This window comes from Pseudomonas sp. SWRI92 (genome assembly GCF_014268685.1).
GTDB classification, from domain to species: Bacteria; Pseudomonadota; Gammaproteobacteria; order Pseudomonadales; family Pseudomonadaceae; genus Aquipseudomonas; species Aquipseudomonas marvdashtae.
The window spans coordinates 1-56,048 of sequence record NZ_JABWQY010000020.1; the positions used below are offsets into that span (position 1 = coordinate 1).

A 56,048-nucleotide genomic window follows, 5' to 3' on the forward strand; every position below is an offset into this window, starting at 1 on the left:
GAAACGATGCATCGCCGATGGTAGTGTGGGGTTTCCCCATGTGAGAGTAGGTCATCGTCAAGATTAAATTCCGAAACCCCTATCTGCTGACGCAGGTAGGGGTTTTGTTTTGCCTGTAGAAAAGCAAGTTTGGTGTTTCTATGCAACTGCCTTGTGCATGGCTATCATGCGGGCCTCCTTATCAGGCGCAGTTCGTATGCTTACGTTGCTAAAACTTCTGAAGGACGGCCGCTTCCATTCAGGTCAGGCGCTGGGTGCGGGGTTGGGCATCAGCCGTAGCGCGGTGTGGAAGCAATTACAGCATCTGGAGGCGGAGCTAGGATTATCTGTCCATAAGGTCCGAGGCAGGGGGTATCAGTTGGCAAGACCGCTGTTGCTTTTGGATGCGGCCGAAATTGTCTCGAAAGAAGGGTTCGAGTGGCCTGTCCAAATACATGATTCCATCGACTCCACCAATGCCGAAGCTTTGCGCGCTATAGAGCGTGGTATGGCGGCGCCCTTCTTGGTCTTGGCCGAACGCCAGATAGCGGGTCGTGGTCGTCGAGGCCGTAAGTGGGTCAGTCCATTCGCTGACAACCTCTACTATAGCTTGGTGTTGCGCATCGAAGGCGGCATGCGGCAGATCGAAGGCCTGAGTCTCGTTGTCGGACTCGCCGTCATGCAGACATTGTGCGACCTGGGCGGCATGAATGCAGGGCTCAAATGGCCCAACGATGTCCTGGTTGGTGAGAAAAAAATCGCAGGTATTCTGCTTGAATTGGTGGGAGACCCGGCCGATGTTTGTCATGTTGTCCTGGGCGTAGGAATCAATGTGAATATGCGGTCGACTGATGAGGTTGATCAGCAATGGACGTCCATGAGTTTGGAAGCAGGTCGGGATTTTGATCGAAACGAGCTGGTGGCGCGCTTGAGCGCGAAGCTCCAGCACTATCTGACACTGCACCAGGTATCTGGGTTTGCAGCGATTCAGCAAGAGTGGGAGCACTTCCACTTGTGGCAGGGAAAGGCCGTTTCGTTGATTGCAGGTGCCAATCAAATTGACGGGGTGGTGATGGGTATCGACCGTCAGGGTGCGCTGCGCTTGAAGGTGGATGGTGTGGAGAAAATTTTTAGCGGCGGTGAGCTCAGTTTGAGGTTGCGTGATGATTCTTGAGCTCGATTGCGGCAATAGCTTTATCAAGTGGCGCGTCCTTCGCTCCGATGGCGTGACGCCTGTCGAAGGGGGCGTAGTCAGTTCTGACGATGACCTGCTGGCAAGCCTGAGTGATGCTGAGAAATTTCAGCTGGAAAAGTGCCGCCTTGTAAGTGTCAGAACCCCTGACGAAACTGATTCCCTGGTTGCCTCTCTCGTGGGTGCGTTTGGGGTGTCGGTGGCTCGTGCTGTGCCCGCTCGGGACATGGCGGGTGTGAAGAACGGTTACGAGGAATATGAGCGATTAGGTCTCGATCGATGGCTAGCCTTGCTTGGCGGCTTCCATCTCGCATCCGGGGCGTGCCTTGTACTTGATTTTGGCACGGCTGTTACGGCGGACTTCGTGGCGGCGGACGGTGAGCATCTGGGCGGATTTATTTGTCCTGGTATGCCTTTGATGCGTAATCAATTGCGTACCCATACGCGGCGAATTCGGTATGACGATACTGCTGCCGAGCGAGCTCACGAGAGTCTCGCGCCGGGTAGGGCGACGGTGGAGGCGGTTGAGCGTGGCTGTATGCTGATGCTCAGGGGATTTGTCCTGACGCAACTTGAATTGGCAAAGCAATATTGGGGAAAGGATTTCGAGGTGTTTTTAACGGGAGGGGACGCCGGGCTGGTTTCCGGGGTTGTTCCTGATGCCAAGGTCGCGCCTGACCTGGTCTTTGTTGGTTTGGCGATGGCCTGTCCTTTGTCTTGAGGTTTCTATGCGGTGGCTGTTTCTTTTGTTGCTGGTTTTGAATGGCTTCTACTACATCTGGCATCAGCAAGAGGCCCCGCTTCGTGCCAAGGACGTTACTCCGCTGAGTTTGTATCGCGGTTCGCAGCAGGATATTCATCTCTTGAGCGAGACGGCAGATTCGCTTGTCCGGCGAGACACAGGCAAAACGGGTGAAGCGCGCAAGACTTGTAGTTATCTGGGCGGTTCTTTGCGCCCGGAATCAGCCAGGCTACTGGAGCAGCGGTTGGCTTCGTTGGGGGTTGCAGCGCGTCCCGTCACGTTGGCCTCCCCAGACTCGCCGGAAAGTGGGGCATTCTGGCTTCAGATTCCCTCGGAAAGCGCGGGAAAATTGAGTGACACGACGATCCAAAACCTTTCCAAAGAATTCAATGAGTTAAAACATAAAATAATGCCCTGTGAAGGGGTTGCACCTGCTGGGTAGTTTGCATAGAATGGCGCCCGCTTCGCAGCGAAGACCCTTAAGGGGTAGCGATACGAAGCGTGGTCAACGCAGCTAACCTCAGGTTTTTAATGAGAAAATGCTTGACAGAAGGCTGGCATGATATAGAATGCCGGCTCGCTTAGGAGGGGTTCCCGAGCGGCCAAAGGGATCAGACTGTAAATCTGACGTCTACGACTTCGAAGGTTCGAATCCTTCCCCCTCCACCATTTTTAGCGTGAGCTGCAAGCTCCGCGGGTATAGTTTAGTGGTAGAACCTCAGCCTTCCAAGCTGATGATGCGGGTTCGATTCCCGCTACCCGCTCCAAGTTTGCAGGTTGTGCAAAGCGTTTTGCTCTTGTAGCTCAGTTGGTAGAGCACACCCTTGGTAAGGGTGAGGTCAGCGGTTCAAATCCGCTCAAGAGCTCCATATTACAAGGCAGATATGAAAATATCTGCCTTTGTTTTAATGGCTTGTTTGACTTGCTAAATTCTTCTCCTAGGGGTGATTTCGATGGCTAAGGAAAAGTTCGAACGTAATAAGCCGCACGTCAACGTTGGTACCATTGGTCACGTCGATCACGGTAAAACCACTCTGACTGCCGCTCTGACCCGTGTCTGTTCCGAAGTATTCGGTTCGGCGAAGGTTGACTTCGACAAGATCGACAGCGCCCCGGAAGAAAAAGCTCGCGGTATCACCATCAACACCGCTCACGTTGAATACGATTCGGCCGTGCGTCACTACGCACACGTTGACTGCCCAGGTCACGCCGACTACGTAAAAAACATGATCACCGGTGCTGCCCAGATGGACGGCGCGATCCTGGTTTGCTCGGCCGCTGATGGTCCGATGCCACAAACTCGTGAGCACATCCTGCTGTCCCGTCAGGTAGGCGTTCCGTACATCGTTGTCTTCCTGAACAAGGCTGACATGGTTGACGATGCCGAGCTGCTGGAGCTGGTTGAGATGGAAGTGCGCGATCTGCTGAGCACTTACGACTTCCCAGGTGATGACACTCCAATCATCATTGGTTCGGCTCTGATGGCTCTGAACGGCCAAGATGACAACGAAATGGGTACCACTGCGGTCAAGAAGCTAGTTGAGACTCTGGATAGCTACATCCCAGAGCCTGAGCGTGCTATCGACAAGCCGTTCCTGATGCCAATCGAAGACGTATTCTCGATCTCCGGTCGCGGCACTGTTGTGACTGGTCGTGTTGAGCGTGGCATCGTCCGTATCCAGGAAGAAGTTGAGATCGTTGGTTTGCGCGATACTCAGAAAACTACCTGCACTGGCGTTGAAATGTTCCGCAAGCTGCTCGATGAAGGTCGTGCAGGCGAGAACTGCGGCGTACTGCTGCGCGGCACCAAGCGTGACGACGTTGAGCGTGGCCAGGTTCTGGTCAAGCCAGGCACCGTCAAGCCGCACACCAAGTTCACCGCAGAAGTTTACGTTCTGAGCAAGGAAGAAGGCGGTCGTCATACACCGTTCTTCAAGGGCTACCGTCCACAGTTCTACTTCCGTACAACTGACGTGACTGGTAACTGCGAGCTGCCAGAAGGTGTTGAAATGGTAATGCCAGGTGACAACATCCAGATGACTGTCACTCTGATCAAGACCATCGCGATGGAAGACGGTCTGCGTTTCGCTATCCGTGAAGGCGGTCGTACCGTCGGCGCCGGCGTCGTAGCCAAAGTCATCGAGTAAACAGTTGTAATGTCTTTTTCGGGCCGGCATAATGGTCGGCCTGATTTTGTTTTAGGTCAGTAGCTCAATTGGCAGAGCGACGGTCTCCAAAACCGTAGGTTGGGGGTTCGATTCCCTCCTGACCTGCCAGATTCACTTGGTGTGTCTGGCTTTCTTTTCACAGGATCTTCATAGATGACTCCTAAAGCTGAAGCTCAAGGCTCTCGCTTCGATCTGCTCAAGTGGCTAGTAGTAGTCGCTTTGGTGGTTGTTGGCGTTGTTGGCAATCAGTATTTTTCTGCTTCGCCGATCCTGTACCGTGTACTTGCATTGCTTGCTATTGCTGCTGTTGCTGCCTTTGTAGGGTTGCAGACGGCCAAGGGTAAGTCGTTCTTTGTACTCGCTAAGGAAGCTCGCACCGAGATCCGTAAAGTCGTATGGCCGACTCGCCAAGAAACCACGCAGACCACGTTGATCGTTGTGGCTGTTGTTCTGGTAATGGCGTTGCTGTTGTGGGGGCTTGATTCCCTGCTCGGCTGGCTTGTTTCCTTGATTGTTGGCTAAGGGTGTCCCGTGGCTAAGCGTTGGTACGTTGTGCATGCTTACTCGGGTTACGAGAAGCATGTTATGCGCTCGTTGGTCGAGCGCGTAAAGCTGGCTGGCATGGAAGATGGCTTTGGCGAAATTCTGGTCCCCACTGAAGAAGTGGTTGAGATGCGTAATGGCCAGAAGCGCAAAAGTGAACGCAAGTTCTTTCCGGGCTACGTGCTGGTACAGATGGACATGAACGAAGGGACTTGGCACTTGGTCAAGGATACCCCTCGGGTGATGGGCTTCATTGGCGGTACCGCCGACAAGCCTGCGCCGATCACAGATAAAGAAGCAGAAGCGATTCTGCGTCGTGTCGCTGATGGTAGCGATAAGCCGAAGCCGAAAACACTGTTTGAGCCGGGTGAAGTTGTGCGCGTCACCGACGGTCCATTCGCTGATTTCAATGGCACGGTTGAAGAGGTTAACTACGAAAAGAGCCGGATCCAAGTGGCAGTGCTCATTTTCGGTCGCTCTACTCCGGTAGAGCTAGAGTTCAGCCAGGTCGAAAAGGTCTGATTGAACAGGCATCCCAACCCCGCAGCCCTAGGCTGTGGGGTTTTGTCGTCACTGGGATAAACGCGCAAGCAACCGGGGAGCCTTTCGAGGCGTTAGAACCCGTAATTGGAGTGCCTCATGGCCAAGAAGATTACCGCTTACATCAAGCTGCAAGTGAAGGCCGCTCAGGCTAACCCAAGCCCACCTGTTGGTCCTGCGCTGGGTCAGCACGGCGTGAACATCATGGAATTCTGCAAGGCTTTCAACGCCCGTACCCAGGGTCTTGAGCCAGGTCTGCCGACTCCAGTGATCATCACTGTCTACAGCGACCGTAGCTTCACTTTCGAAACAAAAAGCACCCCTGCTTCGGTTCTGCTGAAGAAGGCTGCAGGTTTGACCAGCGGTTCCGCTCGTCCAAACACCGTTAAGGTTGGCACCGTTACCCGTGCTCAGCTGGAAGAGATCGCGAAGACCAAAAACGCGGATCTGACTGCAGCTGATATGGATGCAGCCGTGCGTACTATCGCCGGTTCTGCTCGTAGCATGGGCCTTAACGTGGAGGGTGTGTAATGGCTAAGCTGACCAAGCGTCAAAAGGCTATCGCCGGCAAAATCGAAGCAGGCAAGGCCTACAACTTTGTAGACGCCGCCGCTCTGCTGGCCGAGCTGTCGACTGTCAAGTTCAGCGAGTCTTTCGACGTTGCTGTGAACCTGGGTGTTGACCCACGTAAATCCGACCAGGTCGTTCGTAGCGCTACCGTGCTGCCACACGGCACTGGCAAGACCGTACGTGTTGCCGTGTTCACCCAGGGCCCAGCAGCTGAAGCTGCTCTGGCTGCTGGTGCTGACCGTGTTGGCATGGACGATCTGGCTGCTGAAATGAAAGGCGGCGACCTGAACTACGACGTAGTGATCGCATCCCCGGATGCCATGCGCGTTGTAGGTCAGTTGGGTCAGATCCTCGGTCCACGTGGTCTGATGCCTAACCCTAAAGTCGGCACCGTAACGCCAGACGTAGCCACCGCGGTTAAAAACGCCAAGGCTGGTCAGGTTCGTTATCGCACCGACAAGAACGGCATTATCCACACTTCCGTTGGCAAGATCGGCTTTGACGCCGTCAAGCTGAAGGAAAACGTTGAAGCCCTGATCGCTGATCTGAAGCGTATCAAGCCAGCTTCTTCGAAAGGTATCTACGTCAAGCGCGTTACCCTGAGCACCACTATGGGCCCAGGTCTGGTTATCGATCAGAGCTCGCTCGACGCGTAAGACTCAGGTTGGCGCAAGCGATTGCGCCAATTGAAAAATTGGGGTCCCTGCCTGGCGGGGGCTGTCCAAGACCGTAGGCGACGCAAGTCTTAAACCACAAGCCTACGCAGATGGTGCTCCCGGTTCCTTACCGAATCAGACACCAAAACGACATTCGGTTTCGACCGAATGAAACGGTAACAAGCAGGAGTTAAACCCGTGGCAATTAATCTCGAAGACAAGAAGGCCATCGTCGCTGAAGTCAACGAGGCTGCCAAAGTCGCTCTGTCCGCTGTCGTGGCTGATGCCCGTGGCGTAACAGTAGGCGCAATGACCGGACTCCGTAAAGAGGCCCGTGAAGCTGGTGTTTATGTACGTGTCGTACGTAACACCTTGCTCAAGCGCGCTGTTGCTGACACTGAATACAGTGTTCTCAACGACGTGTTCACCGGCCCGACCCTGATCGCGTTCTCCAAGGATCATCCAGGCGCTGCTGCCCGTTTGTTCAAGGAGTTCGCCAAGGGTCAGGATAAGTTCGAGATCAAGGCAGCTGCGTTCGAGGGCAAGTTCCTCGCAGCTAATCAGATCGATGTACTGGCAACACTGCCGACCCGCGACGAAGCCATTTCGCAGCTGATGAGCGTGATTCAAGGCGCTACCAGCAAGCTGGCTCGTACTCTGGCTGCAGTTCGCGAGCAAAAAGAAGCTGCCGCAGCCTAAGGCTGAGCACTTTCTCTCGCGCTTTTTTGTTTATTTCGATGGCCGCGTAGGCCGTCCCCCAATTCAGGAAATACAGTAATGTCTATCTCCCAAGACGATATCCTCAACGCCGTAGCTGAAATGTCGGTTCTGCAGGTTGTTGAGCTGATCAAAGCTTTCGAAGAAAAATTCGGCGTTTCCGCTGCCGCTGCTTCCGCTGGTCCAGCTGCTGCTGCCGCCGTTGTTGAAGAGCAAACCGAATTCAACGTCATGCTGACCGAAGCTGGCGAGAAGAAAGTAAACGTGATCAAGGCTGTACGTGAACTGACCGGTCTGGGCCTGAAAGAAGCCAAGGCTGTAGTTGACGGCGCGCCTGGCGTGGTACTGGAAGCTGTTTCGAAAGACGCAGCTGACAAAGCCAAAGCCACTCTGGAAGAAGCGGGCGCTAAAGTCGAGCTGAAGTAAGCATCGACTTTGCGTCTCCAGCCCGAGCGTTAAGCGACAGGCTGATGGCTGGTGGCTCTTGCCACCGGCCTTTTTCCGTTATTGGCAGCCGACTGGGTCGGTGCTGATCGCGAGCTGTAACCACCCGATGTGGTGGCGCAAACCATGGGGTTTGCACGATTTTCTGGCTGCTCCCGTCGGGAGGGGCCAAACAAGCAGGTGACCAAGCTGGGGAACGCTGATGGCTTACTCATATACTGAGAAAAAACGTATCCGCAAGGACTTTAGCAAGTTGCCGGACGTCATGGATGTGCCGTACCTCCTGGCCATCCAGCTGGATTCGTATCGTGAATTCTTGCAAGCGGGAGCGACTAAAGATCAGTTCCGCGACGTGGGCCTGCATGCGGCCTTCAAATCCGTTTTCCCGATCATCAGCTACTCCGGCAATGCTGCGCTGGAGTACGTCGGTTATCGCCTGGGCGAACCGGCATTTGATGTCAAAGAATGCGTATTGCGCGGTGTTACTTACGCCGTACCTTTGCGGGTAAAAGTGCGCCTGATCATTTTCGACAAAGAATCGTCGAACAAAGCGATCAAGGACATCAAAGAGCAAGAAGTCTACATGGGTGAAATCCCCCTGATGACTGAGAACGGTACCTTCGTAATCAACGGTACCGAGCGTGTAATCGTTTCCCAGCTGCACCGTTCTCCGGGCGTGTTCTTCGACCATGACCGTGGCAAGACGCACAGCTCCGGCAAACTGCTTTACTCCGCGCGCATCATTCCTTACCGCGGTTCGTGGCTGGACTTCGAGTTCGACCCGAAAGACTGCGTATTCGTGCGTATCGACCGTCGTCGCAAGCTGCCTGCATCGGTACTGCTGCGCGCGCTCGGCTATACCACCGAAGAAGTGCTGGACGCGTTCTACACCACCAACGTCTTCCATGTGCAAGGTGAAAACCTCAGCCTGGAACTGGTGCCTCAGCGCCTGCGCGGTGAAATCGCGGTCCTCGATATCCTCGATGACAAAGGCAAGGTTATTGTCGAGCAGGGTCGTCGAATCACCGCTCGCCACATCAACCAGCTGGAAAAAGCCGGGATCAAAGAGCTGCAGGTGCCTCTGGACTACGTCCTGGGTCGCACCACCGCCAAGGTCATCGTGCATCCAGCCACCGGCGAAATCCTGGCAGAGTGCAACACCGAGCTGAACACTGAGATCCTGGCAAAAATCGCCAAGGCCCAGGTCGTTCGCATCGAAACTCTCTACACCAACGATATCGACTGTGGCCCGTTCATCTCCGACACGCTGAAGATCGACTCCACCGGCAACCAGTTGGAAGCCCTGGTCGAAATCTATCGCATGATGCGTCCTGGCGAGCCGCCAACCAAGGACGCAGCCGAGACCCTGTTCAACAACCTGTTCTTCAGCCCTGAGCGCTATGACCTGTCTGCGGTCGGCCGGATGAAGTTCAACCGTCGTATCGGTCGTACAGAAATCGAAGGTTCGGGCGTACTGAACAAGGACGATATCGTTGCGGTATTGAAGACTCTCGTCGACATCCGTAACGGCAAAGGCATCGTCGATGACATCGACCACCTGGGTAACCGTCGTGTTCGCTGCGTAGGCGAGATGGCCGAGAACCAGTTCCGTGTTGGCCTGGTGCGTGTTGAGCGCGCGGTCAAGGAACGTCTGTCGATGGCTGAAAGCGAAGGCCTGATGCCGCAAGACCTGATCAACGCCAAGCCAGTGGCTGCGGCTGTGAAAGAGTTCTTCGGTTCGAGCCAGCTGTCCCAGTTCATGGACCAGAACAACCCGCTGTCCGAGATCACCCACAAGCGTCGTGTCTCCGCACTCGGCCCGGGCGGTCTGACCCGTGAGCGCGCAGGCTTTGAAGTTCGTGACGTACACCCGACTCACTACGGTCGTGTGTGCCCGATTGAAACGCCGGAAGGTCCGAACATCGGTCTGATCAACTCCCTGGCGGCCTACGCGCGCACCAACCAGTACGGCTTCCTCGAAAGCCCGTATCGCGTGGTGAAAGACGCTCTGGTCACCGACGAGATCGTCTTCCTGTCCGCCATCGAAGAAGCTGATCACGTGATCGCTCAGGCTTCGGCCACGATGAACGATAAGAAAATGCTGATCGACGAGCTGGTAGCTGTTCGTCACTTGAACGAGTTCACCGTCAAGGCGCCGGAAGACGTCACCTTGATGGACGTATCGCCGAAGCAGGTAGTTTCGGTTGCAGCGTCGCTGATCCCGTTCCTCGAGCACGACGACGCCAACCGTGCGTTGATGGGTTCGAACATGCAGCGTCAGGCTGTGCCTACCCTGCGTGCCGACAAGCCGCTGGTCGGTACCGGCATGGAGCGTAACGTTGCCCGTGACTCCGGCGTTTGCGTTGTGGCGCGTCGTGGTGGTGTGATCGATTCCGTCGACGCCAGCCGTATCGTGGTTCGTGTTGCTGATGACGAAGTAGAAACTGGCGAAGCCGGTGTCGACATCTACAACCTGACCAAGTACACCCGCTCCAACCAGAACACTTGCATCAACCAACGTCCGCTGGTGCGTAAAGGTGATCGGGTTCAGCGTAGCGACATCATGGCTGACGGCCCGTCCACCGACATGGGTGAGCTGGCGTTGGGTCAGAACATGCGCATCGCGTTCATGGCCTGGAACGGTTACAACTTTGAAGACTCCATCTGCCTGTCGGAACGAGTTGTTCAAGAAGACCGCTTTACCACGATCCACATTCAGGAACTGACCTGTGTGGCCCGTGACACCAAGCTTGGCCCAGAAGAAATCACTGCAGACATCCCGAACGTGGGTGAAGCTGCACTGAACAAACTGGACGAAGCCGGTATCGTTTATGTAGGTGCCGAAGTAGGCGCAGGCGACATCCTGGTGGGCAAGGTCACTCCGAAAGGCGAGACCCAGCTGACGCCGGAAGAAAAACTGCTGCGTGCCATCTTCGGTGAAAAAGCCAGCGACGTTAAAGACACCTCCCTGCGTGTGCCGACTGGCACCAAGGGTACCGTCATCGACGTACAGGTCTTCACTCGCGACGGTGTTGAGCGTGATGCTCGTGCACTGTCCATCGAGAAGACTCAGCTCGACGAGATCCGCAAGGACCTGAACGAAGAGTTCCGTATTGTCGAAGGCGCAACTTTCGAACGTCTGCGCTCCGCACTGGTTGGCCACAAAGCCGAAGGCGGCGCAGGCCTGAAGAAAGGTCAGGAAATCACCGACGAAGTTCTCGACGGTCTTGAGCATGGCCAGTGGTTCAAACTGCGCATGGCTGAAGATGCTCTGAACGAGCAGCTCGAGAAGGCCCAGGCCTACATCGTTGATCGCCGCCGTCTGCTGGACGACAAATTCGAAGACAAGAAGCGCAAACTGCAGCAGGGCGATGACCTGGCTCCAGGCGTGCTGAAAATCGTCAAGGTTTACCTGGCAATCCGTCGCCGCATCCAGCCGGGCGACAAGATGGCCGGCCGTCACGGTAACAAGGGTGTGGTCTCCGTGATCATGCCGGTTGAAGACATGCCGCACGATGCCAATGGCACCCCGGTCGACGTGGTCCTCAACCCGTTGGGCGTACCTTCGCGTATGAACGTTGGTCAGATTCTCGAAACTCACCTGGGCCTCGCGGCCAAAGGTCTGGGCGAGAAGATCAACCGGATGATCGAAGAGCAGCGCAAGGTCGCTGATCTGCGTAAGTTCCTGCACGAGATCTACAACGAGATCGGCGGGCGCAACGAAGAACTGGACACTTTCTCCGACCAGGAAATCCTGGATCTGGCGAAGAACCTGCGCGGCGGCGTTCCAATGGCTACTCCGGTGTTCGACGGTGCCAAGGAAAGCGAAATCAAGGCCATGCTGAAACTGGCAGACCTGCCAGAAAGCGGCCAGATGCAGCTGTTCGATGGCCGTACCGGCAACAAATTCGAACGCCCGGTCACCGTTGGCTACATGTACATGCTGAAGCTGAACCACTTGGTAGACGACAAGATGCACGCTCGTTCTACCGGTTCTTACAGCCTGGTTACCCAGCAGCCGCTGGGTGGTAAGGCGCAGTTCGGTGGTCAGCGTTTCGGGGAGATGGAGGTCTGGGCACTGGAAGCGTACGGTGCTGCATACACTCTGCAAGAAATGCTCACAGTGAAGTCGGACGATGTGAACGGCCGGACCAAGATGTACAAAAACATCGTGGACGGCGATCACCGTATGGAGCCGGGCATGCCCGAGTCTTTCAACGTGTTGATCAAGGAAATTCGTTCCCTCGGCATCGATATCGATCTGGAAACCGAATAACACGTGACGCGAATCGAGAGCGGGGCTGTTTTGCCCGCTCTCTGCTCCGCCAGGAGGAAAGGCCTTGAAAGACCTACTGAATTTGCTGAAAAACCAGGGTCAAGTCGAAGAGTTCGACGCCATCCGTATCGGATTGGCCTCGCCTGAGATGATCCGTTCGTGGTCGTTCGGTGAAGTTAAAAAGCCGGAAACCATCAACTACCGTACGTTCAAACCTGAGCGTGACGGCCTGTTCTGCGCCAAGATCTTTGGCCCGGTAAAGGATTACGAGTGCCTGTGCGGTAAGTACAAGCGCTTGAAGCATCGTGGTGTGATCTGCGAGAAGTGCGGCGTTGAAGTCGCGCTGGCAAAAGTTCGTCGTGAGCGCATGGCCCACATCGAACTGGCTTCGCCGGTTGCCCACATCTGGTTCTTGAAATCGCTGCCGTCCCGTATCGGCCTGCTGATGGACATGACCCTGCGTGATATCGAACGCGTTCTCTACTTCGAGAGCTACGTCGTTATCGATCCAGGCATGACCACCCTTGAAAAGGGTCAGTTGCTCAACGACGAGCAGTACTTCGAAGCGCTGGAAGAATTCGGTGACGATTTCGACGCCCGCATGGGTGCCGAAGCTGTCCGCGAACTGCTGCACGCTATCGACCTTGAGCACGAGATTGGCCGTCTGCGCGAAGAAATTCCGCAAACCAACTCCGAAACCAAGATCAAGAAGCTGTCCAAGCGTCTGAAGTTGATGGAAGCCTTCCAGGGCTCCGGCAACCTGCCAGAGTGGATGGTGCTGACCGTTCTGCCGGTTCTGCCGCCAGACCTGCGTCCACTGGTCCCGCTCGATGGCGGTCGCTTCGCAACTTCCGACCTCAACGATCTGTATCGTCGAGTGATCAACCGTAACAACCGCTTGAAGCGCCTGCTCGATCTGTCCGCTCCGGACATCATCGTGCGCAACGAAAAGCGTATGTTGCAAGAAGCTGTGGATGCACTGCTGGACAACGGTCGTCGTGGCCGCGCTATCACTGGTTCCAACAAGCGTCCTCTGAAATCCCTGGCTGACATGATCAAGGGTAAGCAAGGTCGTTTCCGTCAGAACTTGCTCGGTAAGCGTGTTGACTACTCCGGTCGTTCGGTAATTACCGTAGGCCCGACCCTGCGTCTGCACCAGTGCGGTCTGCCTAAGAAAATGGCTCTGGAACTGTTCAAGCCGTTCATTTTCGGCAAGCTGGAAATGCGTGGTCTCGCGACCACCATCAAAGCCGCCAAGAAAATGGTCGAGCGCGAGCTGCCAGAGGTCTGGGACGTTCTTGCCGAAGTGATTCGCGAACACCCAGTGTTGCTCAACCGTGCACCGACCCTTCACCGTCTGGGTATCCAGGCGTTTGAACCGGTACTGATCGAAGGCAAGGCTATCCAGCTGCACCCGCTGGTCTGTGCTGCGTACAACGCCGACTTCGACGGCGACCAAATGGCCGTGCACGTGCCGCTGACGCTGGAAGCCCAGTTGGAAGCGCGCGCGTTGATGATGTCGACCAACAACATCCTGTCGCCAGCGAACGGTGAGCCGATCATCGTTCCGTCCCAGGACGTTGTATTGGGTCTGTACTACATGACTCGTGAAGCCATCAACGCCAAGGGCGAAGGTCGCGTGTTCGCGGATCTGCAGGAAGTTGACCGTGTGTTCCGTGCCGGCGAAGCCGCACTGCATGCCAAGGTCAAGGTGCGGATCAACGAAACCGTAAACGACCGTGATGGAGGCAGCGTCAAGAACACTCGTATCGTCGACACCACCGTCGGCCGTGCGCTGTTGTTCCAGGTTGTCCCACCTGGCCTGTCGTTCGACGTCGTCAACCTGCCGATGAAGAAAAAAGCGATCTCCAAGCTGATCAACCAGTGCTACCGCGTGGTTGGTTTGAAAGAGACCGTGATCTTCGCTGACCAGTTGATGTATACCGGTTTCGCTTATTCGACCATCTCCGGCGTTTCCATCGGCGTTAACGACTTCGTTATCCCGGATGAAAAAGCCCGCATCATCGGTGCTGCCACCGAAGAAGTGAAAGAGATCGAGAGCCAGTACGCGTCCGGCCTGGTAACCCAGGGTGAGAAGTACAACAAGGTGATCGACCTCTGGTCCAAGGCGAACGACGAAGTGTCCAAGGCGATGATGGCCAACCTCTCGAAAGAGAAAGTCATCGACCGCCACGGTAACGAAGTCGATCAGGAATCCTTCAACTCGATGTACATGATGGCCGACTCGGGCGCACGGGGTTCTGCAGCGCAGATCCGTCAGCTCGCCGGTATGCGTGGCCTGATGGCCAAGCCGGACGGCTCCATCATCGAGACCCCGATTACCGCGAACTTCCGTGAAGGTTTGAGCGTACTTCAGTACTTCATCTCTACTCACGGTGCTCGTAAGGGTCTTGCGGATACCGCGTTGAAAACGGCGAACTCCGGTTACCTGACTCGTCGTCTGGTAGACGTTGCCCAGGATCTGGTCGTGACCGAGATCGACTGCGGCACCGAACATGGCCTGGTAATGACTCCGCACATCGAAGGCGGTGACGTTGTAGAGCCGTTGGGTGAGCGCGTATTGGGTCGTGTCATCGCCCGTGACGTATTCAAGCCGGGTACCGAGGACGTCATCGTTCCTGCCGGCACCCTGGTTGACGAGAAGTGGGTCGAATTCATCGAGCTCAACAGCATCGACGAAGTGATCGTGCGTTCGCCGATCAGCTGCGAAACCCGCTACGGTATTTGCGCCAAGTGCTACGGTCGCGACCTGGCTCGTGGTCACCAGGTGAACATCGGTGAAGCGGTCGGCGTTATCGCTGCCCAGTCCATCGGTGAGCCGGGTACCCAGCTGACCATGCGTACGTTCCACATCGGTGGTGCGGCAAGCCGGACCTCCGCGGCCGACAGTGTCCAGGTGAAGAATGGCGGTACCGTTCGCCTGCATAACCTGAAGCACGTTGAGCGCGTGGACGGTCACCTGGTGGCTGTGTCCCGTTCTGGTGAGCTGGCGATTGCCGACGACTTCGGTCGTGAGCGCGAGCGCTACAAGCTGCCGTACGGTGCTGTGATTTCGGTGAAGGAAGGTGACAAGGTCGACGCTGGCGCCATCGTGGCCAAGTGGGACCCGCACACCCACCCAATCGTTACCGAAATGAAAGGTACCGTGACCTACGTGGGCATGGAAGAAGGCATCACGATCAAGCGTCAGACTGACGAATTGACCGGTATGACCAACATTGAAGTACTCGACGCTAAAGATCGTCCAGCTGCCGGCAAGGACATCCGTCCTGCTGTGAAGATGGTCGACGACAACGGCAAGGATCTGTTGCTGCCAGGCACTGACGTAATCGCTCAGTACTTCCTGCCAGCCAACGCCTTGGTCGGTGTTGCGGACGGTGCGCGGATCGCGATCGGTGATGTTATCGCTCGTATCCCGCAAGAAACTTCGAAGACCCGCGACATCACCGGTGGTCTGCCGCGTGTTGCCGACTTGTTCGAAGCCCGTCGTCCGAAAGAAGCCTCGATTCTGGCTGAAGTCAGCGGCACCATCGCGTTCGGTAAAGAGACCAAGGGCAAGCGCCGCCTGGTCATCACCCCGAACGACGGTAGCGATCCGTACGAAGAGCTGATTCCGAAGTGGCGTCACCTGAACGTCTTCGAAGGCGAACAGGTCAACCGCGGCGAAGTTATCTCCGACGGCCCTAGCGATCCACACGACATCCTGCGTCTGCTGGGTGTGAGTGCGCTGGCCAAGTACATCGTGAACGAGATCCAGGACGTTTACCGTCTGCAAGGCGTGAAGATCAACGACAAGCACATCGAGACCATCCTGCGTCAGATGCTGCGTAAGGTCGAGATCGCTGAATCCGGCGACTCGAGTTTCATCAAGGGCGACCAGATGGAGCTGACTCACGTACTGGTGGAAAACGAGCGCCTGGGTGCGGACGACAAATTCGTGTCCAAGTTCACTCGCGTGCTGCTGGGTATCACCAAGGCGTCGTTGTCCACCGAATCGTTCATCTCGGCGGCTTCCTTCCAGGAAACCACCCGCGTACTGACCGAAGCGGCGGTAACCGGCAAGCGCGATTACCTGCGCGGCCTGAAAGAAAACGTGGTCGTGGGTCGTCTGATCCCGGCCGGTACCGGTTTGGCCTATCACAGCGAACGCAAGCGTCGCCGTGAAGCAGACAAGCCGTTGCGCGTAAGCGCCAGTGAAGTGGAAGCTGCACTGACCGAAGCACTGAACTCGAGCGGTAACTGAGTTCTGCGCTAATTGAGAGCCTGGCCCTGGTCATTCCGTTCGGCGGATCGAGACAAGTTGTCGAGATCCGGCGGGCGAGGAGGTCGGGGCCTTGCCTTGACTGGAGACAAGATCCTCTTTAGACTCTTGATCCCCTAAATTTGGCGGGAATTCGTTCCTGCCATTTTGCTTTTCTTGTAAGACAATAGCGTCGCAAGACAACAGTGGAGCTAGTAGATGGCAACTATCAACCAGCTGGTACGTCAGCCGCGTAAGCGTATCGTCGAGAAATCCGACGTGCCTGCGCTGCAGAACTGCCCGCAACGTCGTGGCGTATGCACCCGTGTGTATACCACCACGCCGAAAAAACCTAACTCGGCACTGCGTAAAGTATGCCGTGTGCGCCTGACCAACGGTTTCGAGGTTTCCTCGTACATCGGCGGTGAAGGCCACAACCTGCAAGAGCACAGCGTCGTACTGATCCGTGGCGGCCGTGTAAAAGACTTGCCAGGTGTTCGTTACCACACCGTTCGCGGTTCTTTGGATACCTCCGGCGTCAAAGGTCGTAACCAGGGTCGTTCGAAGTACGGTACCAAGAAGCCTAAGTAGTAGTGGCTTTTTGTAAAACTGATTTTCTATTTTTTTGAGTCGATAAGAGTAAGGTCGGAGGCGTCCCGCAAGGGCACCGATTCCGAGCGAACCTGAAGACCGCTTGAGGGCTTATCATGCCAAGACGTCGCGTAGCAGCCAAACGTGAGATTCTGGACGATCCGAAATACGGAAGCCAGATTCTCGCCAAGTTCATGAACCACGTAATGGAAAGCGGCAAGAAAGCCGTTGCCGAGCGTATCGTTTATGGCGCACTGGACAAAGTTAAGGAACGCAAGAACAGCGATCCCCTGGAAATCTTCGAGAAAGCTCTCGACGCCATCGCTCCGCTGGTCGAAGTGAAGTCGCGCCGTGTAGGCGGTGCTACTTACCAGGTTCCGGTCGAAGTTCGTCCGTCCCGTCGTAACGCCCTGGCAATGCGCTGGCTGGTAGACTTCGCCCGCAAGCGCGGCGAGAAGTCCATGGCCCTGCGTTTGGCTGGTGAACTGTTGGACGCTGCTGAAGGTAAAGGTGCTGCAGTTAAGAAGCGTGAAGACGTGCACCGTATGGCTGAAGCCAACAAGGCTTTCTCGCACTACCGCTTCTAATTTTAGCGTCACTCAATTTGCGAGGGCTTTATGGCTCGTACTACACCGATTAACCGCTACCGTAACATCGGTATCGTTGCTCACGTGGATGCTGGTAAAACCACCACCACCGAGCGCGTCCTTTTTTACACCGGCAAAAGTCACAAGATGGGCGAGGTGCATGATGGCGCCGCGACCACCGACTGGATGGTGCAGGAGCAGGAGCGTGGTATTACCATCACTTCTGCTGCTATTACCGCTTTCTGGAAGGGTTCCGAGAAGCAGTACAAGGACGAGCACCGCTTCAACGTCATCGATACCCCGGGCCACGTAGACTTCACCATTGAAGTAGAACGTTCCCTACGCGTACTCGACGGCGCTGTGGTTGTTTTCTGCGGCACCTCGGGTGTTGAGCCTCAGTCGGAAACCGTATGGCGTCAAGCCAACAAATACGGTGTTCCGCGTCTTGTTTATGTAAACAAGATGGACCGTGCAGGCGCCAACTTCCTGCGCGTGATCGCTCAGATCAAGCAGCGTCTGGGTCACACTCCGGTGCCGATCCAGCTGGCTATCGGTTCCGAAGACAACTTCCAGGGTCAGATCGATCTGATCAACATGCAAGCTGTCTACTGGAACGATTCCGACAAGGGCATGGTTCCTGTTCGCAAGGACATTCCTGCCGAGTTGCTGGAAGAAGCCGAGAAGTGGCGTGGCAACATGGTTGAGGCTGCGGCCGAAGCCAACGAAGAGCTGATGAACAAGTACCTCGAGGGTGAAGAACTCACCAACGAGGAAATCAAGGCCGCTCTGCGTCAGCGTACTATCGCTGGTGAAATCGTCCTGGCTGTTTGCGGTTCTTCCTTCAAGAACAAGGGTGTTCCCCTGGTTCTCGACGCCGTTATCGACTTCCTGCCTGCGCCGACCGACATTCCTGCCATCAAGGGTACTGACCCGGATGACGAGACTATCGAGTTGGAGCGTCATGCGGACGACAGCGAGCCGTTCTCGGCTCTGGCGTTCAAGATCGCTACCGACCCATTCGTGGGTACCTTGACCTTTGTCCGGGTTTACTCGGGTGTGTTGAACTCCGGCGACGGCGTGATCAACTCTGTAAAAGGCAAGAAAGAGCGCGTAGGCCGTATGGTGCAGATGCACGCAAACGCCCGCGAAGAGATCAAGGAAGTGCGCGCTGGCGACATCGCGGCCTTGATCGGCATGAAGGACGTCACCACGGGTGAAACTTTGTGCAATGGCGACAAGCCAATCATCCTGGTTCGCATGGACTTCCCGGAGCCGGTTATTTCGGTTGCCGTTGAGCCTAAGACCAAGGACGACCAGGAAAAAATGGGTATCGCTCTGGGCAAACTTGCTCAGGAAGACCCGTCTTTCCGCGTCAAGACTGATGAAGAGACTGGTCAAACGATCATCTCTGGCATGGGCGAGTTGCACCTGGACATCCTGGTTGACCGGATGCGCCGTGAGTTCAACGTCGAAGCCAACATCGGTAAGCCTCAGGTTTCCTATCGTGAGCGCATCACGAAGAACTGTGAAATCGAAGGCAAGTTCGTTCGCCAATCCGGCGGTCGTGGCCAGTTCGGTCACTGCTGGATCCGTTTTGCACCGGCTGACGAAGGTCAGGAAGGTCTGCAATTCGTGAACGAAGTCGTAGGTGGTGTGGTTCCTAAGGAATACATCCCGGCGATCCAGAAGGGTATCGAAGAGCAGATGAAGAACGGCGTTGTTGCCGGCTATCCGCTGATCGGCCTGAAGGCAACCGTGTTCGATGGTTCTTACCACGACGTCGACTCCAACGAGATGGCGTTCAAGGTGGCTGCTTCCATGGCGACCAAGCAACTGGCCCAGAAGGGCGGTGGTGAGTTGCTTGAGCCGATCATGGCGGTAGAAGTCGTTACGCCTGAAGACTACATGGGTGATGTCATGGGCGACCTTAACCGTCGTCGTGGCATGATTCTGGGTATGGAAGATACGGTTTCCGGCAAAGTGATTCGTGCCGAGGTTCCGTTGGGTGAAATGTTCGGTTACGCAACCGACGTTCGTTCCATGTCTCAGGGTCGCGCAAGCTACTCTATGGAATTCAAAAAATACAATACAGCTCCGTCGCATATCGTCGAAACTGTTACCAAAAAACAAGGCTGATTCAGTCCTTTAGGCAAGGAGTTAATTGTCGTGGCTAAAGAAAAATTTGATCGTTCCCTACCGCACGTCAACGTTGGCACCATTGGTCACGTTGACCACGGTAAAACCACTCTGACTGCTGCTCTGACTCGCGTCTGCTCCGAAGTTTTCGGTTCGGCCGTTGTTGCTTTCGACAAAATCGACAGCGCTCCGGAAGAGAAGGCTCGTGGTATCACCATCAACACCGCGCACGTTGAGTACAACTCTTCGATTCGTCACTACGCTCACGTTGACTGCCCAGGTCACGCTGACTATGTGAAGAACATGATCACCGGTGCTGCCCAGATGGACGGCGCGATCCTGGTTTGCTCGGCCGCTGATGGTCCGATGCCACAAACCCGTGAGCACATCCTGCTGTCCCGTCAGGTAGGCGTTCCGTACATCGTTGTCTTCCTGAACAAGGCTGACATGGTTGACGACGCTGAGCTGCTGGAACTGGTTGAGATGGAAGTGCGCGATCTGCTGAGCACTTACGACTTCCCAGGTGATGACACTCCAATCATCATCGGTTCGGCTCTGATGGCTCTGAACGGCCAAGACGACAACGAAATGGGTACCACCGCTGTCAAGCGCCTGGTAGAAACTCTGGACAGCTACATCCCAGAACCAGTTCGTGTGATCGACAAGCCGTTCCTGATGCCAATCGAAGACGTATTCTCGATCTCCGGTCGCGGTACTGTTGTGACTGGCCGTATCGAGCGCGGTATCGTCAAGGTTCAGGATCCACTGGAAATCGTTGGTCTGCGTGACACCACCGTCACCACCTGCACCGGTGTTGAAATGTTCCGCAAGCTGCTCGACGAAGGTCGTGCTGGCGAGAACTGCGGCGTTCTGCTGCGTGGTACCAAGCGTGACGACGTTGAGCGTGGCCAGGTTCTGGTTAAGCCAGGTTCGGTCAAGCCGCACACCAAGTTCGAAGCTGAAGTGTACGTTCTGAGCAAAGAAGAAGGCGGTCGTCACACTCCGTTCTTCAAAGGCTACCGTCCACAGTTCTACTTCCGGACCACTGACGTGACCGGTAACTGCGAACTGCCGGAAGGCGTTGAAATGGTAATGCCAGGCGACAACATCAAAATGGTTGTCACCCTGATCAAGACCATCGCAATGGAAGACGGTCTGCGTTTCGCTATCCGTGAAGGCGGTCGTACCGTCGGCGCTGGCGTCGTAGCCAAAATCATCGAGTAAGCTCTTTTTGAGTTCGCTCTGATGGATTGAAAGAGCCCCCGCCCAGCGGGGGCTTTTTTATTGGGTTGACACCTATCGGGGGCGTCTATAGAATTGCGCCTCCTTTTAACGGGCGTATTGCGCCCGGTGGGAATAGCAGCCGGAGTCTGAAATCCAATGCAAAATCAGCAAATCCGTATCAGGTTGAAGGCTTTCGACCATCGCCTGATCGACCAATCCACCCAGGAAATCGTGGAAACCGCGAAACGTACTGGTGCTCAAGTGCGTGGTCCAATTCCACTGCCTACCCGTAAAGAGCGGTTCACCGTTCTGGTCTCCCCGCACGTCAACAAAGACGCGCGTGACCAGTACGAGATCCGTACTCATAAGCGCGTTCTGGACATCGTCCAGCCAACGGATAAAACCGTTGATGCTCTTATGAAGCTCGATCTTGCGGCCGGTGTGGAAGTGCAGATCAGCCTCGGCTAAGACTCGGTCTTAGTCGTGTAACGCTCTGAAATGGGCGGCCATAGCGGGTGAAAGCCCCGTACACTCATGAGGTTTACAACATGACTATTGGTGTAGTCGGTCGTAAATGCGGTATGACCCGTATTTTCACCGAAGAAGGTGTCTCCATTCCGGTCACGGTCATTGAGATCGAGCCGAATCGCGTCACCCAGTTCAAAACTGAAGAGACCGATGGCTATCGTGCAGTGCAAGTCACTGTCGGCGAGCGTCGCGCTTCGCGTGTTACAGCTGCTCAAGCTGGCCACTTCGCCAAGGCGAACGTTGCCGCTGGTCGTACCGTAATGGAATTCCGCCTTGAAGAAGGCGAGTACCAGGCCGGCGATCTGATCAACGCTGAAATCTTCGCCGCTGGCCAACTGGTTGATGTAACCGGTCAGTCCAAGGGTAAAGGCTTCCAGGGTACGATCAAGCGTTGGAACTTCCGCGGGCAAGATAATACCCACGGTAACTCCGTGTCCCACCGCGTTCCAGGCTCTATCGGCCAGTGCCAGACTCCTGGTCGTGTATTCAAGGGCAAAAAAATGTCCGGTCATATGGGCGCTGAGCGCGTGACCGTGCAGTCCCTCGAAGTAGTGCGCGTGGACGCTGAACGCAATCTGTTGTTGGTCAAGGGCGCTGTTCCTGGCGCTACTGGCGGCAACTTGGTTGTACGTCCAGCAGCCAAGGCTCGCGGTTAAGGGGAAGCTGACATGCAATTAAATGTAAATGACGCTCAAGCGATCGAAGTTTCCGAACTGACATTTGGCGGCGAATTCAACGAGACGCTGGTTCACCAAGCAGTCGTGGCCTACATGGCCGGCGGCCGTCAAGGTAGCAAGCAGCAAAAGACCCGTTCCGACGTTCGTGGTGGCGGTAAGCGCCCGTGGCGTCAGAAAGGTACTGGCCGTGCTCGTGCCGGTACTATCCGTAGCCCAATCTGGCGTGGCGGCGGTACCACTTTCGCAGCTCGTCCTCAGGATCACACCCAGAAGCTGAACAAGAAGATGTATCGCGCAGCAATGCGTTCCATCCTTGCTGAGCTGGTGCGTACTGATCGTCTGGTCGTGGTTCAGGACTTCGCTGTTGATGCACCGAAGACCAAAGATCTGCTGAACAAACTGACCGGCATGGGCCTGACTGACGTCTTGATCGTGTCTGAAGTAGTTGATCAGAACCTGTACCTGGCTGCTCGCAACCTGCCACACGTTGATGTACGTGACGTGCAAGGTTCCGATCCAGTTAGTCTGATCGCATACGACAAGGTGTTGATCACCGTGTCGGCCGTGAAGAAATTCGAGGAGCTGCTGGGATGAACCAGGAACGCGTATTTAAAGTTCTGCTCGGCCCGCACGTTTCCGAGAAGGCTACGGTTCTGGCTGACAAGAAAGGCCAGTTCGTTTTCAAGGTTGCAACTGACGCAACCAAGCTGGAAATCAAGAAGGCCGTCGAAAGCCTGTTCAGCGTGAAAGTAGAGCGTGTTACTACCCTGAATGTTCTGGGTAAGAGCAAGCGCACTGCTCGCGGTCTGGGCAAGCGTAATGACTGGAAGAAGGCAGTTATCTCCCTTCAGCCAGGCCAAGATCTCGATTTCAGCAGCAGTGCTGAGTAAGGAAGGGGTGCATCATGGCAATCGTTAAATGCAAACCGACTTCCCCTGGCCGCCGTTTTGTGGTCAAGGTGGTCAACCAGGAGCTGCATAAAGGCGCTCCTCACGCACCGCTGCTCGAGAAAAAATCGAAGACTGGTGGTCGTAACAACAATGGTCGTATTACCACGCGTCACATCGGTGGTGGCCATAAGCAGCATTATCGTCTGGTCGACTTCCGTCGCAACGACAAGGATGGCATCGCTGCCACCGTCGAGCGTATCGAATACGATCCAAACCGTACTGCTCACATCGCTCTGCTGCTGTACGCAGATGGCGAGCGTCGCTACATCATCGCCCCTAAAGGCGTGAGTGCTGGCGACCAGCTGATCGCAGGTGCCCTGGCACCGATCAAGCCGGGCAACGCTCTGCAACTGCGTAACATTCCAGTTGGTAGCACCGTACACGGCATCGAATTGAAGCCAGGTAAAGGCGCACAGATCGCTCGTTCCGCTGGTGCTTCGGCTCAGCTGATCGCTCGTGAAGGTGTCTACGTGACCCTGCGTCTGCGTTCTGGTGAGATGCGTAAAGTACTGGCTGAATGCCGTGCGACCCTGGGCGAAGTCTCGAACTCCGAGCACAGCCTGCGTTCGTTGGGTAAAGCTGGTGCCAAGCGCTGGCGTGGCGTTCGCCCAACCGTTCGTGGTGTTGCCATGAACCCGGTTGACCACCCACATGGTGGTGGTGAAGGTCGTACCTCTGGTGGTCGTCATCCGGTATCGCCATGGGGCTTCCCGACTAAGGGCGCGAAGACTCGTGGTAATAAGCGTACCGACAAAATGATCGTCCGTCGTCGCAAGTAAATAGAGGGATACGACAGTGCCACGTTCTCTGAAAAAAGGTCCTTTTATTGATCTTCACCTACTGAAGAAGATCGAAGTGGCGGCGGAAAAGAACGATCGCAAACCAGTTAAGACCTGGTCGCGTCGTTCGATGATCCTGCCACAAATGGTCGGTCTGACCATCGCAGTACACAACGGTCGCCAGCACGTCCCAGTTCTCGTGAACGAAGACATGGTCGGCCACAAACTGGGCGAGTTCGCCGGTACCCGCACATATCGTGGGCACGTGGCTGACAAGAAAGCCAAGCGTTAAGGGGTTAGGAAATGGAAGTAGCCGCTAAGTTGTCGGGCGCTCGAATCTCCGCCCAGAAAGCCCGCTTGGTCGCCGACCAGATCCGCGGGAAGAAGGTGGGCGAAGCGCTCAACCTGTTGGCTTTCAGCAGTAAGAAAGCCGCCGAGATCATGAAGAAAGTGCTGGAGTCGGCCGTAGCCAACGCCGAGCATAACGAAGGCGCAGACGTTGATGACCTGAAGGTCAGCACCGTTTTCGTCAACGAAGGGCGTTCGCTGAAGCGCATCATGCCACGTGCCAAAGGCCGTGCTGATCGCATCGTCAAGCGGTCTTGCCATATCACTGTCAAGGTTGCTGACAAGTAACGGAGTCGAAGAGATGGGTCAGAAAGTACATCCCATTGGCATTCGCCTGGGAATCGTCAAGGAGCACACCTCCGTCTGGTACGCAGACGGTCGGACTTATGCGGACTATTTGTTCGCTGATCTGAAGGTGCGTGAGTATCTCCAAGACAAACTAAAAAGCGCGTCCGTAAGCCGTATCGATATCCATCGTCCGGCGCAGACTGCACGCATCACCATCCACACCGCTCGTCCAGGTATCGTTATCGGGAAGAAAGGTGAAGATGTTGAGAAGCTGCGTCAGGACCTGACCAAGCAAATGGGTGTGCCTGTGCACATCAATATCGAAGAGATCCGCAAGCCGGAGCTCGACGGTATGCTGGTTGCGCAGAGCGTAGCTCAGCAGCTGGAGCGTCGCGTAATGTTCCGTCGCGCTATGAAGCGCGCTGTACAGAACGCAATGCGCATTGGTGCCAAAGGCATCAAAATCCAAGTGAGCGGTCGTCTCGGCGGTGCTGAAATCGCACGTACTGAATGGTATCGCGAAGGTCGTGTGCCTCTGCACACCCTGCGTGCCGACATCGACTATGCCAACTACGAAGCTCACACCACTTACGGTGTGATCGGTGTAAAGGTTTGGATCTTCAAAGGCGAAGTAATTGGTGGTCGCCAAGAAGAACTGAAACCACAAGCACCAGCGCCTCGTAAAAAAGCTGCTAAGTAAGGGGTACGCCAAATGTTGCAACCAAAGCGTACGAAGTTCCGCAAGCAGATGACCGGTCACAACCGTGGCCTGGCATTGCGCGGTAGCAAAGTCAGCTTCGGCGAGTTCGCGCTGAAGTCTGTTGCTCGTGGTCGTCTCACCGCTCGTCAGATCGAGTCAGCGCGTCGTGCTCTGACCCGTCACGTAAAACGTGGCGGCAAGATCTGGATCCGTGTATTCCCGGACAAGCCTGTCACCAAGAAGCCACTCGAAGTTCGGATGGGTAAAGGTAAGGGTAACGTGGAGTACTGGGTTGCCCAGATTCAGCCAGGCAAAGTCCTGTATGAAATCGAGGGTGTTTCTGAAGAGCTGGCGCGTGAGGCTTTCGCCCTGGCTGCTGCAAAGCTGCCGCTCGCCACCTCCTTTGTTAAACGGACGGTGATGTGATGAAAGCGAATGAACTTCGTGAAAAATCAGCACAGCAGCTGAACGAGCAACTGCTCGGCCTGCTGCGCGACCAGTTCAATCTGCGTATGCAGAAGGCAACTGGCCAGTTGGGGCAGTCTCATCTGCTCTCGCAAGTTAAGCGTGACATCGCTCGCGTGAAAACTGTGCTCAACCAGCAGGCAGGTAAGTAATCATGGCTGAAGCCGAAAAAACTGTCCGTACGCTGACTGGCCGTGTTGTCAGCGACAAGATGGACAAAACCATCACCGTTCTGATCGAGCGTCGCGTTAAGCACCCGATCTACGGTAAATACGTTAAGCGTTCGACTAAGCTGCACGCGCACGACGAAACCAATCAGTGCCACATCGGCGACAAAGTCACTATTCGTGAAACTCGTCCGATGGCCAAGACCAAGTCTTGGGCGCTGGTTGATGTTCTCGAACGCGCTGTGGAAGTCTAAGGGCTAGGGGTCGGAGAAATTATATGATTCAGACTCAATCCATGCTCGATGTGGCCGATAACAGCGGCGCTCGCCGTGTTATGTGCATCAAGGTGCTGGGTGGCTCCCATCGTCGTTACGCTGGTATCGGTGACATCATCAAAGTTACCGTCAAGGAAGCAATTCCTCGCGGCAAGGTGAAGAAAGGTCAAGTGATGACTGCTGTTGTAGTCCGCACTCGCCATGGTGTTCGTCGTGCTGACGGCTCCATCATCCGCTTTGATGGCAACGCTGCTGTTCTGCTGAACAACAAGCAAGAGCCAATCGGCACCCGTATCTTTGGGCCAGTGACCCGTGAACTTCGTACTGAGAAGTTCATGAAGATCGTCTCGCTCGCCCCAGAAGTGCTGTAAGGAGATCCGACATGCAAAAGATTCGTCGTGACGACGAGATCATCGTGATCGCCGGCAAAGACAAAGGTAAGCGCGGTAAGGTGCTTAAGGTTCTCGCTAACAACCGTCTGGTTATTGGCGGTCTGAACCTGGTCAAGCGTCATACCAAGCCTAACCCGATGTCGGGCGTGCAGGGCGGTATCGTCGAAAAAGAAGCTCCACTGGATGCTTCTAACGTCGCCATTTTCAACGGCGAAACCAACAAGGCTGACCGCGTTGGTTTCAAAGTAGAAGACGGCAAGAAAATTCGTGTCTTCAAGTCGACCCAAAAAGCGGTTGATGCTTGAACACTGCTAGGTAGATGAGACCATGGCACGACTAAAAGAGATTTACCGGAAGGAAATCGCACCGAAACTTAAGGAAGAACTTAAGCTTTCGAACGTGATGGAAGTTCCGCGCGTTACCAAAATCACCCTGAACATGGGTCTGGGCGAAGCGATCGGCGACAAAAAAGTCATCGAGCACGCTGTTGCCGACCTGGAAAAGATCACCGGTCAGAAAGTCGTTGTGACTTACGCTCGGAAATCCATCGCTGGCTTTAAAGTCCGTGAAGGTTGGCCGATCGGCGTCAAAGTGACCCTGCGCCGTGAGCGTATGTACGAGTTCCTGGATCGTCTGCTGTCGATCTCCCTGCCTCGGGTTCGCGACTTCCGCGGCCTGAATGCCAAGTCCTTCGATGGTCGTGGCAACTACAGCATGGGCGTAAAAGAGCAGATCATTTTCCCGGAAATCGATTACGACAAGATCGACGCTCTCCGCGGTCTGGACATTACCCTGACCACCACTGCTCGGACGGATGACGAAGGTCGCGCATTGCTGCGCGCTTTCAAATTCCCGTTCCGCAACTGATTGGAGTAGGAAAATGGCCAAGAAGAGCATGAAGAACCGTGAGCTGAAGCGTCAGCTCACCGTTGCCAAGTACGCCACCAAGCGTGCAGCGCTGAAAGCGATCATCGTGGATCTGAACGCAAGTCCAGAAGCACGTTGGGAAGCTACCGTAGCACTGCAGAAGCAGCCACGTGACGCCAGCGCCTCGCGCATGCGTAACCGCTGCCGCCTGACTGGTCGTCCGCACGGCGTGTACCGCAAGTTCGGCCTCGGCCGTAACATGCTGCGTCAAGCTGCAATGCGTGGTGACGTTCCAGGTCTGGTTAAAGCCAGCTGGTAAGCACTGTCAAAGTCGCGGCGTTCGGAATCGCAAGATCCTGACCGTCGGTGACCTTGAACTTGAATCAAGCCCCTTTTGGGGCTTGATTCATTTGTGGGGTGTGTCTAGAATACCCGGCTCGCCTGAGCCCGTGCTTTTATCGCACGGATGCGCTCGGCGACACGTACTAGCCGAGAGGCTAATTTTTTGTGTATTAGGAGCGTCTAGCCCATGAGTATGCAGGACCCGTTAGCGGACATGCTAACTCGTATCCGTAATGCCCAGATGGCTGAAAAGTCCGTCGTAAGCATGCCATCTTCTACGTTGAAGGTAGCTGTTGCCAAAGTCCTGAAGGACGAAGGTTACATTGCGGGTTATCAGATCAGCAGCGAAATCAAGCCTCTGCTGTCCATCGAGCTGAAGTACTTCGAAGGCCGTCCGGTCATCGAGGAAGTGAAGCGCGTTAGCCGTCCTGGCCTGCGTCAGTACAAGTCCGTCGATGATCTGCCAAAAGTTCGTGGCGGTCTCGGTGTGTCTATCGTCTCCACCAACAAAGGTGTGATGACGGATCGTGCTGCGCGCGCTGCCGGTGTCGGCGGCGAAGTTCTTTGCACTGTGTTCTAAGGGGGGATAAGCATGTCACGCGTCGCTAAGAACCCCGTTAAGCTGCCAGCCGGTGTCGAAGTCAAATTCGCAGGCCAACAGCTTTCGGTGAAGGGTGCCAAGGGCACTCTGCAACTGAACATCCATTCGTCCGTTGAGATCGTTGAAGAAGCTGGTGAGCTGCGTTTCGCTGCTCGCAATGGCGATCAACAGACTCGCGCAATGGCTGGTACCACTCGTGCGTTGGTAAACAACATGGTCCAAGGCGTAAGCCAAGGCTTCGAGCGCAAGCTCCAGCTGGTCGGTGTTGGTTACAAAGCGCAAGCAAAAGGCACAGTGCTGAACCTGGCTCTTGGCTTCTCGCACCCAGTGGATTATGAACTGCCGGAAGGCATCACCGCTGAGACTCCTAGCCAGACCGATATCCTGATCAAGGGCATCGACAAGCAGCTGGTAGGTCAAGTGGCCGCCGAGATCCGCGACTTCCGTCCACCAGAGCCGTACAAAGGCAAAGGTGTGCGCTACGCGGACGAAGTCGTCCGTCGTAAAGAAGCCAAGAAGAAGTAGGGCATAGCAAATGACCGACAAAAAAGTTACTCGACTGCGTCGCGCTCGCAAAGCACGCCTGAAAATGCACGAACTCGAAGTCGTGCGTCTCTGCGTGTTCCGCTCGTCGCAGCACATCTACGCCCAGGTCATTTCGGCCGACGGCAACAAAGTCCTGGCAAGTGCCTCGACTTTGGATAAAGAACTGCGTGATGGTGCCACTGGCAACATCGACGCGGCCACTAAGGTTGGCCAGCTGGTCGCTACGCGTGCTAAAGCCGCTGGCGTCTCGCAGGTGGCTTTCGACCGCTCTGGCTTCAAGTACCACGGCCGCGTCAAGGCGCTGGCTGATGCTGCTCGTGAAGCTGGGCTGGAGTTCTAAGTTATGTCAAATAACGACCAAAAGCGCGACGAAGGCTACATCGAGAAGCTGGTTCAAGTTAACCGCGTAGCCAAAACCGTTAAAGGCGGCCGTATCTTCACTTTCACCGCGTTGACCGTGGTTGGTGATGGTAAGGGCCGTGTTGGCTTCGGCCGTGGCAAGTCGCGTGAAGTGCCTGCTGCGATCCAGAAGGCAATGGAAGCTGCTCGCCGCAACATGATCCAGGTTGATCTGAACGGCACCACCCTGCAGTACGCAATGAAGTCCGCCCATGGCGCTTCGAAGGTGTACATGCAGCCTGCTTCTGAAGGTACCGGTATCATCGCTGGCGGCGCTATGCGTGCTGTCCTCGAAGTTGCTGGCGTTCAGAACGTTCTGGCCAAGTGCTACGGCTCGACTAACCCAGTAAACGTGGTTCACGCCACTTTCAAGGGTTTGAAAGCAATGCAGTCTCCTGAATCCATTGCCGCCAAGCGTGGCAAAAGCGTCAAGGAGATCTTCTGATCATGGCTACCGTAAAAGTTACGCTGATCAAAAGCATGACCGGCCGCATCCCTAACCACAGATTGTGCGTTAAGGGTTTGGGTCTGCGTCGCATCGGTCACACTGTAGAAGTCCTGGATACTCCCGAGAATCGCGGGATGATCAACAAGGCTTACTACATGCTGCGTGTCGAGGGTTAATCGATGAAACTCAATGATCTGAGTCCAGCGCCGGGTTCCCGTCGCGAAAAGCATCGTCCGGGCCGTGGTATCGGTAGTGGTTTGGGCAAGACCGGTGGCCGTGGCCACAAAGGTCAGACCTCCCGCTCCGGTGGCACCATCGCTCCAGGCTTTGAAGGCGGTCAACAGCCGCTGCATCGTCGCCTGCCGAAATTCGGTTTCGTTTCCCTGAAAGCCATGGACCGCGCAGAAGTGCGTCTGTCCGAACTGGCCAAAGTGGACGGCGACATCGTCACCGTGCAGTCCCTGAAGGATGCCAATGTGATCAACCAGAACGTACAGCGTGTGAAAATCATGCTGTCGGGCGAAGTTGCTCGTGCTGTCACCATCGGAAAGGGAATCGGCGCCACCAAAGGTGCGCGTGCGGCTATCGAAGCAGCTGGCGGCAAGTTCGAGGAATAAATGGCTAAGCAAGGTGCTCTCTCTGCGCTCGGCAAAGGCGGTATGTCTGAACTCTGGGCTCGTCTGCGTTTTCTGTTCCTGGCGATTATCGTCTACCGAATAGGCGCACACATCCCGGTTCCAGGTATCAACCCGGACCGACTCGCGGACCTGTTTCGACAGAATGAGGGGACCATTCTTAGCTTGTTCAACATGTTTTCCGGCGGCGCGCTGGAACGGATGAGCATTTTTGCACTGGGGATCATGCCGTACATCTCGGCATCGATCATCATGCAATTGATGACCGCCGTCAGCCCGCAGCTGGAGCAGTTGAAGAAGGAAGGTGAAGCTGGCCGTCGCAAGATCAGCCAGTACACCCGCTACCTCACCGTCGTTCTTGCTCTTGTCCAGGCTGTTGGCATGTCCATCGGTCTGGCGGGGCAGGGCGTAGCGTTCACTGGTGACTTTGGCTTCCATTTCGTCGCGGTAACCACTTTTGTGGCGGGTGCGATGTTCATGATGTGGCTGGGTGAGCAGATTACTGAGCGTGGTGTTGGCAACGGTATCTCGATGTTGATCTTCGCAGGTATCGTCGCCGGTCTTCCGAGGGCGATTGGGCAGTCTTTCGAGTCTGCGCGTCAGGGTGATATCAACATCTTCGCCCTGGTTGCCATCGGTTTGCTGGCAGTAGCGATTATCGGTTTCGTGGTGTTCATTGAGCGTGGTCAGCGTCGTATTGCTGTTCACTACGCCAAGCGTCAGCAGGGCCGCAAGGTATTTGCTGCGCAGACCAGCCACTTGCCGTTGAAGGTGAACATGGCCGGCGTAATCCCGGCCATTTTCGCGAGCAGCATCTTGCTGTTCCCGGCTTCGTTGGGTGCCTGGTTCGGCCAGTCTGAAGGTATGGGCTGGTTGCAGGACATCTCGCAGTCGATCGCTCCTGGTCAGCCGTTGAATATTCTGCTGTTTAGTGCAGGGATTATTTTCTTCTGCTTCTTCTATACGGCGTTGATGTTCAATCCGAAAGACGTAGCGGAAAACCTGAAGAAGTCCGGTGCCTTTATTCCGGGTATCCGTCCTGGTGAGCAGTCCGCACGCTACATTGATGGCGTTCTGACTCGTTTGACCTTGTTCGGTGCTCTTTACATGACGGCCGTCTGCTTGCTTCCCCAGTTCCTGGTGGTTGCGGCAAACGTTCCGTTCTACCTTGGCGGGACCTCGTTGCTGATCGTGGTCGTGGTTGTGATGGACTTCATGTCCCAAGTACAATCGCACCTCGTTTCGCACCAGTACGAATCCCTGATGAAGAAAGCCAACCTGAAGGGCTACGGCAGCGGCATGTTGCGCTGAGTAGCGTCCATAAGGTTCGAGGAGTTGGTGATGAAAGTTCGTGCATCGGTGAAAAAGCTGTGCCGTAACTGCAAGATTATTCGCCGCGAAGGTGTTGTTCGGGTAATTTGCAGCGCGGAACCGCGTCACAAACAGCGCCAAGGCTGAGTGTGATTGTGCTTTAAGCCCGGCAGCTAGTGCGCTGCCGGGTTGATTATTTGTTATTACAGCGATATTATCTCGCGCCCTATTTCTTGGCTTCCGGGGCGTAGGTAGCTGTCAATTGGAGTCCCACTGAATGGCCCGTATTGCAGGCGTCAACATTCCAGATAACAAGCATACTGTTATCTCGCTGACCTACATCTATGGTGTTGGTCGCACTACTGCACAGAAAATTTGTGCAGAGACTGGGGTCAACCCAGCCGCAAAGATCAAGGATCTGAGCGACGAGCAAATTGAACAGCTGCGTGGCGAAGTGGCGAAGTTCACCACTGAAGGTGACCTGCGTCGCGAAATCAACATGAAAATCAAGCGCTTGATGGACCTCGGTTGCTATCGCGGTCTGCGTCATCGTCGTGGTCTGCCAGTACGCGGTCAGCGTACCAAGACCAACGCGCGTACCCGTAAAGGTCCGCGTAAGCCGATCCGCAAGTAATCGCCCCAGCGAATCGACAGGAATTTAATCATGGCAAAACCTGCTGCTCGTCCTCGTAAAAAAGTTAAAAAGACAGTGGTTGATGGCATCGCCCACATCCATGCTTCTTTTAACAACACCATCGTGACCATTACCGACCGTCAAGGTAACGCTCTTTCCTGGGCTACCTCCGGTGGTTCGGGTTTCCGCGGTTCCCGCAAGTCCACCCCGTTCGCTGCTCAAGTAGCTGCCGAGCGTGCTGGTCAAGCTGCGCTGGAATACGGCCTGAAAAACCTCGACGTCAACGTCAAAGGTCCAGGTCCAGGTCGTGAATCCGCAGTCCGCGCTTTGAACGGCTGTGGCTACAAGATCGCCAGCATCACCGACGTGACGCCAATCCCGCACAACGGGTGCCGTCCGCCGAAGAAGCGCCGCGTGTAATCCAGGAGATTGTAAAGAATGGCTCGTTACATTGGTCCAAAATGCAAACTCGCTCGTCGCGAAGGCACCGATCTCTTTCTGAAGAGCGGCGTGCGCGCGATCGAATCGAAGTGCAACATCGAAGCAGCACCTGGTATCCACGGCCAACGCCGCGGTCGCCAGTCCGATTACGGCACCCAACTGCGTGAAAAGCAGAAGGTCCGTCGTATCTACGGCGTTCTCGAGCGTCAATTCAGCGGCTACTACAAAGAAGCTGCTGGCAAGAAAGGCGCAACCGGCGAAAACCTGTTGCAGCTGCTCGAATGCCGTCTGGACAACGTTGTATACCGTATGGGTTTCGGTTCTACTCGTGCCGAATCCCGTCAGCTGGTATCGCACAAGTCGATCAGCGTTAACGGCCAGACCGTGAACGTTCCGTCCTACCAGGTTCGTGCTGGTGACGTGGTCGCTGTTCGCGAGAAGGCAAAAAACCAACTTCGCATTGTCCAAGCTCTCGATCTGTGTGCCCAACGTGGCCGCGTAGAATGGGTAGAAGTAGACACTGAGAAGAAGTCGGGCGTTTTCAAGAACGTTCCTGCTCGCAGTGATCTGTCCGCCGACATCAACGAAAGCCTGATTGTCGAGCTCTACTCCAAGTAAGGGCTAGAAAATAGGTGCATCCATGCAGATTTCGGTAAATGAGTTCCTGACACCCCGCCATATTGATGTGCAGGTTGTCAGTCCAACCCGCGCCAAGATCACGCTCGAGCCTCTCGAGCGTGGTTTCGGCCACACCCTGGGCAACGCGCTGCGCCGCATCCTGTTGTCCTCAATGCCTGGCTGTGCAGTAGTCGAGGCCGAGATTGACGGTGTGCTCCACGAGTACAGCGCCATCGAAGGTGTACAGGAAGACGTAATTGAAATCCTGTTGAACCTTAAAGGTCTGGCTATCAAGCTGCACGGTCGTGACGAAGTTACGCTGACCTTGTCGAAGAAGGGTTCGGGGGTGGTTACCGCTGCCGATATTCAGCTGGATCATGATGTCGAGATCGTTAACCCCGATCACGTAATCGCTAACCTGGCGTCTAACGGCGCCCTGAACATGAAGCTCACCGTAGCTCGTGGTCGTGGTTATGAACCGGCAGACTCGCGTCAGAGCGATGAAGACGAAAGCCGCAGCATCGGTCGCTTGCAGCTCGACTCTTCGTTCAGCCCGGTTCGCCGTATCGCATACGTGGTGGAAAACGCCCGTGTCGAACAGCGTACCAACCTGGACAAGCTGGTTATTGATCTGGAAACCAACGGTACCCTGGATCCTGAAGAGGCTATCCGCCGCGCTGCAACCATCCTGCAACAGCAGTTGGCTGCGTTCGTCGACCTCAAGGGTGACAGTGAGCCAGTGGTTGTCGAGCAGGAAGACGAGATCGATCCGATCCTGCTTCGCCCGGTTGACGATCTGGAACTGACTGTACGTTCGGCTAACTGCCTTAAGGCGGAAAACATCTACTACATCGGTGACCTGATTCAGCGTACCGAAGTAGAGCTGTTGAAGACTCCGAACCTTGGCAAGAAATCCTTGACTGAAATCAAGGACGTTCTGGCCTCCCGCGGTCTGTCCCTCGGCATGCGCCTCGACAACTGGCCGCCTGCAAGTCTTAAGAAGGACGACAAGGCGACTGCCTGATCGTCGTAATCACCGAACGTTGTGTTTGGTAAGGAATGAACCATGCGTCATCGTAAAAGTGGACGTCACCTGAGCCGCACCAGCTCGCACCGCAAGGCCATGTTCCAAAACATGGCGGTGTCGCTGTTCGAGCACGAGCTGATCAAAACTACACTGCCGAAAGCCAAAGAACTGCGTCGCGTTGCTGAGCCGCTGATCACTCTGGCCAAGACAGACAGCCTGGCTAACCGCCGCCTGGCTTTCGACCGTACTCGTTCGAAAGCTATCGTTGGTAAGCTCTTCAACGACCTGGGCAAGCGTTATGCTACCCGTGAGGGTGGCTACCTGCGCATCCTCAAGTGCGGTTTCCGCGCTGGCGACAACGCCCCTATGGCGTACGTCGAATTGGTTGATCGTGCTACTGCTGGCGAAGCTGTAAGCGCCGAGTAAGACGACAGTCTGTAACGAAGAACCGGGCCTAGTGCCCGGTTTTTTGTACGCGTAACAAAAGCGTTATCCATACAAGCTTTCACGCCTCAGCGGGCTTCACTATGGACGTTGGGACTATTGGTAGAGAATATCTATTGATACCTACAATTTAATGAATTTGTAGGCGTCATGTTGTTGATCAATACTCCTACCAGCCGATTAGCCGGCAGTTCGAAGACCGACCTAGGAAGAAATTGAGCATGAGCCAGACCAAAACGCTTACGACCGCCAGTGGCGCTCCTGTCGCCGATAACCAAAACTCTCGCTCAGCCGGCCCACGCGGTCCGCTGCTGCTCGATGACTTCCACCTGATCGAGAAGCTTGCTCATTTCAACCGTGAGAACATTCCCGAGCGTCGCGTGCACGCCAAGGGGTCAGGTGCTTACGGCACATTCACCGTAACCCGCGATATTACCGAATACACCAGCGCGAAATTGTTCGAGTCGATCGGTAAGCAGACGCCTACCTTCCTGCGTTTCTCTACGGTAGGTGGCGAACGCGGTTCTGCCGATACCGAGCGCGATCCACGCGGTTTCGCGCTGAAGTTCTACACCGAAGAAGGCAACTGGGACATCGTCGGTAACAACACGCCGGTATTTTTCATTCGTGATCCGTTGAAATTCCCGGACTTCATTCACACCCAGAAGCGCCTCCCACAGAGCAATCTGAAAAGCGCGCAAATGATGTGGGACTTCTGGTCGCACTCGCCTGAGGCACTGCACCAAGTCACCATCCTGTTTTCCGATCGCGGGATTCCTGACGGCTACCGCCACATGCACGGCTTCGGTAGCCACACTTACAGCCTGATCAACGCCCGGGGCGAGCGTCACTGGGTGAAGTGGCACTACAAGACCAAGCAGGGGATCAAAAACCTCGCACCGGCCGAAGCCGCGCGTTTGGCGGGCACCGATCCGGATTACGCCCAGCGTGACTTGTTCAACGCCATCGAGCGCGGCGACTTCCCGAAATGGAGTGTGTGCATTCAGGTCATGACCGAAGCTCAGGCCGCCGCTCATTACGAAAACCCGTTTGATGTGACCAAGACCTGGTCGCAAAAAGAGTTTCCATTGATCGAAGTCGGCGAGCTCGAACTCAACCGGAACCCGTTGAATTACTTCGCCGAGGTCGAGCAGGCGGCATTCGGGCCAAGCAACATGGTGCCGGGCGTGGGCCTTTCGCCTGACCGCATGCTGCAAGGCCGTGTATTTGCCTATGCCGATGCACACCGCTACCGCGTAGGCACCAATCACCAGCAATTGCCAGTGAATGCCCCGCGCAGTCCGGTCGATACCTATCAGCGCGACGGTGCGATGGCGTTCGGCAGCAACGGCGGCGCAGCGCCGAACTACGAGCCTAACAGTTATGTTGAAGCACCCAAGCAGGCTCCCCGTTATGCGGAGCCGGCGTTGACCCTCAGTGGTGCGGCGGATCGTTACGATCATCGCGAGGACACCGATTACTACAGCCATGCCGGTGCGCTGTTCCGCTTGATGAGCGATGAGCAGAAAGCCCTGCTGATCAGCAATATCGCTGGTGCGATGGCCGGTGTATCGGCGGATGTTGTCGATCGCCAACTGCAGCATTTCTTCAAGGCAGACGCTGCTTATGGAGACGGTATCGCAAAGGCGTTGGGCGTACAGCTTAACTAAGTCTAAACGAGAAGCAGAACCGCCCTCATTTGGGCGGTTTTTGCGTTATTTAACCTGCTTTTCTCGGATTTTCTTCACTTTTATTGCGATCAGCGAGTGACCTCCAAGTCAGCTTGGTTCAAACTAGGGCCTTTCAAAGCTTGTGGAGATGTAGGGCGATGCAAGGTCACCCAGACGTAATCGATTACCTCAACACGTTGCTGACCGGCGAGCTGGCAGCCCGTGATCAATATTTCATCCACTCGCGGATGTACGAGGATTGGGGTTTTACCGAGCTCTACGAACGTATCAACCACGAGATGGAAGAAGAAGCTCAGCACGCCGATGCATTGATGCGCCGCATCCTCATGCTTGAAGGTACGCCACGCATGCGCCCGGATGACTTGGACATCGGCACCACCGTGCCCGACATGCTCGCTGCTGACCTGCGCCTGGAATACAAAGTCCGCGCAGCGCTGTGCAAGGGCATCGAGCTGTGCGAGCAGCACAATGACTATGTGACCCGCGAGATTCTGCGAGTCCAGCTCAACGATACTGAAGAAGATCACACCTACTGGCTGGAGAAGCAGTTGGGCCTGATCAAGCTGATCGGGTTGGAAAACTACCTGCAATCGCAGTTCTGATTGCAGGAAACGCAGAGCGTCCTGAGCTGTATTCCCACGCAGAGCGTGGGAACGAAAAAGCCCCTGTCATCGTGAGATGGCAGGGGCTTTTTGTTGAACGGGCGAAATCAGTCCCGATCACGTTCCAGCAATGGCTTGAGGTAGTAGCCGGTGTATGACTGCTTCATCTCGGCCACCTGCTCCGGCGTACCCACGGCAATGATCTGACCGCCCTTGGAACCGCCTTCCGGGCCCAGGTCCACCAGCCAGTCAGCAGTCTTGATCACGTCCAGGTTGTGCTCGATTACCACCACGGTGTTGCCGTGGTCGCGAAGGCGATGCAGCACGTCGAGCAACTGTTGGATATCGGCGAAGTGCAGACCTGTGGTCGGCTCGTCGAGGATATACAAAGTCTTGCCGGTATCGCGCTTGGACAACTCGCGTGACAACTTGACCCGCTGCGCTTCACCGCCAGACAAGGTCGTCGCCGACTGCCCGAGCTTGATGTAGGAAAGCCCTACGTCCATCAACGTCTGGAGCTTGCGGGCCAGCGCCGGTACCGCGTCGAAGAACACCCGGGCTTCCTCGATGGTCATTTCCAGGGTTTCGTGGATGTTCTTGCCCTTGTATTTGATCTCCAGGGTCTCGCGGTTGTAGCGCTTGCTCTTGCACACGTCGCACGGGACATAGATGTCGGGCAGGAAATGCATTTCCACCTTGATCAAGCCGTCGCCCTGACAGGCTTCGCAGCGTCCGCCCTTGACGTTGAACGAGAACCGACCAGGGCCATAGCCCCGTGAGCGGGATTCCGGTACCCCGGCGAACAGTTCGCGGATCGGCGTGAACAACCCGGTGTAGGTCGCAGGGTTGGAACGCGGCGTCCGACCGATCGGGCTCTGGTCGATGTCGACAACTTTGTCCAGGTGCTCCAGGCCCTTGATACTGTCGTGAGCGGCAGCTTCAAGCGTGGTGGCGCCGTTCAAGGCTGTGGCGCTGAGAGGAAACAGCGTGTTGTTGATCAGCGTCGACTTGCCGGAGCCGGAGACACCGGTAACGCACGTCAGCAGGCCGATCGGGATTTCCAGGTCGACGTTGCGCAGGTTGTTGCCGCGAGCCCCTTTAAGGGTCAGCGACAGCTTCTTATTGCGCGGGGTGCGCTTGGCCGGCACTTTGATCTTCACCCGGCCCGACAGGTATTTGCCTGTCAGCGAGTCCGGGTGCGCCATGACTTCGGCTGCGGTGCCTTGAGCGACGATATGCCCACCGTGCACGCCGGCGCCTGGGCCGATGTCCACCACGTAATCGGCCAGGCGAATCGCGTCTTCGTCATGCTCGACCACGATTACTGTGTTGCCGATGTCCCGTAGGTGTTTCAGCGTTCCGAGCAACCGGTCATTGTCGCGTTGGTGCAGCCCAATGGACGGTTCGTCGAGGATATACATCACCCCCACCAGGCCCGCGCCGATCTGGCTGGCCAGGCGGATACGCTGGGCTTCGCCGCCGGATAGGGTGTCTGCGCTGCGGTCGAGGGTCAGGTAGTCCAGGCCGACGTTCACCAGGAACTGCAAGCGCTCACGGATTTCCTTGAGGATCTTGTCGGCGATTTCGCCACGGCGGCCAGTGAGCTTAAGGCCGCCGAAGTAAACGGTGGCATCGCCGATTGGCAGGCTGGTCACCGCCGGTAGGGTTTTTTCACCGACCCACACATGTCGTGCTTCCCGGCGCAAACGGGTGCCACGGCAATCCGGGCAGGGCTGGGTACTGAGGAACTTCGCCAGTTCTTCGCGCACGCTGGCCGACTCGGTCTCGCGGTAGCGACGCTCCAGGTTCGGCACGATGCCTTCGAACGGGTGGGAGCGCTTGACGATATCGCCGCGGTCATTCAGGTATTTGAAATCGACGTTCTGCGAGCCGCTGCCGTGCAGGATGGATTTTTGCTGGTCGGCGGGCAGCTCGTTGAACGGTTTGTCCAGGCTGAACTTGTAGTGGGCCGCCAGCGAACCGAGCATCTGAAAGTAATAGACGTTGCGCCTGTCCCAGCCGCGAATCGCCCCCTCGGCCAGGGTCAGCTCGCCGTTGACCAGTCGCTTGGTGTCGAAGAACTGCTTGACCCCCAAGCCGTCGCAGGTCGGGCAGGCGCCGGCCGGGTTGTTGAAGGAGAACAGCTTGGGCTCCAGTTCGCTGATGGCGTGGCCGCAGATCGGGCAGGCGAAGCGTGCGGAGAAGATGATCTCTTCGCCGGGCTCGTCGTCCATCGGGGCTACCAGTGCTATGCCGTCGGCCAGTTTCAGCGCGGTTTCGAAGGACTCCGCCAGGCGCTGTTGCAGGTCGGCCCGGACCTTGAAGCGGTCGACCACGACATCGATCGAATGCTTCTTCTGTTTATCCAGCTTCGGCAGCTCGTCCAGCTCGCACAACTTGCCGTTGACTCGCGCACGAACGAAACCCTGGGCGCGCAGCTCTTCGAAAACCATCAGGTGCTCGCCCTTGCGCTCGCGAATCACCGGTGCGAGCAGCATCAGCTTGCTGCCTTCCGGCTGGGCCAGCACCAGGTCGACCATCTGGCTGACGGTCTGGGCTTCCAGCGGGGCGTCGTGATCTGGGCAGCGCGGAATACCGACTCGCGCATACAGCAAGCGCAGGTAATCGTAGATCTCGGTAATGGTGCCGACCGTCGACCGCGGGTTATGCGAGGTCGACTTCTGTTCGATGGAGATCGCCGGCGACAAGCCTTCGATGGTGTCGACGTCGGGTTTTTCCATCATCGACAGGAACTGCCGGGCATAGGCCGACAGCGATTCGACATAGCGTCGCTGGCCTTCGGCGTACAAGGTGTCGAAGGCCAGGGAAGATTTGCCGGATCCGGACAGGCCGGTGATGACGATCAGTTTGTCCCGTGGCAGGGTCAGGTCGATGTTCTTCAGGTTGTGGGTACGGGCCCCACGAATCAGGATCTTGTCCAAAAGTGGCCTCGCTCGGCGGGCGTCGAAAACGTAGGAGTATACGGGTAAACACTGGATGGATGCACACTATCGCAAGCCCTGCATGAAGACTGCGCGGCAAACGGTCGCCCTATACCCCCTCAATCGATGGGACTGGTAGAATCCCCGCCGGTTCACACGAGGTTTTTCCATGCAAGATCCCCACAGCGAGCGCATGAGTAGCGGCGAGACCCGCGCGGCAAGCGGCCTGGCCCTGGTGTTCGCCTTCCGCATGCTGGGCATGTTCATGGTGTTGCCGGTGCTGGCGACCTATGGGATGGACCTGGCGGGCGCGACCCCGGCCCTCATCGGCTTGGCGATCGGTGCCTACGGCCTGACCCAGGCGATTTTCCAGATTCCGTTCGGGATGATTTCCGACCGTATCGGCCGACGGCCTGTGATTTACCTGGGGCTCATTGTGTTCGCTCTCGGCAGTGTCCTGGCGGCGAATGCGGACTCGATCTGGGGCGTGATTGCCGGACGGATCCTACAAGGAGCGGGTGCTATTTCCGCAGCGGTCATGGCCTTGTTGTCAGACTTGACCCGCGAACAGCATCGGACGAAAGCCATGGCCATGATCGGCATGACGATTGGCCTGTCGTTTGCGGTCGCCATGGTTGTAGGCCCACTGTTGACCCGGGCTTTCGGCCTGTCGGGCCTGTTCCTGGCCACCGGCGCCATGGCCTTGGTCGGCATCCTGATCGTTGCGTTCATCGTGCCGCGCTCCACCGGGCCGTTGCAGCACCGTGAATCCGGCGTGGCTCGCCAGGCGCTACTGCCAACGCTCAAGCACCCGGACCTGCTGCGCCTGGACCTGGGCATCTTCGTGCTCCATGCGATGCTGATGTCGAGTTTCGTGGCGCTGCCGCTGGCATTGGTCGAGAAGGCCGGCCTGCCCAAGGAACAGCACTGGTGGGTCTACCTGACTGCGCTGCTGATTTCATTCTTCGCCATGATCCCTTTCATCATCTATGGCGAGAAGCGACGCAAAATGAAACGAGTTTTGCTCGGCGCCGTCGTGACGCTCATGCTCACTGAGCTATTCTTCTGGCAGTTCGGCGACAGCCTTCGAGCGCTGGTAATCGGCACGGTGGTGTTCTTCACCGCGTTCAATCTGTTGGAAGCGTCGCTGCCGTCGTTGATCAGCAAGGTTTCGCCAGCGGGCGGCAAGGGCACGGCCATGGGGGTTTATTCCACCAGCCAGTTCCTCGGTTCGGCGCTGGGCGGCATCCTCGGCGGCTGGCTGTTCCAGCATGGCGGTTTGTCGGTTGTGTTCCTGGGTTGTGCCGCGCTGGCTGCACTTTGGCTGCTCTTTGCTGTTACCATGCGCGAACCTCCGTATGTGACGAGCCTGCGCTTGCCGTTGTCGCCCGAAGCCATCCGCGAAGCAGGCCTGGCCGAGCGCCTCAGGGCCGTCGTTGGAGTAACCGATGCAGTGGTGGTCGCCGACGAAGCGGCCGTATATATCAAACTGGACACCGAATTATTGGATCGTGCGACGCTCGAGCGCCTGGTGAACAACCCGGCCCCGGCAGCGTGCGAAGCCTAGGAGAACGTTATGGCCCGTGGGGTTAACAAAGTCATATTGGTCGGTACTTGCGGCCAGGATCCAGAAGTTCGCTACCTGCCGAATGGCAACGCCGTGACCAACCTGAGCCTGGCGACCAGCGAACAATGGACCGACAAGCAGACCGGGCAGAAGGTCGAGAAGACCGAATGGCACCGCGTGTCGATGTTCGGCAAGGTGGCTGAGATTGCTGGCGAATACCTGCGCAAGGGTTCGCAGGTGTACATCGAAGGCAAGTTGCAGACCCGCGAGTGGGAAAAAGACGGTATCAAGCGCTACACCACCGAAATCGTCGTCGACATGCAAGGCACCATGCAATTGCTGGGCGGCCGTCCGCAGGGCGACCAACAGCAAGGTGGCAACAACTACCAGCAGTCGGCTCCGGCTCCGCGTCAGCAGGCGCCTCGTCCGCAGTCGGCGCCACAGCCACAACGCGAGCGCCCGGCCGCTCCGCAACAGGCCGCGCCGCAACCGGCTCCGGATTTCGACAGCTTTGATGACGATATTCCGTTCTAATTACTGGCTGATCCTATAGCGCCAGTAGTTTCAAAAAAGCCCCAAGTGCAATTTGCCCTTGGGGCTTTTGTTTGTTGGGCGCATGCCTGGCTCGTGGTTTCAAGAAGCAAAGCGATCCAAGTCACAAATCCAGATCCACGTTTCATACGGCGAGCTCTGGGAGAAAAACCTGGTCATCCTCGTCGTAACCGCTCACACACGCCTAGTCATTTTCGCTTGCTGTTTATGCCTGCGCCTACGCTTGGCTGTCGCTCAGGAATTGCTCGGTACTCACCACGTTTGCATAAGCAAACCCCAGCGCCGACATGAAGGCCGCATGTGCTTGGGCGGCTGGGACGATCACGCCATTGAATTCAAGATCGCGAGTCGCGCACGCGTCATGAATCACCGTGACGCCGTAGCCCAGGTCCGCCGCTGCACGAGCGACGCCATCGATACACATATGGCTCATGCTGCCGACCACGACCAGTTGCTCGATGCCGTGCTGGTCGAGGATGGCTTGCAGTTCGGTTTCGCGAAACGAATTGACGAAATGCTTGAGGACCACCGGTTCGTCCGGGCGGTTGAGCACCTTGGGATGCAACTGCGCGCCTTCGGAGCCGGGCGTGAAGAATGGCGCTTCGTCGGAAGTGAATTCGTGGCGAATGTGCACCACTTGCTTTGCGGCCTGACGAAACGCTTCGATCAACCGAGCGGCGTTATCGGCGGCGGCTTGGACGCCAACCAATGGCCATTTTCCCTGGGGGAAGTAGTCGTTCTGGATATCGACTACGATGAGCGCTTGCTTGGACATGAGGCTTCCTTGATCAGGTGGGGTAGGGCGCCAGTATTGGCGTTTACCGCCGGGCCGAGGATTGGCCGCAACGACAATAAGCGAGGGAAAACTGACAATGGCGCAGCAAACGGCAATCTCCGAGCTTGGGGTACTCATCTATCCCGGCGCGCAAATGGCCGCGGTGCATGGCTTGACCGACCTGTTCGCCGTGGCACAGCGGATCGCGGCCGAGCATGCCGGCGCAGCGTTGCCGCGGTTACGAGTGAGTCATTGGCAGACCGACAACAATGAGGCGCCACGGCGGGTGTTCGACAGCGAGACCGGCCCGGCGGGCCCGTTGCTGGCATTGCTCATCCCGCCATCTATTGCCGGCTTCAACGAAGACTTGGTCTCGCCGACGCTAATGGATTGGCTGCGCACGCTCCATGCCAGCGGCACGGTGCTGGGCGGGGTGTGCATCGGGTCTATCCTGCTGGCCGAAAGCGGCTTGCTGGATGGGCGCAGCGCCACGACCCACTGGACCTCGACGAAGACGTTTGCGGCGCGTTATCCGAAGATCAAGCTCGACGCCGATAAACCCATTGTCGACGACGGCGACCTGATCACCACGGCCGGGCTGATGGCTTGGTCGGAGCTTGGACTGCGCCTGGTCGATCGTCTGCTTGGGCCCAGTATCGCCACGCGCACGGCGCAGTTTCTGGTGATTGAGCACAGCGACAGCGCGAGCCAGTGCGGCAGCAATTTCGCGCCGATCCTCGGGCACGGTGACGGGGCGATCCTCAAGGTCCAGCATTGGCTGCAACGCAGCGGCGCGGTGGACGTTTCCCTTGGCGCGATGGCTGAGCAGGCCGGGCTGGAAGAGCGCACTTTCCTGCGCAGGTTCCGCGCGGCGACCGGGCTCAAGCCCACCGAATACTGCCAGCACCTGCGAGTGGGCAAGGCCCGGGAAATGCTTGAGTTTACCAACGGCACCATCGATCACATTGCCTGGACCGTCGGTTATCAGGATCCGGGCGCCTTTCGATCGACCTTCAAGAAAATCACCGGGCTGGCGCCGAGTGACTACCGTACGAGATTTGGCGTGAGCCCAAAGGGCTGAGCTCATCCTGATGTTGTGCCCTGTGTCGTGCAATTTGCCGGATGCCCACTGGCGGTCGTGCAGAATGAAACAGGCCCTGTGCCACAGGGTCGAACGTTTGTGCCCGTTTCCTTGACCGTTCGTCCCCCAACACGCCGTTGGCCTGATCTCTGCAATCCTTATAGCTACAGCTATTGAGCGCAGTTAAGAAGGACAACGCATGACGTCCATCCATCGCAACAAAATGGTAGTGGCCCATTCAGTCAATCCCCACGCACCGCAGCATGAAGTCGAGACCAATCGGGCGCTGGCCCGCTGGCTGGCGAACATCCTGGGCTTGGAGTACGGCGGCAGTCATGACAGCCGCGAGCATGCAGGACGGGACCTGTATCTGTTGCCCACGCAAACGCTGATCGGTGCCGAGGCCGCATTGCGCCTTGGCATCAAGGGGCCAGAGGACTTGTGGGGCGGCTACGTCGACCATGATTTTATCTGCACCAAGGCGATCGCCCATGGTCTCTTGAATAAGGATGCGGTTGCGCCGAAGGGGTGGTCGCCGCTGTTCGCCAAACTGACCCGTGGCGTGGTGCTCGACGGGGTCAGCGTGTTCTCGCTCAAGGATGCGCGCCCAGCCGCTGAACATTTGCTTTATGCGGGGCCGATTCGCTTCAAGCCGATTCATGCCTGCGCGGGACGCGGTCAACGGGTGATCAGCAGCCTCGCCGAGTTTGATGAAATTGTCGCTGCGCCTGACGCCCAGTCAGTGTTTCGCGACGGTGTGGTGCTTGAGCAGAACCTCAGCGGAGTCAGGACCCAGAGCGTCGGCCAGAGCTTCATCAATGGCAAGGTCATGAGCTATTGCGGGGTGCAACACCTCACCCACGACAATGAAGGACTCGAGGTCTACGGCGGCTCGGACCTGTTGGTGGTGCAGGGTGGCTACATCGAGTTGCTCGGCCTGGAGCTTCCGGACGATGTGCGTGAGGCGGTGCGGCTGGCGCAAGTATTTGATGACGCGGCCAACCAGGCATTTCCGACCTTCTTTGCCTCGCGGCGCAATTACGACATCGCCCAGGGCGTCGACACCGGCGGACAACCACGCGGCGGTGTGCTGGAACAATCCTGGCGCATGGGCGGCGCCAGCAGCGCGGAAGTGGCGGCACTTCAAGTGTTTGTCGAAGACCCTTCGACCCGCGCGGTTCGCGTCTCTTCGGTGGAAACCTACACCGACCAGCCGCTGCCGGCCGGCGCCACTGAAATCTACCGCGGCACGGCGGAAAACAGTGATTTCCTACTCAAATACGTAACGGTTCAACCCTATGACGGCTAGAAGCGAAACGATCCAGATTGCAATAGATGACGAGCACATGAACGGGACCTTCCTGAGCCCAAAATCGAAGGTTCCCGGCGTGTTGTTCGTACACGGTTGGGGCGGCAGCCAAGAGCGTGACCTGGAACGGGCCAAAGGCATCGCCGGCCTGGGCTGCGTGTGCCTGACCTTCGATTTACGCGGGCACACGGGCGGGACCGGAATCCCGCTGTCGCGTGTCACGCGCGAGGACAATCTGCGGGACCTGTTGGCGGCCTACGACCGGCTGCTTGCCCACCCAGCGTTGGACACCTCGGCGATTGCCGTGGTCGGCACCAGTTACGGCGGCTACCTGGCTTCGATACTGACCGCGCTGCGACCGGTGCGCTGGTTGGCCTTGCGGGTGCCGGCGCTGTACCGCGACGAGCAATGGCACACGCCCAAGCGCGACCTGGACAAGGCCGACCTGCTCGATTACCGCAGTACGCTGGTACACGCCGACACCAACCGCGCTTTGCAGGCCTGCTCGCAGTTCACCGGCGACGTGTTATTGGTGGAATCCGAGACCGACGACCACGTGCCCCACGCGACCATCATGAGTTACCGAGCCGCCTGCCAGCAGACTCATTCACTGACTCATAGGATTATCGACGGCGCCGACCATTCCCTGAGTGACCCCATATCACAGCAGGCTTACACCTCGATCCTGGTGGGCTGGATCACGGAAATGGTGGTGGGCGAACGCTTGAGCATCATTCAGGAGCGGTAATTTCCAGCATTAATAAGGCCCGGCCCCGCACGCCTGTCCGTGCAGGGGCCAACCCAGCCAGTCCCTCACTTGGTGCCAGGCTTGACCCGCAGCGCCTTGGCCTTCGCCTCGATCACCAGGTACATCACCACGGTCACCAACAGCGGCAGGATGAAGTAGATCGCCCGGTAGGCAATCAATCCCGCTAACAGGCTGCCCCGCGATACCTCGTGTTGCAGCAGCGCAATGAACACCGCCTCCAACACCCCGAGCCCCGCCGGAATGTGTGTAATCACCCCGGCAATGCTGCTGATCATCAACACCCCGAGCACCACCGGATAATCCAGTTTGCCAGGCAGCAGTGTGAAGATCACCGCGGCCATCAACGACCAGTTAAGCGCCCCCAGTGCCAATTGCAACACGGCCATGCGCAGGGACGGCAGGTTGATTTCCATGCCGCGAACGGTCCAGGCCCGGCGTTTGGAAAAGCGGCACGCCACCAGGTATCCGGCGCTGATCAGCAACAGCAGCACGCCGACGCCTTGCAGTGCGTTGCTGCTCAACTTCCAACCCGGCGGCATCGTCACCAGGCCGCTGCTGAATACCACGCCGGCCAAGGTCATGTAGCCGAACCAGTTGGTGGCCAAGCTCAGGCCGAGGATCTTGGCGATATTGCCGTTACTGACCCCGAGTCGCGAGTACAGCCGATAACGCATGGCGATGCCACCGACCCAGGCGCTGAGATTGAGGTTGAAGGCATAGCTGATCACCCCCACCGGCAAGATCTGCCGCCAGCCGAGTTTTTGCCGGATGTACGTACGGCCGATCAGGTCGAAACAGGCGTAGGTGATGAAACTGGCCACCGTCAGCGCGGCGGCGATGAGCAAGGTACGCAGCTTGAAGTCGGCCAGTGTGGTGAACACCTCCGACCAGTCGATACGTCGGGCCAATGCCGTAAACAGGACGATCAGCAGCAGGAAGAAGGCCAGCGTCAGCGGCCGTTTCCAGCGGCTCCAGCGGGATTTTGGCTTGGCCTGTTCCGGCGCATGGGCATCATCTCTCGGCGCGGTGTGCGCTTCAGAGTGGTTCATGGGGTTCGCTCCGGACCGCCGTCGGCGGTGAGAAAGGTTTCAAACGGGGTTTATGAGCCGGCAGCCATCCGGCCCAGGCCGGGAAGTGACGCAAGAAGTGGAACACCATGAAGCCGATGGTCATGCGCCACAGCAGCCCACGCGGGGCGTGGTTCTCGGGCATGACCGTGCAATGGTTGCGACTCAGGTGATCGAGGCGCTCGAACAGCTCGCGGTTGAACGCCCGGTCGCGGATCAGCACGTTGGCTTCCAGGTTCAACGACAGGCTCAACGGGTCGAGATTGCTCGAGCCCACTGTGCTCCAATCTTCATCCACCAAGGCGACCTTGCCGTGCAATGGTCGCTCGCAATATTCGTAGATCGTCACACCGGCCTTGAGCAGATAGTCATAGAGCATCCGCGCGGCGAGCTTGGCGATCATCATGTCCGGCTGCCCTTGCAGGATCAGCCGCACTTCGACGCCACGCCGGGCGGCGTTGCGGATCTCACGCAGCAAGCGATAACCGGGAAAGAAGTAGGCGTTGGCGATCACCACCCGGCGCTGGGCGCTGCGCAGCACCTGCAGATAGACCTCCTCGATGTCAGTCTGGTGCTCATGGTTATCGCGATAGACCAGGCGCACCTGGCCGTCATGGTCATTGAAGGCCAGCTCGGAGCGACGGTTGCGGCGACGTTGCCACCAATACTTGGCCCGAGCCGGGCGGCCGCTTTGCAGCAGCGCGAAGTGATGGATATCCACCACCGCCGGGCCTTTGATCTCCACCGAGTAGTCCTGCTTGGCCTCGGGACCGAAGTCGCCGAGGTGATCGGCGGAAAAGTTGATCCCGCCAATAAACGCGATGACACCGTCCACCACCACGATCTTGCGGTGCAGGCGGCGGAACCAGTTGGTGCGGATCCCGAGGTGTCGGGGCGCCGGGTCGAACATCTGCAAGCGCACCCCGGCATCGCTCAACGATGCGAGAAATTCGGTGGTCAACTCGCCGCAGCCGAAACCGTCCAGGTTGACTGTGATGCGCACGCCGCGCCGGGCGGCATCGACCAGCAAGTCGCGTAGTTCAACGCCGACCTTATCCTCGAACAGAATGAAGGTCTCCAGGAGAATTTCCTCTTGGGCGCGGCGAATGGCCTCGAAAACCCTTGGGAAATATTCCTCGCCATTTTCCAGCAGCGTGACGCGGTTGTTGCCGTGCCAGCCGTATTCGATATCGGCCAGCGCCGGGTTGCGTTCGGTCGGCGGGACTTCAATCTTTTCCACCGTCGCCTTGTTCATCGTCGCGCTCATAATTCGATCTCCACCGACAGCGGTGCGTGGTCGGAAAGGTGCGACCAGGGACGTACATTCAATACCTGGGCATGATGGGCCTTGAGGTTGCGCACGTAGATACGGTCCAGGCGCAGGATCGGCAGGCGCGCAGGGAAACTGCGCGCCGGTTTGCCCCATTGTTCGGCAAACACTTCCCGCAGGCCGCAAGGCTCGAGCAGATCATTGGCTTTGCCGCGCCAGTCGTTGAAGTCGCCCGCGACAATCACCGGGGCGCCGGCGGGCAATTCGCTCAGGCGCTGGCAAAGCAGTTTCAGCTGTTCGATGCGATGGCCTTCGCGCAGCCCCAAATGCACGCAAATCGCGTGGACTTCTTGCCCTTCGCCGCCCGGCAGGCGCAGCACGCTGTGAAGCATGCCGCGGCTTTCATGGCCGCTGATGGAGACGTCGAGATTGTCATGGCGAATGATCTCGAATTTCGACAGCAACGCGTTGCCATGGTCGCCCGCCGGGTACACCGCGTTGCGCCCATAGGCGAACTGCGGCCAGAGGGTGTCGGCGAGGAATTCGTATTGCGGCATGCTCGGCCAGTTGCTGTAGCGCTGGGGATGGTGTTCGTGGGTCCCATGCACTTCCTGCAGGAACACCACGTCGGCGGATACGCTGCGTACCGCTTCGCGCAGTTCCGGCAGGATGAAACGTCGATTCAACGCCGTGAATCCCTTATGTGTATTCACCGTGAGCACCGTGAAGCGGTTTACCCGATCAAGGTCTTGCGCCACGTCTGGGATCGGCTCGCGGGTGGCTTCGCTGGATTCTGGCGTGGTCATGGCAAGACCCCTTCGGCCGGGCGCACGCCGGGAGCGGTGGCGAGATTCTTGTCCAGGTCAAAACGCTCCAGCAGATGGCGCGCGTCATACGGCGCGCGAACTTTGATGTCGTTGTCGAAATAGCAGAACACCTCCCGGCTCTTGCGGGCCCGGGGTTTCTTTTTCGGGTCGATCAGGTGCGCGTCGCCCGGTTGGCTGCCGTGGCTCCAGGCTTCGATTCGATCGCCCCAGCGTTGCAGCGCCTCGTCGGAGTAGCCACTGGCATACAGCTCCTCGGCACCGTGCAGGCGCAGATAGACGAAATCGCTCGTGACGTCTTCGCGATAGGGCCACTTGCCGGCAGTGTCGGCGACCACCAAGGCGACGTCGTAGCGCTTGAGCAGGGCGACGAAGCGAGGGTCGATGAAGCTTTCATGACGGATCTCGACCGCATGGCGCAGCTGACGCTTTTTGTCCGCCTCGGTGCTGGCGTGTCCATCCAGGCGCGGCTCGTGCTCGCGGGCCAGCGCGGCGGCGGCTTCGGTGTCGTGGGGCAATTGCTTGAGAAAATCCTCAAACAGTTCGGGGTCGAATTTAAAGCTGGGCGGAAACTGCCAGAGAATGGGGCCGAGCTTTTCCTTGAGCTCCAGCACCCCGGAAGCGAAGAAATTTGCCAACGGCTTATGGATGTCTCGCAGGCGCTTGATATGGGTGATGAAGCGCGGCGCCTTGACGCTGAAAACGAAGTCGGACGGCGTCTCGGCGTACCACTGGGCATACCGTTCGGGACGTTGCAGGGCGTAGAACGATCCATTGATTTCGATGCTGTTGACCGCTCGCGAAGCAAATTGCAATTCCCGTTTCTGAACCAGTCCCTTGGGGTAGAAATCTCCCCGCCAAGGCGTGTAGCGCCAACCGGAAATGCCAATGTGGATCGCCGTCATGTATCCCTCCCGTGCCAATGACCTCGTACCGCCTGTGTCTTTTGATGACTGCCGCGCGGGCTGGAAAGTTTCGCTGGAGTGCCCGGCGGCAGTGAACCTGTGGCGAGGGAGCTTGCTCCCGCTGGGCTGCGTAGCAGCCCCAAAAAACAGGGCCGCTGCGCGCCCCAGCGGGAGCAAGCTCCCTCGCCACAAGGTTTTGTATTGGCCTTCCGAGCGAACTTGCCGGCCCATTATCGATCAGTTCCTTACCGACCCTGTCCGAAGGAGCCTCGCGTTTTGTCTCGATTGAGTACTGCATTGCTGCTGGCCTTGTTGACGTTGACCGGTACCAGCGCCTACGGGACCGCCGCTGTCCCTGGCACCTCTGCGCCCAGTGAGGCTCCCGCCGAACCCGAGCCGCTGGTCCAGGGCGGCTTGCTCGGGGCAATCAGCTCGAGCATCGACGATGTCCAGGACAAACTCGATCTCAACCAGAGCCTGGTCGATGCCTGGCGCCTGCGTGCGGACCGGGCGGCGGACGAAGTGGATCGCCTGGTGGACCAGACCTCTCGTTCCACGTGGCGCGTGGCGGGGGATTTCCTCTTGCTCTCCGGCGTCTGGCTAGGGGCGTTTGCGCTGATCTGGGCCAGCGCGCGATTGCTGGTGCGGCGCCTGGGTCGCCGCCGCTGGTTGCGCACCCGCCAGCGTGTGCGAGACCTGCTCGGTTACCTGCTGCCCTACACCTTGCCTGCCGTGGCTTGCCTGCCGTTGACCCTTTACGTCAGCCATTTCCTGCAAGTTTCAGTCGGCCGGGCATTGGCGCTTTGCTTTGCCTACGCCACCAGTAGCGGCATCGTCTCGACATCGGTGCTGCTCTGCGTGATCGTCATGTTCAACGCCGGCCACAAACGACGGGCGGTAGCGATGATTCGACGTTTCAGTCCGCGGCCGCTGTTCATGATCGGTTTTCTGGCTGCCCTCAGCGATGCCTTGACCAGCCCGCAGATCGCTCGGCAACTGGGCGGCAACATTACCAGCAGCGTCGCGGTATTCACCGGGCTGTCGGCCTCGATGATTTTCGGCTGGCTAGTGATTCACATGCGCCGACCGGTGGCCCACCTGATCCGCAACCGCCCGCTGGCCCAACGCCTGAAACAGCCGGCGCTGCAGGAATCGCTGCGGATTTTCTCCGGGCTCTGGTACTGGCCGATCCTGCTGATGGTGCTGGTCTCGGCGGTGAGCTTGATCGGGGTCGGCGAAGACAATCAGAAAGCCCTGCGTTGCGCCTTGTTCACCACCATCCTGCTGATCGCGACGGTGTTCCTCAGTACCGTGTTCCAGCACATTTTCAAGTCCCCCAAGGCCGAGGTCATCCAGCGCAACAGCGCTTACAAGGGGCGACTGTTGAGCTTGCTCCACGCGTTGTTGCGCATCGTCATGGCGGTGGCATTCATAGAGATCCTTGGACGGATCTGGGGCATTTCCCTGTTCGAGTTCGCCTCGCGCAATGCCCTTGGCCGGGCAATCAGCGATTCCTTGAGCCGCATCGGCCTGATCTTCCTGGTGACGTGGCTGACGTGGGTCGTGCTTGATACGGCGATCCAGGAAGCCCTGAAGCCGCCGCTCAACAAGCGCGGCGCCCGCCAACCCAGCACTCGGGTCAAGACCATCCTGCCGTTGTTGCGCAACGCCGCGAAAATCATCCTGGTGGTGATCTGCGCAATCACCACCATGGCCAACCTTGGCATCAACGTCGCGCCGTTGCTGGCCGGTGCCGGAGTGGTGGGGCTGGCGATCGGCTTTGGTTCGCAGCAACTGGTGCAGGACGTCATCACCGGACTGTTCATCATCATTGAAGACACGCTGTCCATCGGCGACTGGGTGGTGCTGAGCTCCGGCCATGCCGGCACCGTGGAGGGCCTGACCATCCGCACCCTGCGCCTGCGCGACGGCAAGGGCTTCGTGCATTCGGTGCCGTTCGGCCAGATCAAGGCCGTAACCAATCAGTCCCGGCAATTTGCCTTTGCGTTTTTCTCGGTACAGTTCACCTACGACACCGACGTGGACCGCGCCATTGAACTGATCCGCGAAGCGGGCCATTCAATCTCCGAAGACCCGTTCCTCAAATTCAACCTGCAAGGGCCGCTGGATGTATTCGGGGTGGACAAGATGGACCTCAACGGCGTGGTACTGACGGCCCAGTTCCGCACCGTGTCGGGCGGACAATACGCGGTCAGCCGGGCGTTCAACCAACGACTGAAAAAGCTTGTGGATAACGACCCTGCGGTGCATTTCGCGCAGACTTATCCCCAGCAGGTGATGATGCCGAAGCGGTTGGTCGAGGAGCCGAAGTCGGGGGATGAGCTGCCTGATCAAGCTCAATCTTGATCGTTCCCACGCTCTGCGTGGGGATGCCTCTACGGACGCTCCGCGTTCGGCTTTAGGGACGCGGAGCGTCCTGGGCTGCATTCCCACGCGGAGCGTGGGAACGATCCTGTGCCCGGGCTAAAGGTGTTGAATCAGCTTGGTGCGAATCTCAGCCATCCCCTGGGCATCCAACTCCACCCAAAAATGCGGCTTGCCGGCAATCTGCGCTGCGACTGGCAACCCATCGCGGTACACCAGTCGATTATTCACCAGCGCCGGTACTTTCGCCCCCGGCAGCAAAGTGCCGGCGAGGTTCAGCGGATCAACGCCGCATACCGCGACCAGGCTGCCATCGGTGGGGCGGCGGCGTACTTCGCGCAGCAATGGGATGGCTTCGGGCAAGGCAAACTGTTCGCCGGCCAGCCCGCTGACGAAACGCCCGCCACGAATCTCGCCCCGTGCTTCCAGGCGATGAAAAGTGCGCAGTAGTTCGCGCCAGCTCGGCAACCAATCGGCTTCGCGCTCCAGCAGCCGCCAGAACACCACGCCATAGCGGCGCAACAGGGTCATGGCGATGTGTTCCAGGGGCTCGGGCGGCGTCGGCGTGGGCCGGTTATCCGGCGCTGGGGTTGGTGAGCTGCGGCGCAACAAGGCCCAGCGCCCGGCGTCGTCCATGCCGCCGACAAACGCCCCACGCCCGCGCCGGCTGCTGCGGGCCTGGCGCTTGCTGGCCGGCGTGATCAAGGCTCGCAGCCCGGCGAAGCTGTCGGCATTCACCCGCCCGGCGCCCACCAGTTCCTGCAGGGCGATTTCCAGTTCGCTGCGCAGCAGGTGGGCTTCGTGCAGCAGCTCATCGAAAAACAGCGCGCCATGTTCGCTGAGGGCTTGATGGACTTTTTGCGTCTTGAGCGACAGTTCGCTGACTGGCGTCTGCTCGGTCAGGTTGCTCCACAGCGCGACCCTGGCGCGCGGCAGCAAGACAATCGGCGTGCTGCGCAAGGCGCTGGCGGCCAGCTTCTGGCGGGCACTGAGGCGCGTCCAGACGAACTTGCCGCTGCGACAGAGTTCGTCGAGCCAGCTCGGCGAATAATCCTTGATCCGTGCCGGGAGCAAGTCGCTGTCCCAGGCCGAGGCAGCGGCCGGATAGCCCTCGAACTGGCTGATAATCGACGGCAGCACGGCGCTGCCACGGCCTTGGGTCGACGATGAAAGGTGCTGCCAGTCGAACAGGAATCGCATGAAGTCCTGCAACATCACCGGCTCGATTTCCCGCCGCAGACGCTTGACGGTGTAACGGTGGATACGCGCCAACAGATGCCGCTCGCACCATTCTTCCTGGCCGGTGCCCGGCGTGAACCGCCCGCGCAACACGTACCCTTGTTGTTCCAGCTGGGCCAGGGCCAGGGTCGCTTGTGCCGGTGACAGCCCCAGTGGGTAGGCAATAGCCGTCAAAGGCTGCGGGCCAAAGGCACTGAGCCGCGCACGGAGTATTTCCACTACGGCGTCGTCGGCGTCCCACTGTTCATCGAATCCTGGCAGCGGTGTCAGCGCTGGCTGCCATTGGGCCTGTGGATAAATCGCTTGCAGGCAAGTCAGCCGTTCCAGCGGCACCCACAGGCCACGCTCATCGCTGATCTGGAGATGACTGGCGCGACCCTGCTCGGCCAGGGTCCGCAACCCCTCCAGCCACGCCGGCTCGGCGCGGGCTTCGCTGTCGGCGATGCACGCCAGGCTCATGAGTGCTTCATGGATTTCATCGAGGTTGGTCGGCGTCGGCCAGGCCTCGTCCCGCACGGCCTGGATGGCATCGGCGTCGAGCGCGCCCAGGTCGTCGGTGGACTGCGGATCGCTCCAGCGACGGTTGATCACCGCTTGGGTGCGGCGCTCTTCCAGCGGTGCGTCGTCAAGAAAGGTGTAGGGGCGGGCGCTGAGAATTTCCGCCGCCAGGGGCGAGGGCGCTGGCAGGTCGCGGCTGACCAGGCGAACCTCGCCTGCTTCCATGCGCCGCAACAGGGCCAGCCAGCCTTCGCTGTCCATGGCTTCGTGCAGGCAATCGTCCAGGGTTTGTTCAACCAGCGGATGGTCGGGGATCTCGCGCTCGCCGGCGAGGTTTTCCAAGCAGGCGATCTGATCGGGAAAGACGCTGGCGATCAGGTCCTCGCTCTTCATGCGTTGGATCTGCGGCGCGACTTTGCGCCCGCCGGTATAGCGCGGCAAGGCCAGGGCCACGCCGGCGTTCCAGCGCCAACGAACGCCGAACAGCGGCGCATCCAGCACCGCTTGGACGAGAATCTGCTCGGCGCTGTGACTGTTGAGGTAGCGCCAGACCTCGTCCAGCTCGAAGCTGTGGCTGGTGGACAGCGAAAGCACGATGGCGTCCTCGCTGGCGGCGGCCTGCAGTTCGAAGTTGAAGGTGCGGCAGAAGCGCTTGCGCAGCGCCAGGCCCCAGGCGCGGTTGATCCGGCTGCCGAACGGCGTGTGGATGATCAGTTGGGTGCCGCCGGACTCATCGAAGAAGCGCTCCATCAGCAGCGTTTCCTGGGACGGCAAGGCGCCGAAGGCCAGGCGCGCCGGGGCCAGGTAATCAATTAATTGTTCGGCGCTGGCGAGGTTCAGTTGCAAGGTGCCGGTGAGCCAGTCCAGGGCCGGTTGCAGGTTGCCCGGCGTGGCGCCGAGCAGCTGGTCCAGTTGGGCTTGCAGGCGGGCGACGGCCAGGGACAACTCGGCGCTGCGCCCCGGGGCCTCGCCGAGCCAGAATGGAATGGTCGGCGGCTGGCCCTGGGCGTCCTCGACCCGCACGCGGCCGGTCTCGACGCGGATGATGCGATAAGAGGTATTGCCCAACTGGAACACGTCGCCGGCGATGCTTTCGACCGCAAAGTCTTCGTTGACGCTGCCGATGTTCAGGCCCTGGGGTTCGAGCAGCACGCTGTAGTCGGCGTTGTCCGGAATCGTCCCGCCGCTGGTCACGGCCGTGAGCTTGCTGCCCCGACGGCCGCGCAAAGTCCGTGTCACGGCGTCCCGGTGCAGGTAAGCGCTGCGCACGCCCTGCCTGCCATTAAGGCCTTCAGCGAGCATTCGCAGCAGCGCCTGGTAATGATCTTCGTCGAGTTCGGCGTAAGGCGAGGCTCGGCGAAACATATCCAGCAGGGCCTGTTCGTGCCATTCCTGGCAACTGACCTCGGCGACGATCTGCTGGGCCAACACGTCCAGCGGCGCCTTGGGGATGTGCAGGATGTCGAGTTCGCCTCGGCGCACGCAATCGAGCAGGGCGGCGCATTCGATCAGGTCGTCGCGGGTGGTGGCGAACAGGCGACCCTTGGGCGTGCCGCCGACCTGGTGGCCGGAGCGGCCGACTCGTTGCAGGAACGCCGAGATCGAACGAGGCGAGGCGATCTGGCAAACGAGGTCGACATCGCCGATATCGATGCCCAGCTCCAGGGACGCGGTGGTGATCAAGATTTGCAGTTCGCCGCGCTTGAGACGCTGTTCGGCGTCGAGGCGAAATTCCTTGGCGAGACTGCCGTGGTGGGCGGCCACGGCGTCCTTGCCCAGGCGCTCGCTCAAATGACGGCTCAGGCGTTCGGCCAGGCGCCGGGTGTTGACGAACACCAGCGTCGTGCGGTGCTCGCGCGCCAGTTCGGCGAGGCGGTTGTAGACCAGTTCCCACACATCGTTGGCCATCACCGCCGAGAGCGGCACCGGCGGCACCTCGATGTCCAGGTCTCGCGGACGGGCGTGGCCGATGTCGACGATCTCACAGGTTCGGCCATGGCCCACGAGAAAGCGCGACACCGCCTCGATGGGTTTTTGCGTGGCGGACAGGCCGATGCGCACCAG

59 protein-coding genes and 4 tRNA genes (1 of these 63 running past the window's edge) are annotated in these 56,048 nt (G+C 57.8%); 56 read left to right on the forward strand and 7 right to left on the reverse strand.

The genetic code is table 11. The annotated features are described in order from the left end of the window. Positions 1-196 precede the first annotated feature (196 nt). The 50 genes from birA (at position 197) to bfr (ending at position 36,801) form a co-directional block, all read left to right on the forward strand. The gene (gene birA, locus HU762_RS23325; protein ID WP_186641007.1) at positions 197-1,153 is read left to right on the forward strand and encodes a bifunctional biotin--[acetyl-CoA-carboxylase] ligase/biotin operon repressor BirA; all 957 of its coding nucleotides are present in this window, start codon (positions 197-199) and stop codon (positions 1,151-1,153) included. Then, on the forward strand, positions 1,143-1,892 hold the full coding sequence (locus HU762_RS23330) for a pantothenate kinase (protein ID WP_186641009.1): 750 nt from the start codon (positions 1,143-1,145) through the stop codon (positions 1,890-1,892). The genes birA and HU762_RS23330 overlap by 11 nt, the downstream gene beginning before the upstream one ends. Before the next feature lie 7 nt (positions 1,893-1,899). Further along, on the forward strand, positions 1,900-2,355 hold the full coding sequence (locus HU762_RS23335; RefSeq protein ID WP_186641011.1) for a hypothetical protein: 456 nt from the start codon (positions 1,900-1,902) through the stop codon (positions 2,353-2,355). Between the two features lie 142 nt (positions 2,356-2,497). Next, positions 2,498-2,582, forward strand: a tRNA-Tyr gene (locus HU762_RS23340). Positions 2,583-2,606: 24 nt separating this feature from the next. Further along, positions 2,607-2,680 (forward strand) — tRNA-Gly (locus tag HU762_RS23345). Positions 2,681-2,706: 26 nt separating this feature from the next. Then, positions 2,707-2,782 (forward strand) — tRNA-Thr (locus HU762_RS23350). A gap of 84 nt (positions 2,783-2,866) precedes the next feature. Further along, positions 2,867-4,060 (forward strand): elongation factor Tu, encoded by a 1,194-nt coding sequence (gene tuf, locus HU762_RS23355; protein WP_003186103.1) that lies wholly within the window; start codon positions 2,867-2,869, stop codon positions 4,058-4,060. A gap of 53 nt (positions 4,061-4,113) precedes the next feature. After that, positions 4,114-4,189 (forward strand) — tRNA-Trp (locus HU762_RS23360). Between the two features lie 45 nt (positions 4,190-4,234). Then, on the forward strand, positions 4,235-4,603 hold the full coding sequence (gene secE, locus HU762_RS23365; protein WP_024776457.1) for a preprotein translocase subunit SecE: 369 nt from the start codon (positions 4,235-4,237) through the stop codon (positions 4,601-4,603). Positions 4,604-4,612: 9 nt separating this feature from the next. Further along, positions 4,613-5,146, forward strand: a complete 534-nt coding sequence (nusG, locus tag HU762_RS23370) for a transcription termination/antitermination protein NusG (RefSeq protein ID WP_003186097.1) — start codon at positions 4,613-4,615, stop codon at positions 5,144-5,146. Between the two features lie 117 nt (positions 5,147-5,263). Next, positions 5,264-5,695, forward strand: coding sequence for a 50S ribosomal protein L11 (rplK, locus tag HU762_RS23375; protein ID WP_003176435.1), 432 nt, complete (start codon positions 5,264-5,266; stop codon positions 5,693-5,695). Beyond that, entirely contained in the window at positions 5,695-6,390 is a 696-nt protein-coding gene (rplA, locus tag HU762_RS23380; protein WP_003186095.1) for a 50S ribosomal protein L1, read from the forward strand. The genes rplK and rplA overlap by 1 nt, the downstream gene beginning before the upstream one ends. A gap of 198 nt (positions 6,391-6,588) precedes the next feature. Next, complete coding sequence (gene rplJ / locus HU762_RS23385) at positions 6,589-7,089, forward strand: 50S ribosomal protein L10 (RefSeq protein ID WP_047230484.1); 501 nt, start codon at positions 6,589-6,591, stop codon at positions 7,087-7,089. 78 nt (positions 7,090-7,167) lie between these two features. Beyond that, the gene (rplL, locus tag HU762_RS23390) at positions 7,168-7,533 is read left to right on the forward strand and encodes a 50S ribosomal protein L7/L12 (RefSeq protein ID WP_186641013.1); all 366 of its coding nucleotides are present in this window, start codon (positions 7,168-7,170) and stop codon (positions 7,531-7,533) included. 220 nt (positions 7,534-7,753) lie between these two features. Next, on the forward strand, positions 7,754-11,827 hold the full coding sequence (gene rpoB, locus HU762_RS23395; protein WP_186641015.1) for a DNA-directed RNA polymerase subunit beta: 4,074 nt from the start codon (positions 7,754-7,756) through the stop codon (positions 11,825-11,827). 64 nt (positions 11,828-11,891) lie between these two features. After that, positions 11,892-16,091, forward strand: a complete 4,200-nt coding sequence (gene rpoC, locus HU762_RS23400; protein ID WP_186641017.1) for a DNA-directed RNA polymerase subunit beta' — start codon at positions 11,892-11,894, stop codon at positions 16,089-16,091. Positions 16,092-16,307: 216 nt separating this feature from the next. After that, positions 16,308-16,679 (forward strand): 30S ribosomal protein S12, encoded by a 372-nt coding sequence (gene rpsL / locus HU762_RS23405; RefSeq protein WP_002555494.1) that lies wholly within the window; start codon positions 16,308-16,310, stop codon positions 16,677-16,679. Between the two features lie 116 nt (positions 16,680-16,795). Beyond that, on the forward strand, positions 16,796-17,266 hold the full coding sequence (rpsG, locus tag HU762_RS23410; protein WP_003186074.1) for a 30S ribosomal protein S7: 471 nt from the start codon (positions 16,796-16,798) through the stop codon (positions 17,264-17,266). A 30-nt stretch (positions 17,267-17,296) separates the two neighbouring features. Beyond that, positions 17,297-19,402, forward strand: a complete 2,106-nt coding sequence (gene fusA, locus HU762_RS23415) for an elongation factor G (RefSeq protein WP_186641019.1) — start codon at positions 17,297-17,299, stop codon at positions 19,400-19,402. A 30-nt stretch (positions 19,403-19,432) separates the two neighbouring features. Further along, positions 19,433-20,626: an elongation factor Tu gene (tuf, locus tag HU762_RS23420; protein WP_003186071.1), complete on the forward strand. Its 1,194-nt coding sequence runs from the start codon at positions 19,433-19,435 to the stop codon at positions 20,624-20,626. A gap of 156 nt (positions 20,627-20,782) precedes the next feature. Beyond that, positions 20,783-21,094, forward strand: a complete 312-nt coding sequence (gene rpsJ / locus HU762_RS23425) for a 30S ribosomal protein S10 (protein ID WP_003186070.1) — start codon at positions 20,783-20,785, stop codon at positions 21,092-21,094. A gap of 80 nt (positions 21,095-21,174) precedes the next feature. Beyond that, a complete protein-coding gene (gene rplC, locus HU762_RS23430; RefSeq protein ID WP_003186059.1) occupies positions 21,175-21,810 on the forward strand; it encodes a 50S ribosomal protein L3 in 636 nt (211 codons plus the stop codon). Between the two features lie 12 nt (positions 21,811-21,822). Next, positions 21,823-22,425, forward strand: coding sequence for a 50S ribosomal protein L4 (gene rplD / locus HU762_RS23435; protein WP_007896707.1), 603 nt, complete (start codon positions 21,823-21,825; stop codon positions 22,423-22,425). Continuing rightward, positions 22,422-22,721: a 50S ribosomal protein L23 gene (gene rplW, locus HU762_RS23440; protein ID WP_002555488.1), complete on the forward strand. Its 300-nt coding sequence runs from the start codon at positions 22,422-22,424 to the stop codon at positions 22,719-22,721. Before rplD ends, rplW begins: the two co-directional genes overlap by 4 nt. 14 nt (positions 22,722-22,735) lie before the next feature. Next, positions 22,736-23,560 (forward strand): 50S ribosomal protein L2, encoded by an 825-nt coding sequence (gene rplB, locus HU762_RS23445; RefSeq protein ID WP_003210080.1) that lies wholly within the window; start codon positions 22,736-22,738, stop codon positions 23,558-23,560. 16 nt (positions 23,561-23,576) lie between these two features. After that, entirely contained in the window at positions 23,577-23,852 is a 276-nt protein-coding gene (gene rpsS, locus HU762_RS23450; RefSeq protein ID WP_002555486.1) for a 30S ribosomal protein S19, read from the forward strand. An 11-nt stretch (positions 23,853-23,863) separates the two neighbouring features. Then, positions 23,864-24,196: a 50S ribosomal protein L22 gene (gene rplV / locus HU762_RS23455; protein WP_003103908.1), complete on the forward strand. Its 333-nt coding sequence runs from the start codon at positions 23,864-23,866 to the stop codon at positions 24,194-24,196. Between the two features lie 13 nt (positions 24,197-24,209). After that, positions 24,210-24,896 carry a 30S ribosomal protein S3 gene (gene rpsC / locus HU762_RS23460; protein WP_003176422.1) on the forward strand — a complete coding sequence of 229 codons (687 nt, stop codon included), beginning with the start codon at positions 24,210-24,212 and terminating at the stop codon, positions 24,894-24,896. A gap of 12 nt (positions 24,897-24,908) precedes the next feature. Further along, the gene (gene rplP, locus HU762_RS23465) at positions 24,909-25,322 is read left to right on the forward strand and encodes a 50S ribosomal protein L16 (protein WP_003186052.1); all 414 of its coding nucleotides are present in this window, start codon (positions 24,909-24,911) and stop codon (positions 25,320-25,322) included. Further along, positions 25,322-25,513, forward strand: a complete 192-nt coding sequence (gene rpmC, locus HU762_RS23470; RefSeq protein ID WP_002555481.1) for a 50S ribosomal protein L29 — start codon at positions 25,322-25,324, stop codon at positions 25,511-25,513. Before rplP ends, rpmC begins: the two co-directional genes overlap by 1 nt. A gap of 2 nt (positions 25,514-25,515) precedes the next feature. Beyond that, a complete protein-coding gene (gene rpsQ / locus HU762_RS23475; protein ID WP_003194644.1) occupies positions 25,516-25,782 on the forward strand; it encodes a 30S ribosomal protein S17 in 267 nt (88 codons plus the stop codon). A 23-nt stretch (positions 25,783-25,805) separates the two neighbouring features. Beyond that, the gene (gene rplN, locus HU762_RS23480; protein ID WP_002555479.1) at positions 25,806-26,174 is read left to right on the forward strand and encodes a 50S ribosomal protein L14; all 369 of its coding nucleotides are present in this window, start codon (positions 25,806-25,808) and stop codon (positions 26,172-26,174) included. 11 nt (positions 26,175-26,185) lie between these two features. Further along, positions 26,186-26,500 (forward strand): 50S ribosomal protein L24, encoded by a 315-nt coding sequence (gene rplX / locus HU762_RS23485; RefSeq protein WP_003176416.1) that lies wholly within the window; start codon positions 26,186-26,188, stop codon positions 26,498-26,500. A 22-nt stretch (positions 26,501-26,522) separates the two neighbouring features. After that, complete coding sequence (gene rplE, locus HU762_RS23490; protein WP_003186044.1) at positions 26,523-27,062, forward strand: 50S ribosomal protein L5; 540 nt, start codon at positions 26,523-26,525, stop codon at positions 27,060-27,062. Between the two features lie 13 nt (positions 27,063-27,075). Continuing rightward, entirely contained in the window at positions 27,076-27,381 is a 306-nt protein-coding gene (rpsN, locus tag HU762_RS23495; RefSeq protein WP_003186042.1) for a 30S ribosomal protein S14, read from the forward strand. A 210-nt stretch (positions 27,382-27,591) separates the two neighbouring features. Next, positions 27,592-27,984, forward strand: a complete 393-nt coding sequence (gene rpsH, locus HU762_RS23500) for a 30S ribosomal protein S8 (RefSeq protein WP_003186040.1) — start codon at positions 27,592-27,594, stop codon at positions 27,982-27,984. A 12-nt stretch (positions 27,985-27,996) separates the two neighbouring features. Next, positions 27,997-28,530, forward strand: coding sequence for a 50S ribosomal protein L6 (gene rplF, locus HU762_RS23505; RefSeq protein WP_003186039.1), 534 nt, complete (start codon positions 27,997-27,999; stop codon positions 28,528-28,530). Between the two features lie 10 nt (positions 28,531-28,540). Next, positions 28,541-28,891: a 50S ribosomal protein L18 gene (gene rplR / locus HU762_RS23510; protein WP_003186037.1), complete on the forward strand. Its 351-nt coding sequence runs from the start codon at positions 28,541-28,543 to the stop codon at positions 28,889-28,891. 3 nt (positions 28,892-28,894) lie between these two features. Further along, positions 28,895-29,395, forward strand: coding sequence for a 30S ribosomal protein S5 (rpsE, locus tag HU762_RS23515; RefSeq protein WP_003186035.1), 501 nt, complete (start codon positions 28,895-28,897; stop codon positions 29,393-29,395). A 2-nt stretch (positions 29,396-29,397) separates the two neighbouring features. Further along, positions 29,398-29,574: a 50S ribosomal protein L30 gene (gene rpmD, locus HU762_RS23520; RefSeq protein WP_010438202.1), complete on the forward strand. Its 177-nt coding sequence runs from the start codon at positions 29,398-29,400 to the stop codon at positions 29,572-29,574. Between the two features lie 3 nt (positions 29,575-29,577). Further along, positions 29,578-30,015 (forward strand): 50S ribosomal protein L15, encoded by a 438-nt coding sequence (gene rplO, locus HU762_RS23525; protein WP_003186032.1) that lies wholly within the window; start codon positions 29,578-29,580, stop codon positions 30,013-30,015. After that, the gene (gene secY, locus HU762_RS23530) at positions 30,016-31,344 is read left to right on the forward strand and encodes a preprotein translocase subunit SecY (RefSeq protein ID WP_047229771.1); all 1,329 of its coding nucleotides are present in this window, start codon (positions 30,016-30,018) and stop codon (positions 31,342-31,344) included. 30 nt (positions 31,345-31,374) lie between these two features. Further along, positions 31,375-31,491 carry a 50S ribosomal protein L36 gene (gene rpmJ / locus HU762_RS23535; RefSeq protein WP_002555468.1) on the forward strand — a complete coding sequence of 39 codons (117 nt, stop codon included), beginning with the start codon at positions 31,375-31,377 and terminating at the stop codon, positions 31,489-31,491. Positions 31,492-31,621: 130 nt separating this feature from the next. Further along, complete coding sequence (rpsM, locus tag HU762_RS23540; protein ID WP_009045849.1) at positions 31,622-31,978, forward strand: 30S ribosomal protein S13; 357 nt, start codon at positions 31,622-31,624, stop codon at positions 31,976-31,978. Between the two features lie 30 nt (positions 31,979-32,008). After that, positions 32,009-32,398, forward strand: a complete 390-nt coding sequence (rpsK, locus tag HU762_RS23545; RefSeq protein ID WP_002555466.1) for a 30S ribosomal protein S11 — start codon at positions 32,009-32,011, stop codon at positions 32,396-32,398. An 18-nt stretch (positions 32,399-32,416) separates the two neighbouring features. Further along, on the forward strand, positions 32,417-33,037 hold the full coding sequence (rpsD, locus tag HU762_RS23550; RefSeq protein WP_003176404.1) for a 30S ribosomal protein S4: 621 nt from the start codon (positions 32,417-32,419) through the stop codon (positions 33,035-33,037). A 22-nt stretch (positions 33,038-33,059) separates the two neighbouring features. Beyond that, a complete protein-coding gene (gene rpoA, locus HU762_RS23555) occupies positions 33,060-34,061 on the forward strand; it encodes a DNA-directed RNA polymerase subunit alpha (protein ID WP_003186012.1) in 1,002 nt (333 codons plus the stop codon). 42 nt (positions 34,062-34,103) lie between these two features. Beyond that, a complete protein-coding gene (rplQ, locus tag HU762_RS23560; RefSeq protein ID WP_003176402.1) occupies positions 34,104-34,490 on the forward strand; it encodes a 50S ribosomal protein L17 in 387 nt (128 codons plus the stop codon). 239 nt (positions 34,491-34,729) lie between these two features. After that, a complete protein-coding gene (locus HU762_RS23565) occupies positions 34,730-36,178 on the forward strand; it encodes a catalase (RefSeq protein WP_186641020.1) in 1,449 nt (482 codons plus the stop codon). Between the two features lie 158 nt (positions 36,179-36,336). Then, entirely contained in the window at positions 36,337-36,801 is a 465-nt protein-coding gene (gene bfr, locus HU762_RS23570) for a bacterioferritin (RefSeq protein ID WP_024778335.1), read from the forward strand. A gap of 107 nt (positions 36,802-36,908) precedes the next feature. On the opposite strand, the gene uvrA is transcribed toward bfr, so the two are convergent. Next, the gene (gene uvrA, locus HU762_RS23575; protein WP_186641022.1) at positions 36,909-39,743 is read right to left on the reverse strand and encodes an excinuclease ABC subunit UvrA; all 2,835 of its coding nucleotides are present in this window, start codon (positions 39,741-39,743) and stop codon (positions 36,909-36,911) included. A gap of 169 nt (positions 39,744-39,912) precedes the next feature. Between uvrA and HU762_RS23580 the strand changes: the two genes are divergently transcribed. Continuing rightward, positions 39,913-41,310, forward strand: a complete 1,398-nt coding sequence (locus HU762_RS23580; RefSeq protein ID WP_186641024.1) for an MFS transporter — start codon at positions 39,913-39,915, stop codon at positions 41,308-41,310. 9 nt (positions 41,311-41,319) lie between these two features. Then, positions 41,320-41,844: a single-stranded DNA-binding protein gene (locus tag HU762_RS23585; protein WP_186614519.1), complete on the forward strand. Its 525-nt coding sequence runs from the start codon at positions 41,320-41,322 to the stop codon at positions 41,842-41,844. A gap of 235 nt (positions 41,845-42,079) precedes the next feature. Here HU762_RS23585 and HU762_RS23590 read toward each other — a convergent pair whose 3' ends face one another. Next, positions 42,080-42,637 (reverse strand): cysteine hydrolase family protein, encoded by a 558-nt coding sequence (locus tag HU762_RS23590; protein WP_186641025.1) that lies wholly within the window; start codon positions 42,635-42,637, stop codon positions 42,080-42,082. Positions 42,638-42,734: 97 nt separating this feature from the next. On the opposite strand from HU762_RS23590, the gene HU762_RS23595 reads away from it, so the two are divergent. From HU762_RS23595 to HU762_RS23605, 3 genes are all read left to right on the forward strand, one after another. Next, positions 42,735-43,718, forward strand: coding sequence for a GlxA family transcriptional regulator (locus HU762_RS23595; RefSeq protein WP_186641027.1), 984 nt, complete (start codon positions 42,735-42,737; stop codon positions 43,716-43,718). 199 nt (positions 43,719-43,917) lie between these two features. After that, on the forward strand, positions 43,918-45,027 hold the full coding sequence (locus HU762_RS23600; RefSeq protein ID WP_186641029.1) for a DUF3182 family protein: 1,110 nt from the start codon (positions 43,918-43,920) through the stop codon (positions 45,025-45,027). Beyond that, positions 45,017-45,775 (forward strand): alpha/beta fold hydrolase, encoded by a 759-nt coding sequence (locus tag HU762_RS23605; RefSeq protein WP_186641031.1) that lies wholly within the window; start codon positions 45,017-45,019, stop codon positions 45,773-45,775. Before HU762_RS23600 ends, HU762_RS23605 begins: the two co-directional genes overlap by 11 nt. Positions 45,776-45,840: 65 nt before the next feature. Here HU762_RS23605 and HU762_RS23610 read toward each other — a convergent pair whose 3' ends face one another. Genes HU762_RS23610 through HU762_RS23625 form a run of 4 tightly spaced genes read right to left on the reverse strand, consistent with a single transcriptional unit; the run spans position 45,841 to position 49,862 of the window. Next, positions 45,841-46,845: a lysylphosphatidylglycerol synthase domain-containing protein gene (locus tag HU762_RS23610; RefSeq protein WP_186641033.1), complete on the reverse strand. Its 1,005-nt coding sequence runs from the start codon at positions 46,843-46,845 to the stop codon at positions 45,841-45,843. Then, the gene (clsB, locus tag HU762_RS23615; RefSeq protein ID WP_186641035.1) at positions 46,832-48,130 is read right to left on the reverse strand and encodes a cardiolipin synthase ClsB; all 1,299 of its coding nucleotides are present in this window, start codon (positions 48,128-48,130) and stop codon (positions 46,832-46,834) included. The genes HU762_RS23610 and clsB overlap by 14 nt, the downstream gene beginning before the upstream one ends. Then, complete coding sequence (locus HU762_RS23620) at positions 48,127-48,939, reverse strand: endonuclease/exonuclease/phosphatase family protein (protein WP_189664496.1); 813 nt, start codon at positions 48,937-48,939, stop codon at positions 48,127-48,129. The genes clsB and HU762_RS23620 overlap by 4 nt, the downstream gene beginning before the upstream one ends. Beyond that, entirely contained in the window at positions 48,936-49,862 is a 927-nt protein-coding gene (locus tag HU762_RS23625) for a DUF72 domain-containing protein (protein ID WP_186641037.1), read from the reverse strand. Before HU762_RS23625 ends, HU762_RS23620 begins: the two co-directional genes overlap by 4 nt. A 276-nt stretch (positions 49,863-50,138) precedes the next feature. On the opposite strand from HU762_RS23625, the gene HU762_RS23630 reads away from it, so the two are divergent. Continuing rightward, entirely contained in the window at positions 50,139-52,229 is a 2,091-nt protein-coding gene (locus HU762_RS23630; RefSeq protein ID WP_186641039.1) for a mechanosensitive ion channel family protein, read from the forward strand. Between the two features lie 117 nt (positions 52,230-52,346). Here HU762_RS23630 and HU762_RS23635 read toward each other — a convergent pair whose 3' ends face one another. Further along, positions 52,347-56,048, reverse strand: the 3' portion of a protein-coding gene (locus HU762_RS23635; RefSeq protein ID WP_186641041.1) for a DEAD/DEAH box helicase. 612 nt of this gene lie beyond the right edge of the window; the window shows 3,702 of its 4,314 coding nt (coding positions 613-4,314); the start codon falls outside the window, past its right edge; the stop codon is at positions 52,347-52,349.

What these genes read in the sequence shown, in the direction of transcription:
- rplA (WP_003186095.1), top strand. Translation starts at nt 5,695, where the DNA reads ATGGCTAAGCTGACCAAGCGTCAAAAGGCTATCGCCGGCAAAATCGAA.
- secE (WP_024776457.1), top strand. Translation starts at nt 4,235, where the DNA reads ATGACTCCTAAAGCTGAAGCTCAAGGCTCTCGCTTCGATCTGCTCAAG.
- tuf (WP_003186103.1), top strand. Translation starts at nt 2,867, where the DNA reads ATGGCTAAGGAAAAGTTCGAACGTAATAAGCCGCACGTCAACGTTGGT.
- rplW (WP_002555488.1), top strand. Translation starts at nt 22,422, where the DNA reads ATGAACCAGGAACGCGTATTTAAAGTTCTGCTCGGCCCGCACGTTTCC.
- rplE (WP_003186044.1), top strand. Translation starts at nt 26,523, where the DNA reads ATGGCACGACTAAAAGAGATTTACCGGAAGGAAATCGCACCGAAACTT.
- rpsM (WP_009045849.1), top strand. Translation starts at nt 31,622, where the DNA reads ATGGCCCGTATTGCAGGCGTCAACATTCCAGATAACAAGCATACTGTT.
- rpsH (WP_003186040.1), top strand. Translation starts at nt 27,592, where the DNA reads ATGAGTATGCAGGACCCGTTAGCGGACATGCTAACTCGTATCCGTAAT.
- rpmD (WP_010438202.1), top strand. Translation starts at nt 29,398, where the DNA reads ATGGCTACCGTAAAAGTTACGCTGATCAAAAGCATGACCGGCCGCATC.
- HU762_RS23595 (WP_186641027.1), top strand. Translation starts at nt 42,735, where the DNA reads ATGGCGCAGCAAACGGCAATCTCCGAGCTTGGGGTACTCATCTATCCC.
- rplN (WP_002555479.1), top strand. Translation starts at nt 25,806, where the DNA reads ATGATTCAGACTCAATCCATGCTCGATGTGGCCGATAACAGCGGCGCT.
- rpmC (WP_002555481.1), top strand. Translation starts at nt 25,322, where the DNA reads ATGAAAGCGAATGAACTTCGTGAAAAATCAGCACAGCAGCTGAACGAG.
- rpmJ (WP_002555468.1), top strand. Translation starts at nt 31,375, where the DNA reads ATGAAAGTTCGTGCATCGGTGAAAAAGCTGTGCCGTAACTGCAAGATT.
- rplF (WP_003186039.1), top strand. Translation starts at nt 27,997, where the DNA reads ATGTCACGCGTCGCTAAGAACCCCGTTAAGCTGCCAGCCGGTGTCGAA.
- rplB (WP_003210080.1), top strand. Translation starts at nt 22,736, where the DNA reads ATGGCAATCGTTAAATGCAAACCGACTTCCCCTGGCCGCCGTTTTGTG.
- rplQ (WP_003176402.1), top strand. Translation starts at nt 34,104, where the DNA reads ATGCGTCATCGTAAAAGTGGACGTCACCTGAGCCGCACCAGCTCGCAC.
- HU762_RS23330 (WP_186641009.1), top strand. Translation starts at nt 1,143, where the DNA reads ATGATTCTTGAGCTCGATTGCGGCAATAGCTTTATCAAGTGGCGCGTC.
- rpsG (WP_003186074.1), top strand. Translation starts at nt 16,796, where the DNA reads ATGCCAAGACGTCGCGTAGCAGCCAAACGTGAGATTCTGGACGATCCG.
- HU762_RS23600 (WP_186641029.1), top strand. Translation starts at nt 43,918, where the DNA reads ATGACGTCCATCCATCGCAACAAAATGGTAGTGGCCCATTCAGTCAAT.
- rplP (WP_003186052.1), top strand. Translation starts at nt 24,909, where the DNA reads ATGTTGCAACCAAAGCGTACGAAGTTCCGCAAGCAGATGACCGGTCAC.
- HU762_RS23605 (WP_186641031.1), top strand. Translation starts at nt 45,017, where the DNA reads ATGACGGCTAGAAGCGAAACGATCCAGATTGCAATAGATGACGAGCAC.
- rplL (WP_186641013.1), top strand. Translation starts at nt 7,168, where the DNA reads ATGTCTATCTCCCAAGACGATATCCTCAACGCCGTAGCTGAAATGTCG.
- HU762_RS23565 (WP_186641020.1), top strand. Translation starts at nt 34,730, where the DNA reads ATGAGCCAGACCAAAACGCTTACGACCGCCAGTGGCGCTCCTGTCGCC.
- HU762_RS23590 (WP_186641025.1), bottom strand. Translation starts at nt 42,637, where the DNA reads ATGTCCAAGCAAGCGCTCATCGTAGTCGATATCCAGAACGACTACTTC.
- rplV (WP_003103908.1), top strand. Translation starts at nt 23,864, where the DNA reads ATGGAAGTAGCCGCTAAGTTGTCGGGCGCTCGAATCTCCGCCCAGAAA.
- rpsE (WP_003186035.1), top strand. Translation starts at nt 28,895, where the DNA reads ATGTCAAATAACGACCAAAAGCGCGACGAAGGCTACATCGAGAAGCTG.
- HU762_RS23610 (WP_186641033.1), bottom strand. Translation starts at nt 46,845, where the DNA reads ATGAACCACTCTGAAGCGCACACCGCGCCGAGAGATGATGCCCATGCG.
- rpsQ (WP_003194644.1), top strand. Translation starts at nt 25,516, where the DNA reads ATGGCTGAAGCCGAAAAAACTGTCCGTACGCTGACTGGCCGTGTTGTC.
- rpoB (WP_186641015.1), top strand. Translation starts at nt 7,754, where the DNA reads ATGGCTTACTCATATACTGAGAAAAAACGTATCCGCAAGGACTTTAGC.
- clsB (WP_186641035.1), bottom strand. Translation starts at nt 48,130, where the DNA reads ATGAGCGCGACGATGAACAAGGCGACGGTGGAAAAGATTGAAGTCCCG.
- rpsL (WP_002555494.1), top strand. Translation starts at nt 16,308, where the DNA reads ATGGCAACTATCAACCAGCTGGTACGTCAGCCGCGTAAGCGTATCGTC.
- rpsC (WP_003176422.1), top strand. Translation starts at nt 24,210, where the DNA reads ATGGGTCAGAAAGTACATCCCATTGGCATTCGCCTGGGAATCGTCAAG.
- birA (WP_186641007.1), top strand. Translation starts at nt 197, where the DNA reads ATGCTTACGTTGCTAAAACTTCTGAAGGACGGCCGCTTCCATTCAGGT.
- HU762_RS23335 (WP_186641011.1), top strand. Translation starts at nt 1,900, where the DNA reads ATGCGGTGGCTGTTTCTTTTGTTGCTGGTTTTGAATGGCTTCTACTAC.
- rplO (WP_003186032.1), top strand. Translation starts at nt 29,578, where the DNA reads ATGAAACTCAATGATCTGAGTCCAGCGCCGGGTTCCCGTCGCGAAAAG.
- rplK (WP_003176435.1), top strand. Translation starts at nt 5,264, where the DNA reads ATGGCCAAGAAGATTACCGCTTACATCAAGCTGCAAGTGAAGGCCGCT.
- HU762_RS23585 (WP_186614519.1), top strand. Translation starts at nt 41,320, where the DNA reads ATGGCCCGTGGGGTTAACAAAGTCATATTGGTCGGTACTTGCGGCCAG.
- bfr (WP_024778335.1), top strand. Translation starts at nt 36,337, where the DNA reads ATGCAAGGTCACCCAGACGTAATCGATTACCTCAACACGTTGCTGACC.
- rplX (WP_003176416.1), top strand. Translation starts at nt 26,186, where the DNA reads ATGCAAAAGATTCGTCGTGACGACGAGATCATCGTGATCGCCGGCAAA.
- fusA (WP_186641019.1), top strand. Translation starts at nt 17,297, where the DNA reads ATGGCTCGTACTACACCGATTAACCGCTACCGTAACATCGGTATCGTT.
- secY (WP_047229771.1), top strand. Translation starts at nt 30,016, where the DNA reads ATGGCTAAGCAAGGTGCTCTCTCTGCGCTCGGCAAAGGCGGTATGTCT.
- HU762_RS23625 (WP_186641037.1), bottom strand. Translation starts at nt 49,862, where the DNA reads ATGACGGCGATCCACATTGGCATTTCCGGTTGGCGCTACACGCCTTGG.
- HU762_RS23580 (WP_186641024.1), top strand. Translation starts at nt 39,913, where the DNA reads ATGCAAGATCCCCACAGCGAGCGCATGAGTAGCGGCGAGACCCGCGCG.
- rplD (WP_007896707.1), top strand. Translation starts at nt 21,823, where the DNA reads ATGCAATTAAATGTAAATGACGCTCAAGCGATCGAAGTTTCCGAACTG.
- rpsD (WP_003176404.1), top strand. Translation starts at nt 32,417, where the DNA reads ATGGCTCGTTACATTGGTCCAAAATGCAAACTCGCTCGTCGCGAAGGC.
- rpoA (WP_003186012.1), top strand. Translation starts at nt 33,060, where the DNA reads ATGCAGATTTCGGTAAATGAGTTCCTGACACCCCGCCATATTGATGTG.
- rplC (WP_003186059.1), top strand. Translation starts at nt 21,175, where the DNA reads ATGACTATTGGTGTAGTCGGTCGTAAATGCGGTATGACCCGTATTTTC.
- rpsK (WP_002555466.1), top strand. Translation starts at nt 32,009, where the DNA reads ATGGCAAAACCTGCTGCTCGTCCTCGTAAAAAAGTTAAAAAGACAGTG.
- rplR (WP_003186037.1), top strand. Translation starts at nt 28,541, where the DNA reads ATGACCGACAAAAAAGTTACTCGACTGCGTCGCGCTCGCAAAGCACGC.
- HU762_RS23620 (WP_189664496.1), bottom strand. Translation starts at nt 48,939, where the DNA reads ATGACCACGCCAGAATCCAGCGAAGCCACCCGCGAGCCGATCCCAGAC.
- rpsN (WP_003186042.1), top strand. Translation starts at nt 27,076, where the DNA reads ATGGCCAAGAAGAGCATGAAGAACCGTGAGCTGAAGCGTCAGCTCACC.
- rpsJ (WP_003186070.1), top strand. Translation starts at nt 20,783, where the DNA reads ATGCAAAATCAGCAAATCCGTATCAGGTTGAAGGCTTTCGACCATCGC.